At 71.7% G+C, this 55,472-nt stretch carries 55 protein-coding genes (2 of these 55 only partly in view); 27 read left to right on the forward strand and 28 right to left on the reverse strand.

Annotated elements, in window-relative coordinates; genetic code table 11:
* Positions 1-422 carry the 5' portion of a DUF2243 domain-containing protein gene (locus G6R20_RS15430; protein ID WP_163376893.1) on the reverse strand. Its footprint begins 109 nt before the window's first position, so only the first 422 of its 531 coding nucleotides appear in the window; its start codon is at positions 420-422; the stop codon falls past the left edge of the window.
* Between the two features lie 15 nt (positions 423-437).
* On the reverse strand, positions 438-1,106 hold the full coding sequence (locus G6R20_RS15435; RefSeq protein ID WP_240341512.1) for a hypothetical protein: 669 nt from the start codon (positions 1,104-1,106) through the stop codon (positions 438-440).
* Here G6R20_RS15435 and G6R20_RS15440 point away from each other — a divergent pair.
* The 3 genes from G6R20_RS15440 to G6R20_RS15450 all read left to right on the forward strand — a co-directional run bounded on the left by G6R20_RS15440 (position 1,069) and on the right by G6R20_RS15450 (position 4,013).
* Positions 1,069-1,656: a potassium channel family protein gene (locus G6R20_RS15440; RefSeq protein ID WP_346010052.1), complete on the forward strand. Its 588-nt coding sequence runs from the start codon at positions 1,069-1,071 to the stop codon at positions 1,654-1,656. The genes G6R20_RS15435 and G6R20_RS15440 overlap by 38 nt on opposite strands.
* Complete coding sequence (locus tag G6R20_RS15445) at positions 1,653-3,098, forward strand: protein adenylyltransferase SelO (RefSeq protein WP_163376895.1); 1,446 nt, start codon at positions 1,653-1,655, stop codon at positions 3,096-3,098. Before G6R20_RS15440 ends, G6R20_RS15445 begins: the two co-directional genes overlap by 4 nt.
* Positions 3,099-3,212: 114 nt before the next feature.
* Positions 3,213-4,013 carry a hypothetical protein gene (locus G6R20_RS15450; RefSeq protein WP_163376896.1) on the forward strand — a complete coding sequence of 267 codons (801 nt, stop codon included), beginning with the start codon at positions 3,213-3,215 and terminating at the stop codon, positions 4,011-4,013.
* A gap of 68 nt (positions 4,014-4,081) precedes the next feature.
* Here the strand turns inward: G6R20_RS15450 and G6R20_RS15455 are convergent, their stop codons facing one another.
* From G6R20_RS15455 to G6R20_RS15470, 4 genes are all read right to left on the reverse strand, one after another.
* Positions 4,082-5,641, reverse strand: a complete 1,560-nt coding sequence (locus G6R20_RS15455; protein WP_163376897.1) for an FAD-dependent oxidoreductase — start codon at positions 5,639-5,641, stop codon at positions 4,082-4,084.
* Positions 5,642-5,650: 9 nt separating this feature from the next.
* Positions 5,651-6,640 (reverse strand): diiron oxygenase, encoded by a 990-nt coding sequence (locus tag G6R20_RS15460; RefSeq protein WP_163376898.1) that lies wholly within the window; start codon positions 6,638-6,640, stop codon positions 5,651-5,653.
* Positions 6,641-6,846: 206 nt separating this feature from the next.
* On the reverse strand, positions 6,847-7,503 hold the full coding sequence (locus G6R20_RS15465; RefSeq protein WP_163376899.1) for a TetR/AcrR family transcriptional regulator: 657 nt from the start codon (positions 7,501-7,503) through the stop codon (positions 6,847-6,849).
* The gene (locus G6R20_RS15470; protein ID WP_067713037.1) at positions 7,500-8,537 is read right to left on the reverse strand and encodes an AraC family transcriptional regulator; all 1,038 of its coding nucleotides are present in this window, start codon (positions 8,535-8,537) and stop codon (positions 7,500-7,502) included. Before G6R20_RS15470 ends, G6R20_RS15465 begins: the two co-directional genes overlap by 4 nt.
* Positions 8,538-8,627: 90 nt before the next feature.
* On the opposite strand from G6R20_RS15470, the gene G6R20_RS15475 reads away from it, so the two are divergent.
* Together G6R20_RS15475 and G6R20_RS15480 are read left to right on the forward strand one after the other, a co-directional pair.
* Positions 8,628-10,214 carry an NAD(P)/FAD-dependent oxidoreductase gene (locus G6R20_RS15475; RefSeq protein ID WP_163376900.1) on the forward strand — a complete coding sequence of 529 codons (1,587 nt, stop codon included), beginning with the start codon at positions 8,628-8,630 and terminating at the stop codon, positions 10,212-10,214.
* Positions 10,211-11,044 (forward strand): SDR family NAD(P)-dependent oxidoreductase, encoded by an 834-nt coding sequence (locus G6R20_RS15480; RefSeq protein ID WP_163376901.1) that lies wholly within the window; start codon positions 10,211-10,213, stop codon positions 11,042-11,044. Before G6R20_RS15475 ends, G6R20_RS15480 begins: the two co-directional genes overlap by 4 nt.
* A 266-nt stretch (positions 11,045-11,310) precedes the next feature.
* Here the strand turns inward: G6R20_RS15480 and G6R20_RS15485 are convergent, their stop codons facing one another.
* The 3 genes from G6R20_RS15485 to G6R20_RS15495 are packed head-to-tail and all read right to left on the reverse strand — an operon-like array spanning position 11,311 to position 15,109.
* A complete protein-coding gene (locus G6R20_RS15485) occupies positions 11,311-12,444 on the reverse strand; it encodes an ABC transporter ATP-binding protein (protein WP_163376902.1) in 1,134 nt (377 codons plus the stop codon).
* Complete coding sequence (locus G6R20_RS15490) at positions 12,437-14,017, reverse strand: iron ABC transporter permease (RefSeq protein WP_163376935.1); 1,581 nt, start codon at positions 14,015-14,017, stop codon at positions 12,437-12,439. The genes G6R20_RS15485 and G6R20_RS15490 overlap by 8 nt, the downstream gene beginning before the upstream one ends.
* 48 nt (positions 14,018-14,065) lie before the next feature.
* Positions 14,066-15,109: an ABC transporter substrate-binding protein gene (locus tag G6R20_RS15495; protein WP_240341506.1), complete on the reverse strand. Its 1,044-nt coding sequence runs from the start codon at positions 15,107-15,109 to the stop codon at positions 14,066-14,068.
* Positions 15,110-15,260: 151 nt separating this feature from the next.
* Here G6R20_RS15495 and G6R20_RS15500 point away from each other — a divergent pair, with 151 nt between their 5' ends.
* Entirely contained in the window at positions 15,261-15,725 is a 465-nt protein-coding gene (locus tag G6R20_RS15500) for an SRPBCC family protein (RefSeq protein ID WP_069389847.1), read from the forward strand.
* A gap of 197 nt (positions 15,726-15,922) precedes the next feature.
* On the opposite strand, the gene G6R20_RS15505 is transcribed toward G6R20_RS15500, so the two are convergent.
* Positions 15,923-16,132 carry a DUF2945 domain-containing protein gene (locus G6R20_RS15505; RefSeq protein WP_132063866.1) on the reverse strand — a complete coding sequence of 70 codons (210 nt, stop codon included), beginning with the start codon at positions 16,130-16,132 and terminating at the stop codon, positions 15,923-15,925.
* A gap of 110 nt (positions 16,133-16,242) precedes the next feature.
* Positions 16,243-17,121 carry an alpha/beta hydrolase gene (locus G6R20_RS15510; RefSeq protein ID WP_163376903.1) on the reverse strand — a complete coding sequence of 293 codons (879 nt, stop codon included), beginning with the start codon at positions 17,119-17,121 and terminating at the stop codon, positions 16,243-16,245.
* Between the two features lie 285 nt (positions 17,122-17,406).
* On the opposite strand from G6R20_RS15510, the gene G6R20_RS15515 reads away from it, so the two are divergent.
* Positions 17,407-17,748 (forward strand): transglycosylase family protein, encoded by a 342-nt coding sequence (locus G6R20_RS15515; RefSeq protein ID WP_163376904.1) that lies wholly within the window; start codon positions 17,407-17,409, stop codon positions 17,746-17,748.
* 147 nt (positions 17,749-17,895) lie between these two features.
* Entirely contained in the window at positions 17,896-19,299 is a 1,404-nt protein-coding gene (locus G6R20_RS15520; protein ID WP_194307301.1) for an MFS transporter, read from the forward strand.
* A gap of 3 nt (positions 19,300-19,302) precedes the next feature.
* On the opposite strand, the gene G6R20_RS15525 is transcribed toward G6R20_RS15520, so the two are convergent.
* On the reverse strand, positions 19,303-19,890 hold the full coding sequence (locus tag G6R20_RS15525) for a dihydrofolate reductase family protein (RefSeq protein ID WP_163376905.1): 588 nt from the start codon (positions 19,888-19,890) through the stop codon (positions 19,303-19,305).
* Positions 19,891-20,006: 116 nt separating this feature from the next.
* Here G6R20_RS15525 and G6R20_RS15530 point away from each other — a divergent pair, with 116 nt between their 5' ends.
* The 4 genes from G6R20_RS15530 to G6R20_RS15540 all read left to right on the forward strand — a co-directional run bounded on the left by G6R20_RS15530 (position 20,007) and on the right by G6R20_RS15540 (position 23,172).
* Positions 20,007-20,501 (forward strand): glutathione peroxidase, encoded by a 495-nt coding sequence (locus tag G6R20_RS15530; RefSeq protein WP_163376906.1) that lies wholly within the window; start codon positions 20,007-20,009, stop codon positions 20,499-20,501.
* Positions 20,502-20,584: 83 nt separating this feature from the next.
* Positions 20,585-20,953: a hypothetical protein gene (locus tag G6R20_RS18870; RefSeq protein WP_240341507.1), complete on the forward strand. Its 369-nt coding sequence runs from the start codon at positions 20,585-20,587 to the stop codon at positions 20,951-20,953.
* 18 nt (positions 20,954-20,971) lie between these two features.
* On the forward strand, positions 20,972-21,880 hold the full coding sequence (locus G6R20_RS15535) for an alpha/beta hydrolase family protein (protein WP_240341508.1): 909 nt from the start codon (positions 20,972-20,974) through the stop codon (positions 21,878-21,880).
* Positions 21,881-21,987: 107 nt separating this feature from the next.
* The gene (locus G6R20_RS15540) at positions 21,988-23,172 is read left to right on the forward strand and encodes an alpha/beta hydrolase family protein (protein WP_163376907.1); all 1,185 of its coding nucleotides are present in this window, start codon (positions 21,988-21,990) and stop codon (positions 23,170-23,172) included.
* Positions 23,173-23,292: 120 nt separating this feature from the next.
* On the opposite strand, the gene G6R20_RS15545 is transcribed toward G6R20_RS15540, so the two are convergent.
* On the reverse strand, positions 23,293-24,522 hold the full coding sequence (locus G6R20_RS15545) for an aminotransferase class I/II-fold pyridoxal phosphate-dependent enzyme (RefSeq protein ID WP_163376908.1): 1,230 nt from the start codon (positions 24,520-24,522) through the stop codon (positions 23,293-23,295).
* Positions 24,523-24,617: 95 nt separating this feature from the next.
* On the opposite strand from G6R20_RS15545, the gene G6R20_RS15550 reads away from it, so the two are divergent.
* The 3 genes from G6R20_RS15550 (at position 24,618) to G6R20_RS15560 (ending at position 28,631) form a co-directional block, all read left to right on the forward strand.
* On the forward strand, positions 24,618-26,186 hold the full coding sequence (locus tag G6R20_RS15550) for a PLP-dependent aminotransferase family protein (protein WP_163376909.1): 1,569 nt from the start codon (positions 24,618-24,620) through the stop codon (positions 26,184-26,186).
* A 37-nt stretch (positions 26,187-26,223) separates the two neighbouring features.
* Positions 26,224-27,051 (forward strand): mycofactocin-coupled SDR family oxidoreductase, encoded by an 828-nt coding sequence (locus G6R20_RS15555; protein ID WP_163376910.1) that lies wholly within the window; start codon positions 26,224-26,226, stop codon positions 27,049-27,051.
* 116 nt (positions 27,052-27,167) lie between these two features.
* On the forward strand, positions 27,168-28,631 hold the full coding sequence (locus G6R20_RS15560) for an FAD-dependent oxidoreductase (protein ID WP_163376911.1): 1,464 nt from the start codon (positions 27,168-27,170) through the stop codon (positions 28,629-28,631).
* 117 nt (positions 28,632-28,748) lie between these two features.
* Here the strand turns inward: G6R20_RS15560 and G6R20_RS15565 are convergent, their stop codons facing one another.
* Positions 28,749-29,057 (reverse strand): fasciclin domain-containing protein, encoded by a 309-nt coding sequence (locus G6R20_RS15565; RefSeq protein WP_163376912.1) that lies wholly within the window; start codon positions 29,055-29,057, stop codon positions 28,749-28,751.
* 2 nt (positions 29,058-29,059) lie between these two features.
* Between G6R20_RS15565 and G6R20_RS15570 the strand changes: the two genes are divergently transcribed.
* Together G6R20_RS15570 and G6R20_RS15575 are read left to right on the forward strand one after the other, a co-directional pair.
* Positions 29,060-29,467 carry a cupin domain-containing protein gene (locus G6R20_RS15570; protein ID WP_067712996.1) on the forward strand — a complete coding sequence of 136 codons (408 nt, stop codon included), beginning with the start codon at positions 29,060-29,062 and terminating at the stop codon, positions 29,465-29,467.
* A gap of 118 nt (positions 29,468-29,585) precedes the next feature.
* Positions 29,586-30,842 carry a glutaminase gene (locus tag G6R20_RS15575; RefSeq protein ID WP_069388600.1) on the forward strand — a complete coding sequence of 419 codons (1,257 nt, stop codon included), beginning with the start codon at positions 29,586-29,588 and terminating at the stop codon, positions 30,840-30,842.
* Between the two features lie 45 nt (positions 30,843-30,887).
* Here the strand turns inward: G6R20_RS15575 and G6R20_RS15580 are convergent, their stop codons facing one another.
* The 5 genes from G6R20_RS15580 to G6R20_RS15600 all read right to left on the reverse strand — a co-directional run bounded on the left by G6R20_RS15580 (position 30,888) and on the right by G6R20_RS15600 (position 35,593).
* Positions 30,888-32,423 carry an NAD(P)/FAD-dependent oxidoreductase gene (locus tag G6R20_RS15580; protein WP_163376936.1) on the reverse strand — a complete coding sequence of 512 codons (1,536 nt, stop codon included), beginning with the start codon at positions 32,421-32,423 and terminating at the stop codon, positions 30,888-30,890.
* 11 nt (positions 32,424-32,434) lie between these two features.
* Entirely contained in the window at positions 32,435-33,364 is a 930-nt protein-coding gene (locus G6R20_RS15585) for a patatin-like phospholipase family protein (protein ID WP_163376913.1), read from the reverse strand.
* Positions 33,365-33,421: 57 nt separating this feature from the next.
* On the reverse strand, positions 33,422-33,859 hold the full coding sequence (locus G6R20_RS15590; RefSeq protein ID WP_163376914.1) for a nitroreductase family deazaflavin-dependent oxidoreductase: 438 nt from the start codon (positions 33,857-33,859) through the stop codon (positions 33,422-33,424).
* A 74-nt stretch (positions 33,860-33,933) separates the two neighbouring features.
* On the reverse strand, positions 33,934-35,157 hold the full coding sequence (locus tag G6R20_RS15595; protein ID WP_163376915.1) for an alpha/beta hydrolase: 1,224 nt from the start codon (positions 35,155-35,157) through the stop codon (positions 33,934-33,936).
* A 1-nt stretch (position 35,158) separates the two neighbouring features.
* On the reverse strand, positions 35,159-35,593 hold the full coding sequence (locus G6R20_RS15600) for a pyrimidine dimer DNA glycosylase/endonuclease V (protein ID WP_163376916.1): 435 nt from the start codon (positions 35,591-35,593) through the stop codon (positions 35,159-35,161).
* 97 nt (positions 35,594-35,690) lie between these two features.
* Here G6R20_RS15600 and G6R20_RS15605 point away from each other — a divergent pair, with 97 nt between their 5' ends.
* Positions 35,691-36,368 (forward strand): DNA alkylation repair protein, encoded by a 678-nt coding sequence (locus tag G6R20_RS15605; protein WP_163376917.1) that lies wholly within the window; start codon positions 35,691-35,693, stop codon positions 36,366-36,368.
* Between the two features lie 27 nt (positions 36,369-36,395).
* Here the strand turns inward: G6R20_RS15605 and G6R20_RS15610 are convergent, their stop codons facing one another.
* The gene (locus G6R20_RS15610) at positions 36,396-37,520 is read right to left on the reverse strand and encodes a glycosyltransferase (RefSeq protein WP_240341509.1); all 1,125 of its coding nucleotides are present in this window, start codon (positions 37,518-37,520) and stop codon (positions 36,396-36,398) included.
* A gap of 61 nt (positions 37,521-37,581) precedes the next feature.
* Between G6R20_RS15610 and G6R20_RS15615 the strand changes: the two genes are divergently transcribed.
* The 6 genes from G6R20_RS15615 (at position 37,582) to G6R20_RS15645 (ending at position 44,194) form a co-directional block, all read left to right on the forward strand.
* The gene (locus tag G6R20_RS15615) at positions 37,582-38,466 is read left to right on the forward strand and encodes a WcbI family polysaccharide biosynthesis putative acetyltransferase (RefSeq protein ID WP_163376918.1); all 885 of its coding nucleotides are present in this window, start codon (positions 37,582-37,584) and stop codon (positions 38,464-38,466) included.
* Complete coding sequence (locus G6R20_RS15620) at positions 38,463-39,485, forward strand: hypothetical protein (protein ID WP_240341510.1); 1,023 nt, start codon at positions 38,463-38,465, stop codon at positions 39,483-39,485. Before G6R20_RS15615 ends, G6R20_RS15620 begins: the two co-directional genes overlap by 4 nt.
* Positions 39,482-40,894 (forward strand): glycosyltransferase, encoded by a 1,413-nt coding sequence (locus G6R20_RS15625; RefSeq protein ID WP_163376919.1) that lies wholly within the window; start codon positions 39,482-39,484, stop codon positions 40,892-40,894. Before G6R20_RS15620 ends, G6R20_RS15625 begins: the two co-directional genes overlap by 4 nt.
* A gap of 104 nt (positions 40,895-40,998) precedes the next feature.
* On the forward strand, positions 40,999-42,249 hold the full coding sequence (locus G6R20_RS18875) for a glycosyltransferase (RefSeq protein WP_240341511.1): 1,251 nt from the start codon (positions 40,999-41,001) through the stop codon (positions 42,247-42,249).
* Complete coding sequence (locus tag G6R20_RS15640; RefSeq protein WP_163376920.1) at positions 42,246-43,352, forward strand: glycosyltransferase; 1,107 nt, start codon at positions 42,246-42,248, stop codon at positions 43,350-43,352. The genes G6R20_RS18875 and G6R20_RS15640 overlap by 4 nt, the downstream gene beginning before the upstream one ends.
* On the forward strand, positions 43,349-44,194 hold the full coding sequence (locus G6R20_RS15645) for a galactosyltransferase-related protein (RefSeq protein ID WP_163376921.1): 846 nt from the start codon (positions 43,349-43,351) through the stop codon (positions 44,192-44,194). Before G6R20_RS15640 ends, G6R20_RS15645 begins: the two co-directional genes overlap by 4 nt.
* 184 nt (positions 44,195-44,378) lie before the next feature.
* Here the strand turns inward: G6R20_RS15645 and G6R20_RS15650 are convergent, their stop codons facing one another.
* From G6R20_RS15650 to G6R20_RS15665, 4 genes are all read right to left on the reverse strand, one after another.
* The gene (locus G6R20_RS15650) at positions 44,379-45,170 is read right to left on the reverse strand and encodes an ABC transporter ATP-binding protein (protein ID WP_163376939.1); all 792 of its coding nucleotides are present in this window, start codon (positions 45,168-45,170) and stop codon (positions 44,379-44,381) included.
* A 2-nt stretch (positions 45,171-45,172) separates the two neighbouring features.
* Complete coding sequence (locus G6R20_RS15655) at positions 45,173-46,147, reverse strand: ABC transporter permease (protein WP_120285509.1); 975 nt, start codon at positions 46,145-46,147, stop codon at positions 45,173-45,175.
* Positions 46,144-47,127: an ABC transporter substrate-binding protein gene (locus G6R20_RS15660; RefSeq protein WP_154830102.1), complete on the reverse strand. Its 984-nt coding sequence runs from the start codon at positions 47,125-47,127 to the stop codon at positions 46,144-46,146. Before G6R20_RS15660 ends, G6R20_RS15655 begins: the two co-directional genes overlap by 4 nt.
* A gap of 114 nt (positions 47,128-47,241) precedes the next feature.
* Complete coding sequence (locus G6R20_RS15665; RefSeq protein WP_163376922.1) at positions 47,242-48,045, reverse strand: siderophore-interacting protein; 804 nt, start codon at positions 48,043-48,045, stop codon at positions 47,242-47,244.
* A 128-nt stretch (positions 48,046-48,173) separates the two neighbouring features.
* On the opposite strand from G6R20_RS15665, the gene G6R20_RS15670 reads away from it, so the two are divergent.
* The gene (locus G6R20_RS15670) at positions 48,174-48,935 is read left to right on the forward strand and encodes an oxygenase MpaB family protein (RefSeq protein ID WP_163376923.1); all 762 of its coding nucleotides are present in this window, start codon (positions 48,174-48,176) and stop codon (positions 48,933-48,935) included.
* Here the strand turns inward: G6R20_RS15670 and G6R20_RS15675 are convergent.
* The 3 genes from G6R20_RS15675 to G6R20_RS15685 form a co-directional block, all read right to left on the reverse strand.
* A complete protein-coding gene (locus G6R20_RS15675) occupies positions 48,880-49,761 on the reverse strand; it encodes a sulfite exporter TauE/SafE family protein (protein WP_163376924.1) in 882 nt (293 codons plus the stop codon). The genes G6R20_RS15670 and G6R20_RS15675 overlap by 56 nt on opposite strands.
* Before the next feature lie 42 nt (positions 49,762-49,803).
* A complete protein-coding gene (locus G6R20_RS15680) occupies positions 49,804-50,400 on the reverse strand; it encodes a rhodanese-like domain-containing protein (RefSeq protein WP_132063849.1) in 597 nt (198 codons plus the stop codon).
* A gap of 119 nt (positions 50,401-50,519) precedes the next feature.
* Entirely contained in the window at positions 50,520-51,914 is a 1,395-nt protein-coding gene (locus G6R20_RS15685; protein ID WP_069390454.1) for an MBL fold metallo-hydrolase, read from the reverse strand.
* Between the two features lie 233 nt (positions 51,915-52,147).
* Here G6R20_RS15685 and G6R20_RS15690 point away from each other — a divergent pair, with 233 nt between their 5' ends.
* Positions 52,148-54,526 carry an MMPL family transporter gene (locus G6R20_RS15690; RefSeq protein WP_069390448.1) on the forward strand — a complete coding sequence of 793 codons (2,379 nt, stop codon included), beginning with the start codon at positions 52,148-52,150 and terminating at the stop codon, positions 54,524-54,526.
* Complete coding sequence (locus G6R20_RS15695) at positions 54,519-55,124, forward strand: TetR/AcrR family transcriptional regulator (RefSeq protein WP_067717435.1); 606 nt, start codon at positions 54,519-54,521, stop codon at positions 55,122-55,124. Before G6R20_RS15690 ends, G6R20_RS15695 begins: the two co-directional genes overlap by 8 nt.
* Positions 55,125-55,151: 27 nt before the next feature.
* Here G6R20_RS15695 and G6R20_RS15700 read toward each other — a convergent pair whose 3' ends face one another.
* Positions 55,152-55,472: the final stretch of an MBL fold metallo-hydrolase gene (locus G6R20_RS15700; protein ID WP_067717439.1), read on the reverse strand. 501 nt of this gene lie beyond the right edge of the window; only the last 321 of its 822 coding nucleotides appear in the window; the start codon falls outside the window, past its right edge — the gene reads right to left on this strand; the stop codon is at positions 55,152-55,154.

Here is a 55,472-nt window from a genome sequence, read left to right on the forward strand (position 1 = left end):
AGGTCGTAGACGAGCAGGTCCACGCCGTAGCGGATCTGGTGGATGCCGAGGAGCTTGTGGAACACGATCCCGTCGACCAGTTGGAAGAACCCGATGCCGGTGAGGACCGCCCCGGCCCAGCGGGTCCACGGGACGGCGATCTGCTGGCGGACGTCGGCGAACGTGAACAGTCCCCACACGGTGATCAGCCAGGTCGCCCCGTGGAACAGGCCGTCAGCGACCAGCGCCGTCGTCGTGGTGGACAGGTCGTAGAAGTGGTGCCACTGCAGGAGCAGGTGAAAGACGAACAGGTCGATGACCGAGCCGGCGATCCCGCACCCGAAGAGGAATCCCGAGAGCACCAGGCGTCGCCCGGCGGTCGGATCGGGTGCGGGATCAGGTACGGGCCCGGCGGCGGGGGCGGGCGTCGACGGCGTGGGCATGGGCGGTCGCCGTGGTCAGCTCGCGGTGGCGGTGTCGGATTCGTCCTCCGGTTTCCCGGCCTTCTTCCACTCGGCCCGTTCCTTCATCTCCCTGGGACGGAAGTAGAGCAGTCCGGACAGGACGGCGACGAGGAAGACGACCAGCATGGTGATGAACAGCGGCCAGACGCCGGTGAGGAAGATGATCGGCACGGCCATCGCGGTGACGAGTCCGCCGCCGAAGAACGGTTCGAAGACGAGCTGCTTGTAGCCGAACGCCTCGAACGCGGGGCTCTGGGCATCGGGGTCGACGATGCGCATGAGGATGAGGCCGGTGGCGGTGACGCCCATCGACTGGCCGAAGTCTCCGATGCCGCGCTCGAACCAGTAGCGGCCGATGATCCGCGGTGCCAGCCAGAGGAAGATGCCGACGTTGACCAGGATGCCGGCCACGGCGAGGATCGTGAAGGCGCCGATGTTCTCGCCGATCGCCTGCAGGGACAGGGTGCCTATCGCCGCGACGATGAGGAAGTCGAGCGCCCAGCCCTGGATCCGCAGCATGATCTGCGGGTCGATCACGTGTGCCACGCCCAGCTTGGTCGCGACCACCTGGACGATGACGCCGCCGAGCAGGGCGCTGGCGGAGCAGCGGGGACGGTGGTTGCTCATGCACTGGTACGAGGTGGCGGTGATCGTGCTGCCCATGTTGCGTCCGCTGCGCCTGCTCCGGCTGGTGACGTTGTTGGGGGTGATGCATCGTTCGGCGGGCACCGCGGTGCGCGGCCAGGTCATCACCTACGCGGCGGGGTGGACGGCGGTGCTCCTAGTGGTGTCATCGCTCGCGATGCTCGACGCTGAACGAGGCGCGCCCGGAGCGTCGATCTCCAGCTACGGGGAGGCACTGTGGTGGTCGGCGGTCACGGTCACGACGGTGGGGTACGGCGACTACTCCCCGGTGACCGCGGTGGGCAGGGCGATCGCCGTGGGGCTGATGATCGCGGGAATCGCCCTGCTGGGTGTGGTCACGGCGACGCTCGCCTCATGGATCGTCGAGCGGGTCGGTGAGCAGGACGACGCCAATCAGGCGGCGACCCGGGCCCAGGTGGCCGAGCTGACACGGGAACTCGCAGCGCTGCGCCGTGAACTGTCCGCAGCGCCGGCGCCCGGGCGCCCGGCCGAGGAGGGGGGCGGGCGCCCGGCCGGGGACTCGCGTGACCACCCGCCCGGCGGCTCGTCCGTATCGTCGGGGCCATGACCACGGACACCGCACGTCCCCTCACTCTCGGAACCCGGTACGCAAGCGAGTTCCCGGAACTGGGTGTGCCGTGGAAGGCCGCGGAGGCGTCCGGGCCGCGGCTGCTCGTGCTCAACGACGCGCTGGTCGACGAGCTCGGCCTGGACGCCGACTACCTGCGTGGCGAGGAGGGCGTGCGGGTGCTGACGGGCACTCACGTGCCGGACGGGGCCACGCCGGTCGCCCAGGCCTATGCCGGACACCAGTTCGGCGGGTACTCGCCCCGGCTCGGCGACGGGCGGGCCCTGCTGATGGGGGAGCTGCCCGATGGCCGTGACCTGCACCTCAAGGGTTCGGGGCGCACCCCGTTCGCCCGCGGTGGCGACGGACTGGCCGCGGTCGGCCCCATGCTCCGCGAGTACGTCATCAGCGAGGCGATGCACGCGCTCGGCGTCCCCACCACCCGCTCGCTCGCCGTGGTGGCCACCGGGAACACCGTGTACCGCGAGTCGCCGCTGCCGGGCGCGGTGCTGGCCCGCGTCGCCGCGAGCCACCTGAGGGTGGGGACGTTCCAGTTCGCGCGATCGGTCGACGACGACGAGCTGCTGCGTCGGCTGGCCGACCACGCCATCGCCCGGCATCACCCGCACGCCGCCGACGCGGAGAACCCGTACCTGGAGCTGTTCGCGTCCGTGCTCCGCGGCCAGGCGGAGCTCGTGGCCCGCTGGATGCTCCTCGGGTTCATCCACGGCGTCATGAACACGGACAACACCACCATCTCGGGCGAGACCATCGACTACGGGCCGTGCGCCTTCATGGATGAGTTCGACCCGGCCACGGTCTTCAGCTCCATCGACACCGGTGGCCGCTACGCCTACGCCAACCAGCCGCCGGTTCTGCAGTGGAACCTCGCCCGGTTCGCCGAGACCCTCGTCCCGCTGGTCGACCCGGACCAGGACGAGGCGGTCCGGCTCCTCACCGAGGTGCTGGGCACGTTCCCGGAGCACTACCAGCGGGCGTGGACGGCCGGGATGCGCGCCAAGATCGGCCTGCCGGACGAGGTCGGGGACACCGAGGCGACCGACCTCATCGACGAGCTGTCCCGGCTGCTCAGCGCGACGCGGGCCGACTACACCGGCTTCTTCCGCGCGCTCGGGGCGGCCGCGGACGGGGATGATCAGCCGGTGCGCGAGCTGGTCGGAGCGCTCGCGGAGGGCTGGGTGACGACATGGCGGGCCCGTCGACCCGACCGGGGATCGATGGACCGGGTCAACCCGATCTACATCCCGCGCAATCATCTCGTCGAGGAGGCCCTCGACGCGGCCACGGCAGGGGACCTGGGGCCGCTGTCCGAACTCCTCGTCGTCGTCACCGACCCCTACACCCGGCGCGCCGGTTACGAGCGCTATGAACGTCCCGCCCCTCCCGAGGCCGCGCCGCACGTCACCTACTGCGGTACCTGACGCGCCTCCCCAGCAGTACGCGCGTATTGATACGAAACATTTATCTTCCGTGGGTGCTGTTTGTCAGCCGTTCGTACGACAATGAGGTTGTCACATCAATCTTACGGCCGGGCCGTGAGACGGGCGGGAGGCCACCACGTGCGACTACTCATCGCGGACAGCGACGGCGGGTACCGCCAGCCCTCGGCCATTCTCGGACGGTTCGTCGACGACCTCGTTGAATGGACAGGCGCCCGGGAGGCCGTTCGGGTGCAGTGGCCGGCGCCCGGGTCGGGTCGGCTCCGGCGGTCGCACACCTGGGAATCGGCGTCCGCGGCCGGGGTGGCCGACCTCAACCGCCTCGTCCATCTCCACCCGTCCGACGACCTCGTGCTCATCGGGGCGTGCTGCGGCACCCGGGTGATCCACGACTGGATGGACGCCCACCCGGAGGATTTCGACCGGGTCGCCGCCGTGGGGTTGATCGCCGACCCGTTCCGGCCGCGCGACCGCTGGCTCGTCGGCACGTCCGATCCGGGCGGGCAGGGCGTGGCGGGACCGCGCCGCGGACCGATCCCCGAGCGCACCCACTGGGTGTCGGTGCCGGGCGATCCGCTGAGCGGCGTGCAGCCGTCGAACCTTCTCCGCGGCGCCGTGAGGGACTCGGACCTGACGCCCGTCCAGGTCTACGACGAGCTGATCGAGAACCTCCCCGACTCCCGCACCCGGGTCGCCCTGCGTCTGCACGTCGTGGAGCATCCCGGACGGTGGTCGCCCCATCTGCTCCGTCAGCTCGACGACGTCACCGACACCCTGCTGACCTATCGCGACGCGGGGTACGCCGCTCTGTACGAAGCCGACGTCGACGGCGCCTCCCCGCTGGCGCGGCTCGCGAGGGTCATCGCGGATCAGGTCGCGGCCGACCAGGCCGCCTGAGCGGTTCGGTACACCCAGGCGGTTCGGTACAGCTGGACGGTTCGGTACGGCTGGACGGTTCGGTACGGCTAGACGGTCGCCGGGACCGGACGGCGGCTCCGGAGCAACTCCTCGAACCGCGCGGCCGGGCCCGGAGTGGGTAGGCGACCCTCGTTCGCGTCGGCGAGCAGAGAGTTGACCGTCTCGCGCGCACACGTCTTGTTGGAGCCGATGAACCCGCGCGGACCCCGCTTGATCCACCCGACCACGTAGAGCCCGGGCACCTCGCGGCCGTCGGCGGCGTCGAGGACGCGGCCCTCGCGGCTGGGGATGGTCGCGGACGCGGGGTCGAACGGCACCCCGGGCACCGCCACGCCGCGGTAGCCCACCGAGCCCAGGACCAGGCCCGCCGCGAGGGTCTCCGCGGAGCCCGGGCGAGGCACGGCGCGCACCCGGCCGTGGGAGTCGGTGACCGGTTCCGTGCGCACGACCCGCAGGCCCTCGGTCCGCGCGGTGCCCACGACTTCCACGGGCGCGGTCGCGAAACGCAGGATGATCCGGCGACGAGGGGTCGTCTCCGCGGTCCCGCGGCTCGGCCGGTCGGCGATCCGGGCAAGGAGTTCCAGCTTCAGGCGGCCCTGTCTGGTGGTCGCGGCGTCCGGGTCGATGCCGTCGGGGGCGTCGACGCGCAGGTCGATGTCCTCCCGTGCGTCGAGTCCGACCAGCTCGGGCAGGGTGAACGCCGCGTGCTCGGGGCCGCGACGGCCGAGAACCACGACCTCGCGGACCCGGCTGCCGCGCAGCGCCTCGAGGGCGTGGCGGGCGATGGAGGTGCCCGCGAGCCGCTCCGGGTCGGTGGCCAGGATCCGGGCGACGTCCAGTGCCACGTTGCCGTTGCCGACGATCACCGCCCGCTCGTGATCCAGCGGGACGTCGGCGTCGGCGTGGTCGGGATGGTCGTTGTACCACCCGACGACCCGCGTGGCCGACGTGCTCCCCGGCAGGTCGACCCCCGGGATGTCCAGGGGGCGGTCCGTCCCGGCCCCGGTCGCGTACACCACCGCATGGTGGTGGGCCGCCACCTCCTCGGCGGTGATGTCCTCGCCGACGTGCACGCCGAGCCGGTAGCCGAACCCGGGCTGCTCCTCGATCGCGGTGAACAGGTCCGCGACCGCGCGGGTGCTGGTGTGGTCGGGCGCCACCCCGTGTCGGGCGAGCCCGTGGGGGACGGGGAGCCGATCGAACACCGTCACCTCCACGCCGGGCTGGCGGAGGAGCTCGTCGGCCGCGTACAGCGCGGCGGGGCCGGCTCCCACGACCGCGACCCGCAGGGTCGTCCGGGTGGGGCCGAGGCGGACGATCGTGGGGACGCGGGCCTGGGGCCTGCTCGGCCGGTCGTCCCCGGTCAGTGCCTCGTTGATCCCGAGGAAGTCCTGCTGCTCGGGGGCCAACGCGGTGTGCGGGACGATCGCCCCGACCGGGCACGCCCCCACGCACGCCCCGCAGTCCACGCAGGACACCGGGTCGATGTAGAGCATCTCGGCGGTGGCGAAGTCGGGCTCGTCGGGGGTCGGGTGGATGCAGTTGACCGGGCAGGCGTGGACGCATGAGGCGTCCGCGCAGCAGGCCTGTGTGACGACGTGGGGCATGTCGGCGGCCTAGTCGCGGAACGCCACGGGCGGCTCGCCGCGGTACCGGGAGGGGCGCCCGTCGATCTTCAGGGCCTTCCACACCCGCCGCGCGGCCGGGTTCATCAGGCCCGAGTCCTCGGCGAGCTTGCGGACGTCGCCGAAGAGGTCCGACAGGAACCGCTGCGACTCGGGGCTGTCCCAGTACAGCTCGCGGACGACCTCGTCCGGGATGTCGAACGTCTCGCGGAACTCCTTGGTGGGCTTGAGGATCGCGTCGCACAGCACCCGCATGATCACGGGGAAGGCCAGCGACACGAGGAACGACTCGTTGCGCGACATCCGCGGGGCGTTGCGGGCCACGTAGGTGTGCGCGAACGAGATGTGCCGGGCCTCCTCGGCCACGTGGATCTCCATGATCCGGGACAGGACCGGCGGCAGGGTGTCCGAGTTGCGCAGGACCTGCTTCTGGGTGTGGTCGATGGGTTCCTCACCGGCCAGGACGCCGATGAAGAACGCCACCGGGAACGGGCCCGCGGCGAGCGGGATGATCGGGGACAGCCGCCGGATCCACCGCGCCATGCCGGGCACGTCGGCGCCGATGCGGTTCACGCCCTGCTGGAACATCTGGGTGTGGTGGCATTCCTCGGTGGCCTCGTGGGTGAGGTACCGGAACTCCGCGGCGCCGTTCTGGCTCTTGAAGACGTACTGCATGATCCCGCGGATGAGGATGTTCTCGAACTGCAGGCCGACCTTCATGATGTTGGCCTGACGCCACAGGCCGATCGCGATCTGCTTCTCCCGGGGCAGCCCCAGGTACCACGGGTGGCCGCCGAGCGGGTCGATCCCGGCGGGCAGGATCCAGCGCTCGTCGGTGGGGTCCACCGCGAAGTCCGGGTCGTCCCACGGGATGTCCTTGAAGGCGTCGAAGCTGCGGTGGACCGAGGCGTGCGACAGGCGCCGGAGCGTGTCCTCGTACTCCTCGGTGGTGGCCGACGGGGAGGGGGCGACAGTGGTCATGGCTCATCCTTCCGGTTCCCGACTCGTGGATCGGGAGCGTGGACTGCAGATCGACGGTGACAGAGTGACATCCGCGATCTATTTGTACCTGACGCTAGACACGCAGAGGCGATTCGTCAACCATTCATGAGGTTCGGTTCAGATCTGCGCGGCGGGGATCCTCGCGGCGAGACTCTGCGCGGCGGGGCTCTGCACGGCGGTGCGGGTCAGCCCTCGGCGAGTCCACCGCCGAGCAGCGGGCCCAGGTGGGTGCGTGCGAACGCCCGGGAGACCTCGGGGTCGTCCAGATCGATGGCGGTCGACGGCGTGAGGACGAACGAGATGACGAGGCGAACCGTGAGCTCGGCCCCGACGAGCAGTTCCTCGTAGGGGCGGGAGTCGGGGACGGTCCGCGAGATCTCGGCGGCCAGGAAGTGTGCGGCGGCGGTGATGAGCGGCGCCCCCTGCACCGTGAAGTGCGGGACGGTCGCCTCCGGCTCGGTCTCCAGCAGGCGGTTGAGCAGGTCGTGGTCGCGGAGCGTCTCGACGGTGAACGCGAAGCCCTCGGTGAGCTTGTCCTCCACCGTGGCGTGGGCGTCGATCTCCCGCTGCAGGTCGGCGAGGAACCAGGCGGCTTCGCGCAGCAGCGTCGCCTCGACCAGTTCCTGCTTGGTGGCGAAGCGCCGGTACAGCGTCATCCGCGCCAGCCCGGCCCGCCGGGTGATGTCGTTCATCGTGCACCGGGCGATCCCCACGCTCTCGAACTGTGCGGACGCCGCGTCGAGGATCTGCTCCCGGATGGGGTCGTCCATCGAGGTGCCGTCCGGGAGGCTTCGCCCGGAACGCAACATCGCCAACGGGTCGGACGCGGGGGTGTCGCTCATGTGCGCGATTGTCCCACTCCGGGCGGGGTCGTGTGCCCGTGCCTGAACTCGCGTGCGGTCATCCCCCACCAGCGCCTCGCGTACTGGCTGAACGTCGTGGCGTCGCCGAGGGCCAGCGCCGAGGCGATCTGGGCCAGCGGGATCTCCGTCGTGGTGAGCAGGCGCACTGCGATGTCGCGGCGGACCTCGTCCCGCAGGGTCGCGAAACTCGTGCCCTCCCCGGCCAGCCCGCGTTGCAGCGTGCGTGGGGAGACCGAGAGCAATCTTGCGACCCGGGGCAGCGACGAGGTGCCGGTGTCGAGGGACTGGTGCAGGACCGCGCGCGTCCGTTCGGTCATGCTCCGCCGGTCCTCGGGGATGTGCTGATCCAGGTACCGCAGGGCGAGCTGCTGGACCGCCTCGTCGCCGCCGGAGATGGTGCGGCCCAAGAGGGCGGACGGTACGCGCAGTACCGCGGCCGGGGAGGACGGCGTGACCGGCGCGCCGAAGAGCGATTCGTACCGCGCGGCGTCGGTGTTGAGCGGGTTGGGCAGGTCGACGGACACCAGGCCGTAGTCCCCGCCGAGCACACTGCGCATGGCGCGGTGAAGGAAGAGCAGGACGAGATCCACCGTCTGCGGCGGGATGAGCTGCCCGGGGTCCCGGTAGCCGAACCGCACCCCCAGGATGTCGGCCTCGTCGCGCGGATCGGGCACCACGGTGATCTCGATCGAGCGGGAGTGGAAGAACAGGTACTTGGAGGTCACCTCGAGCGCCTGCGTGGTGGTCCGGGCGTTCTTCACGGCCACGGCGACCGGGCCGAGCATGTCGAGATCCTGGTGCCCGGCGACGCGCAGTCCCAGGTCGGGGCACCGGAGCTCCGCGGCAGCGGTCTCCAGCAGGAGGGCGATCGACAGGTCCTCCACCAGGATCTCGTCACTGTCGAGCGCGCCGGCGGGGAGCCCGGACCGGCGGGCCAGGTCGTCGGGGTCGCCGCCGAGTTCGGTGACCACCTGCCGGACCCCGCGCAGGCCGGCCGATCGGATGAACGCCATGGGACCACCCTGCGGCACTTGGCGCGATCGAGCAACTTATTGGCGCATTCCGGCAAGCCTGCGGTGCCGTCAGCGGATACCGTACCGGTCATGATCAATTCCACCGAGCGTCCGGACGGCCCGGGCGCAGCGCCCGGAGACCCGCTGGACCTGCTGATCGTCGGGGCGGGCCTGTCCGGCATCGACCTGGCCCACCACGTGCACGAGGCGTTCCCCGACTGGCGATGGGAGATGCACGACGCCCATGACGACCTGGGGGGCACGTGGCACACGTTCCGCTACCCCGGCATCCGCTCGGACTCGGACATGGCGACCTTCGGGTTCCCGTTCCGGCCCTGGCCACACGCCTCGACCCTCGGCAGCGGCGCGGAGATCAAGGAGTACCTCCGCGACACGGCCCGCGAGGCCGGCGCGCTGGACCGCCTGCACCTGCGCTCGTGGGTCGCCGACGCGGACTGGCGCAGTGATCACCAGCTCTACCGGATCACCTGCGTCACCGATGACGGCGAACGCATCGTGTGGGCGCGGCGCGTGCACTTCGGCTCCGGCTACTACTCGCACGCCGAGGGGTTCCGCCCCGAGTTCCCCGGCGAGGCGGATTTCCGCGGCGAGATCATCCACCCCCAGCAGTGGCCCGCTGACCTCGACTACACCGGCCGGAAGTTCGTGGTGATCGGGTCGGGCGCGACGGCCGTGACGCTGGTGCCGGCGCTCGCCGAGCTGGGCGCGGACGTGACCATGCTCCAGCGCACCCCCAGCTATGTCGGCCCGCTGCCGGAGAAGGACCTCATCAGCGCGGTGTGGCGCCGACTGCTGCCCGCTCCGTGGAGCTACCGGGCGGCGCGCCTCAACCACGGTGCGCGGGACACGGCCCAGTTCGTCATCGCACAGCGGCTGCCCTGGCTGTTCAAGGCGGGGCTGCGGCTCATGCAGAGGCGCTACATCTCGACCGAGCAGATCGACGAGCACTTCACCCCGCCGTACCGGCCGTGGGACCAGCGTGTGTGCAAGGCCCCCGACGGGGACATCTTCCGGGCGATCCAGCGTGGTGGCGCACGGGTGGTCACCGGGCACATCGACCGGTTCACGCCGGCCGGGATCCGCCTGCGGTCGGGCGAGGAGATCGAGGCCGACGTCATCATCTCCGCCACCGGCCTGCGGCTCGAGGCGTTCGGCGGCGGCACGTTGAGCATCGACGGCGAGGCGCTGGACGTCCCGAGGTTGGCGACCTACCGCGGCATGATGCTGGCGGGAGTGCCCAACTTCAGCTTCACGGTCGGCTACATCAACTCGTCCTGGACACTGCGCGCGGATCTGGTCTCCCGGTACATGGTCAAGCTCTGGAAGGCGGGCGAGTCGGTGTACGCGCCGCGCCCTCCCGCCGGGCCCGCCGACCAGCTCCTGCTGGACTTCGACGCCGGGTACATCCAGCGTGACGGCCACAAGTTCCCCAAGCAGGGCACGACCCGCCCGTGGCGTTACGTCCAGAACTTCCTGGTGGAGATCCCCGAGCTTGCCTTCGGTGACCAGCGCCGCGAGATGGCGTTCGGGGACCGCGTGGAGCTCACCGACGCGCGCCGTGGGCGCGAGGCGGTCGGCGTCGGCCGCGACGGTGGGCAGGTCGAGGACGCACAGGATCACGAAGACGACTACGACGACGAGGTGGCCACCGCATGAGCCGATTTCTCCGACGGAAGAGTGCCGAACGGTCCGGGCGGGCGGCCGCCGACGGTGGTGGCAGGCGCGTGTTCATCACCGGTGCCGCGTCGGGGTTGGGGCTGGCGCTGGCCAGGGAGTACCTGGCACTCGGGGACGAGGTGATCCTCACGGACCTCCACGCCGAGCCCCCGCCCGCCGTGCAGGAACTGGTGGGGCGGTGGACGTACCGCCGGGTCGACGTCACCTCGGATGACGACTGGCGGGCCGCCGCGGAGGAGATCGAGTCGCTGGACATCCTCGTCAACAACGCGGGGATCGCGATCGGCGGTGCGCTCGGCTCCACCTCGATGGAGGCGTGGCAGCGGATCGTGGACATCAACCTGCTCGGGGTGGTGCGCGGATGCCGGGCGCTCGCCCCCAAGCTGGGTCGGGGTGGCCGCCTGGTCATCACCGCCTCCGCCGCCGGGCTCGTGCATGCACCCCAGATGGGCGCCTACAACGCGACCAAGGCCGCGGCGGTGGCGTTGGGGGAGACCCTGGACGCCGAGCTGCGACCCCGCGGGGTGTCGACGTCGGTGATCTGCCCGCAGTTCTTCCGGTCCGGGTTGGCGGACTCCCTGTCCGGTGAGGACGCGCAGGCGGACGAGATGGCACGCAAGCTGCTGTCGCGGACGCGGTTGACGTCGGAGATCATCGCGCGGCGATCGGTGCGTGGCATCGAGGCCCGGCGAGTGGTGATCACGCCCGACGCCCTGGCGACGTTCTTCTGGTACTCCAAGCGCTTCACCCGCGTGCCCTTCCTGGGCTCGACGCGCCTCATCGGCAGAGTCGTGGCGCGCGGTCGCTGACCTGGCCCGGGTCCGGGGACGGGCCCACTGCGGCCGAGCAGAGGATTTCGCGCAGAGCCACTCGGGCGATACAGGCGAATTCCTCTGCTCGGCCGGACAAGATCATCACCCGCTCCCCTCAGTGGTGCGCCGTGGACCTGCGTGACGACAACCAGGAGCTGATCGACCCCATGAGCCCCGCGGGCCCGGGCCCGGGCCCGCGGCCGTGGGCTGTGGGCTGTGGGCTGTGGGCCCGGGGTTCGGGTCCGTGGGCTCGGGCTCCCGTCTCAGTCGCGGGGGTAGACGAACCCGCGACGTACGTCGATCCCCACGGCCTCGCCCACCCGCGTCGGCACGGCGGTGCCCGTCGGCACGAGGACCCGCAGCTCGATGTCCCCGTGCCGGCAGATGACGGTCCGACCGCTACGGCCGTACAGCGAGGTGACGAACTCCGCGCCGATCCGGTCGGGCCCGGCCCCGACCCCCGGACCGGCCCCGACCCCCGGCCCGAATTCTGATCCGGCCGCGGTCTCGACCCCGGCGCCGGGAGTGCTCAGGGCGAGCCCTGCCGGCAGGAGGGCGAGCGTCGCCGGGCCCGTCACGGACCCGGCCGGGCCGGTCAGCGCCTCGGGGCGGAGGGTCATCCCGCCGGAGTCGGACCGGAACCCGTCACCGGAGACGGTCCCGTCGACGAGTGTGGCATCGTGCAGGAAGCCCGCGACGAACGCACTGTTCGGCGCGGCGTCGAGCTGGTCGGGCACGTCGCACTGCACCAGCCGGCCCCGGTGGAGAACGGCCACCTCGTCCCCGATCGCCAGTGCCTCACCGCGATCGTGGGTGACGTGGACCATCGTGAGGTCGTGCTCGGCGGCCAGCCGGCGGAGCATGAGTCGGAGGGACGCGCGGAGGGGTTCGTCGAGTGCGGACAGGGCCTCGTCGAGGAGCAGCACCCCCGGCCGCGCGACGATCGCCCGGGCGAGCGAGACCCGCTGCCGCTGGCCGCCGGACAGGGTGTCGGGGCGACGACGGGCGAAGTCGCCCAGTTCGACGGTCTCGAGTGCCTCCGCGACGAGTCGGCGCCGCCGGGCGGCCGGGACCTTCGCACGCCGCAGCGGGTAGGCGACGTTGTCCTCCACGCTGAGGTGCGGCCACACGGCGTGGTGCTGGAAGACCATGCCGAGACCCCGCTCCTCGGGCGGGAGGTGGATGCCGTCGCCGACCAGGGTCCTGTCGCCGACCCGGATCGTTCCCGCGGTGGGTCGTTCGAATCCGGCGATGGCGCGCAGGAAGGTGGACTTGCCGGACCCGGACGGCCCCACGAGCGCGAGGATCCGGCCGGAGTCCACCCCCACGTCGAGGTTGTCGAGGGCGACGGTCTCGCCGAAGCGGACGCCGACGCCGTGGGCGACGAGTTCAGGCACGGATACTCCTGGGTGCGGATTCGGACCCGGTGGCGGGTCGGCTGTAGCGGGCGCCGAAGGCGGCCAGGACCAGCAGGCCCACCACCATGAGGACCACGGACAGGGCGGAGGAGGCGTTGTAGTCCCCCGCCCGCTGGTACTGGAAGATCACCACGCCGAGGGTCTGGGTGCCGGGCGCGACGAGCAGGACCGAGAGCGTGAGTTCGCGGACCGCCGTCACCGCGACCATGATCATGCCGATCCCGACCGACGGCAACGCCAGGCGCACGCTGGTGTCGAGGCGGGAGCGCAGCGCCTTCGCCCCGCCGATCCGCGCGGCCTCCTCCATCGACGAGTGGATCCCCGCGAGCGGTCCGCGGACGGTCTGGACGACGATCGCCGTGAACGCCGTGACGTACGCGCCGAGGATGACCCAGCGGGTGTTGAACAGCCCGGTGTAGCGGCCGAGGATGAGCCACCCGGTGGCGATCACGAGGCCCGGCACGGCCTGCGGGAGCAGCACCGACAGGAGCATCGGCTCCCGGTCACGACCGGCCAACCGCGTGGTGAACAGCGCGACGAGCAGGCCGAGGACGCCGCAGACCACGGCGGCGCCGAGCGCGAGCACCACGGAGTTGGTCACGCCGTCGATGGTGGTCGAGGCGGTGAGCGCGCGGCGGAAGTTGTCCAGGGTCGCGGTCTCAAGGGTGAGCGGGACCCCCGGGGCGGGCAGGAGCGCCCGGACGGCCAGCCCGACGAGCGGGGCGAGGGTCACCACGACGCTGACGACCCACGCGATCACCCCGAGCGGGACGCGCGCACGGCCGAGGGCCTGGGGGTCGGCGGGACGTCCGGTGCCGCCGAACTCCACGGACCCCTTGGTGACCTGCCGGTCCAGCAGCGTGCCCAGCACGCCGAGCAGGAGCAGCACCACCCCGATCTGGGAGACGGTCTGCAGCGGTGAGGCCACGGAACCCGACTCGAGGAACCGGTAGACCATGGTGGAGAGCGTCTCGTACCCGGCCGGGAGGCCGACGATGACGGGGATGCCGAAGTCGCCGATCCCGCTGACGAAGGTCAGGGTGAACGCCGCCGCCATGGCCGGGCGGATCAGCGGCAGCGTGATGTCGACCTGCGTCCGCGACGGCCGGGCACCGGAGAGGCGGCTCGCCTCCTCCAGTTCGGCGGGGATCCTGCGCAGCGCCGCGGCCACCACGAAGTAGGCCATCGGGTAGGCGTGCAGGGTGAGGAGGAAGACCACCCCGGGCCCGCCGTAGAAGTTCCACGGGGAGAACCCCAGCACCCGGTCCACCAGGCCACCGTCGGTGAGCAGGCCGCTCCACGCGATGGCGCCGATGAACGGCGGGATGAACAGCGGGGTGAGCAGCAACAGTCGGAGCGCGCCGCGACCGGGCAGGTCGGTGCGGTCGAGCAGGAACGCCATCAGCGTGCCGATGATGACCGCCCCGATCGCCGAGAGCAGTGAGCTGACGAGACTGTTGGCGGTGGCGCGGAGCAGGCCCTGCTCGATGAGTTCAGGGAGGTGGTTCGCCCCCAGCCCCAGGGAGATGACCAGGGCCAGGGGCACGACCATGACGCCCGCGAGGGACGCCCACAGTGCCAGCCGGAGGGGGAGCGTCACCTACCGGACGGCGGCGTTGAAGGTGGCCACGGCCTCGTCCTGGGAGGCGGCGATCGCCTCGAGGTCCTGGTCGAACAGCGTGATGTCGGTGAGCGCCGGGGCGCCCCCGGGGGTTCCGGCGTCGTCACGGACGGGCAGGTAGTTCTGCTCCACCGCGATCTGCTGGCCCTTCTGGGACACGATGAAGTCGAGGAAGAGCTTGGCGGCCTCGGGGTTCGGGGCGTCGGCGAAGACCGCGCCGGGCTGGGTGATGTAGGGGACGCCCTCGCTCGGGTAGCTCACGGCGATGGGCGAGCCCTGCGCGGCGAGATCGCGGACCAGGTAGTCCACCACGATGCCGACGGGCTTGGATCCCTCGGCGACGGCCTGGGAGACGGGGCCGTTCGACTCGGCGACCTGCGGGTTGTTGGCGCCGAGCCGGTTGATCCACTCCTCGCCGAGGTCGGGCTGCAGGCTCCACGCCGCTGCGTTGAAGGCGGCCGCACCGGAGACGTCCGGGTTGGGCAGGATGATCCGGTCGAGGTACTCCGGTTCGGCCAACTCGGCCCAGGACGTGGGCGGGTCCGTGACGTCACCTGTGTTGTAGGCGATCACGGTGGGGATGATGCGGGTGCCGACGTAGAACCCGTCCGGATCGACGGCGACATCCTCGATGGCGTCGGCCTCGCTCGGCTCGAACTCCTGGAAGAGGTCCTGGTCCTTGTACTGCTCGAACGTCGGGACGTCGGCCGCGAGCAGGATGTCGGCGGCCACCGCGCCGGTGCTCCGCTCCGCCTCGATGCGGGCCTTGAGGTCGCCGGTGCCCGCACGGAAGACCTTCACCTCGATGTCCGGCTGCTCCTCGTTGAACGCGGAGATGATCTCGTCGATCTTGGCCTGGGGTTCCGAGGTGTACAGGGTGACCTCCCCGGACGCGGCCGCGGAGTCGGACGTCTCGCCGGAGCCCGTGGTGGCGGGCTCGGAACAGCCCGCCAATCCGAGGGCGCCGGCCGCGAACACCGCGACCGACGCCAGAACCGCCCGGCGACCAACAGACCTCGACACAGCGACCACTCCCAATCTAGGACCTTCGAATCGATATCCCATCCTGGCACCCGCATCGGTCGGGCTGGGGCTATCGGGGTGAATCCACGGTGAATTCGGAGCGGACGACCGACCGGATGCGTTCCGCTGTCCCGGGGTGCACGGTGGGGTCATGAGTAATTCCACTGCCATCACCGTCGAGCGCGTGATCGACCACTCGGCGGCCGAGATCTTCGAGTTCCTCTCCAACCCGGAGAACCACGCCCGTCTCGACGGGTCGGGCTTCGTCCGGGGCGACTACAAGTCCGACCGCATCCAGCAGGTCGGCGACGTCTTCTCCATGGACATGGAGGGCGAGCACATGGGCGGTGAGTACCGCATGGACAACCACGTGACCGGATTCGGCAAGGACAAGATCCTGGCGTGGCAGCCCGCGCCCGCCGGTACCGACCCCAAGGGCTGGGAGTGGGTCTGGGAGCTCGAGGCGCAGGGCCCGGACTCCACGCTGGTGCGTCACACCTACGACTGGTCCAAGGTCACGGACAAGGACGTGCTCAAGAAGGTGTCGTTCCCACTGGTGTCGGAGCAGCAGATGGAGGATTCGCTGTCCAACCTCGCCTCCGCCGTCTCCGGCTGAGCTCGGCCGTGACCGCCGGCCCGCGTCCGTAACAGCCGAAATCCACCTATCCGAGTGCGATCCACCGATGGGCCTCCGTCGGTGGATCGCACGTGGATGTGCCAATCGTGGCGGGTTGCTCCCGCCGCAGCCCCCGCCGCAGCGCGGGCTGCTCCTGCCTGTGCGCGAGGCCGGCCCCCCGCGCGCGCCGGCCCCGGCTAGTCGATCTTCCGTAGCGCCGAGCCCTTGTGCATGGCCAGGTGGCCGGTCTTGTCGCTCTCGATCTCGTACTGCGGTTCGTCCGTGCTGCAGCGCCGCATGCGCCCCTTGAACTCGACGTCCTCGGTGTGGATCTCGCGGATCACGCCGCGCACCATCCCGGCCTCGGAGTTCCACTCGACGTGGTCGCCCTTCAGGTAGTCACTCATGCGGCCAGTATGTGCGCCGGGCGGCGGGAGTGCACGGCCATCTCTCCCGCCAGCTCGAGCGGGCGAGCTCACACGGGCGAACTCACACGGGCGAACTCACACGGGCGACCTCACGCCGGCGCGGTCAGCGCGCGCAGCATCTCGTCCCAGTGGGCCAGCGGCAGCAGGTGCCCCTGGCCCTCGTAGACCGTCAGGTGAGCCGAGGCCAGATGCGCGGCGAGCCATCGCCCGTGGTCGGGTGGGGCGATCTCGTCGTCGTCGCCGTACCAGAGCAGCACCGGCGCGGCGATGTCCTCGACCCGGAAACCCCAGGGCCCCACAAACGCGACGTTGTCCCACGCGATCGCGTCGGCGCCCCGGTGCAGCGCCTCGCGGAAGTTGACGAACAGGGCGTGTCGGGCGTCGGGGTCCGCGACCACGGCCGGGTCGCTGGCCGCGAACATCCAGTCGACCCAGGGCGTCGCCTCGTCGTCGCGGACCGAGAGCATCGCGTCGAGGAAGTCGGAGTTGCCGGTGCGGAACACCTCCGCCGCCCGGGCCGGGTCGTCGGGCAGGTGCGACAGCGCGTCGAGGTCGTTCGGCGTGAGTGATTCCCGCGCGCCCGGCCTGCCCTCGTACGGCGCGAGACCACCGCAGACCCCGACCCGCAGCACCCGCCCGGGCAGCGCCGCGGCGGTGGCCAGCGCGAACGCCCCACCCCCCGACCACGCCGACACCGCGAACCGCCCGAGGCCCAGGGCGTCGGCGATCGCCTCTACATCACGTGTGACGCCGGCCAGGCTGATCGGCCCTGCGTCCGACCGGCCGTACCCGGGTCGGTCGAATCCGATCACGCGGACGCCGGCCCGTTCGGCGAGCCTAGCCCCGAAGTCCGCCTCGAGCCGTGATCCCGGCGTGCCGTGGAAGTGGATGAGCGGCGCCCCCGCGGGATCTCCGCACTCGTGCACGGCCACCGTGCGGCCGTCGATGTCCACCCGGTGTTCGGTCATGTCGACGAGCCTAGGGGTGCCTAAACATCCGGCGGGTCGACGACGACGAGGTGAGCCTTCTCACGCGACCGGTCCCGCCTGGCGTCGATCCCGCCGAACCGGTGCGGTGACCAGCAATGATCCGTCCCCGCCGTGCCCCCGTGTGCTGCTCGGCCCCGGCCCCGGACCCGCGGAGGGGGTTGCGGGGGCCCGCCGGTCGGTTCGTAGTGTCGGCCGCCACGACAGTAGATCGACGCACGACAAGAGATCGACTCACGATGCGAGACCCACAGGAGGTCACGAGGGATGCAGAAGAAGCTCGTACGAACCCTGACCGGCGCGATCATGGCCGGCGGTATCGTCGCCGGGGGCGCGTCACTGGCCGCTCCGGCGGCGAACGCGGCCCCGCCGAGCACGTGGGACCAGGTCGCGCAGTGTGAGTCCGGTGGCGACTGGCACATCAACACCGGCAACGGCTACTACGGCGGCCTGCAGTTCGCGGCCCAGACGTGGAGCGGCTACGGCGGCGGCGAGTTCGCCGCGACGGCCGACCAGGCCACGCGCGAGCAGCAGATCCAGATCGGCGAACGCGTGCTCGCGGGCCAGGGCCCGGGCGCGTGGCCGAACTGCGGCGGCCCGCTCGCCTGATCTGCGCGCGTCCGCTTGCCTGATCCGGGCGGACACGCACAGAGAGCACGCGACCGGCGTCGGGGTGATCCCCCGGCGCCGGTCGCCGTCTGTGCGAGGCCGCGAAGGGGCCCGGATGCCCCGGCGGGCGGGCCGCTATTCTCTTGAATGGTGACCACCGCCGAACGCTTCTATTCTCGCCTCGTCACCCGCGATGCCGACGCCGAGCGCGACCTCCCCGACGTCGTCCGCCGCGAGCTTCCGCGCAACGGGCTGAGGCTCGTGGCCGCCAACACGCTGCAGTCCTCGGGTGACCAGACGGTCAACGCATCGACCGTGCTGCCGTGGCTGTTCCACGTGCTCGGGGTGCCGGCGGCGCTGGTCGGTCTGCTGGTGCCGATCCGGGAGTCCGGGTCGATGCTGCCGCAGGCCTTCCTCACGCCGCTGGTGGTGCGGGTGCGCCGCCGCAAGTGGGTGTTCGTCACGGGCGCGCTGGTGCAGGCGGCATCGGTGGCGGCAATGGCCGCGATCGCCGCCCTCGGGCACGGGACGGCAGCGGGCGTCGGCATCCTGGTCGCGCTCGTGGTGTTCTCGCTGGGCCGCTGCCTGTGTTCGATCGCGTCGAAGGACGTGCAGGGCCGCACCATCCCGTCGGGGGAGCGCGGCCAGATCATCGGGTTGGCCACGTCGGCGGCGGGGTTGGTCGCGATCACGCTCGGCCTGGCCATCCGGATCCTAGGCGGCGGCGACCTCGACAGCACCGAACTGGCGTTCCTGCTGGTGGCGGGCGCGGTGCTGTGGTTGCTCTCGGCGTCGACGTACTCCCGCGTGGTCGAGCCGGCCGGCGACGGGCGCGCCCGCCGGGGAGCGAAGGACCACGGCGCGACGGAGGATCACGGCGCGACGAAGGGCCACGGCGCGGCCACTGGCGGTGCGTCGGAGGAGTCGTCGACGTGGTTCGCGGACGCGGCGCGACTGTTCCGGGACGACGCCACGTTCCGCAAGTTCGTGACCGTCCGCGGCCTGCTGCTGGTGTCCTCGCTCAGCCCGCCGTTCATCGTGTCGATGTCGGTCGCCTCGGGCACCGGGGCGCTGGCCGGGTTGGGTGGGTTCATCCTCGCCTCGGGCGTGGCGTCTCTCATCGGGGGGCGAGTCTTCGGGCGGCTGGCCGACCGATCGAGCCGACTGCTCATGGCGGGCGCAGCCACGGCCGCGTCGGCGGTGGCGGTCGCGTTGGTGCTCGCGGTCTCGATCCCGGGCTTCGACGGCGGGTCGGCACTCGGGGCCACGGTGTTCGTCGGGGCCTACTTCCTGCTCACGCTGCTGCACTCCGGCGTCCGCGTCGGCCGCAAGACCTACGTGGTGGACGTGGCCGAGGGCGATCTCCGGACCACCTACGTGGCAGTGGGCAACACGGCCATGGGGATCATCCTGCTGGTGGTGGGCGGGATCAGCTCGGCGCTCGCGGTGCTGGGCGTGCAGTGGTCGCTGATCTTCCTCGCGGTGCTCGGGGTGATCGGCGCGGTGTCGGCGGTGACGATGCCCGAGGTCTCCCGCGGCGCGGCCCGCTAGATCTCAGACGCCCGGGTCGAATCCGCCGACGTCGTAGATCAGCTTCTGCACACCGTTGGGGTACGCCTCGCTCTCGACCAACTCCAGCTTCTGCCGGGGCTTGTCGGTCTCGCTCCACATGCGCTTGCCGGCGCCGAGGACGAACGGGAACACCAGCAGGTGATAGCGGTCGATGAGCCCGGCGTCGGAGAGGTTCCGGGCCAGCGTCGCCGACCCGTGCACGAGGATCGGCGCCGGTTCGGCCTCCTTCACCGCGGCCACCTCGTCGAGCGTGCGCAGGATCGTCGTCGTCCCCCATCCCTCGACAAGGTCACTCTCGGCCAACGTCGTGGACACCACGTACTTGGGCATGGCGTTGTAGCGGGGGAACTCGTCGTCCCTCTGCGGCCACACGGCGGAGAACGCCTGGTAACTGACGCGGCCGAGCATCATCGCGCCGGCCTCGTCCTGTTCGCGGGCCTTGATCGAGTAGACGTCCTCGTCGAAGTCGACCGCGAACGTCCAGCCGGTGTTGCGGTACCCGGGCTCGCCGCCGGGGGCCTCGACGACGCCGTCGAGCGAGACGAAGGCGGTGTAGATCAATCGGCTCACGGGCGGGCTCCTCACGCGCGGGTCTGCCAGAGTACGCCCGCACGCGGGGCCTGAAAACGGTCACAATGGCGTCGAGGGCCGGCCGACCGGGGCCGGGGCGACGACGAGGAGTGCCCATGCGCCACGACCAGACCACTCTCGCGGATTTCCGGGCGAGCCTGCTCGACGGGAGCGGGAAGGACTTGTCCGACTACGCCGGGCAGGTCGTCCTGGTGGTCAACACCGCGAGCAAGTGTGGGTTCACACCCCAGTACAAGGGGCTGCAGAAGCTGTACGAGGAGTTCCGCGACGAGGGCTTCGTGGTGCTCGGGTTCCCGTGTGACCAGTTCGCGCACCAGGAGCCGGGCACCGACGAGGAGATCGGGGCGTTCTGCGAGCGCAACTTCGGCGTGGAGTTCCCGCTGTTCTCCAAGGTCGAGGTCAACGGCTCGGATGCTCACCCGCTCTACGAGTGGCTCAAGTCCGAGAAGTCCGGGGTACTCGGCGGCCGGATCAAGTGGAACTTCACCAAGTTCCTCGTGGGCCGCGACGGCCACGTGATCGACAGGTTCGGACCCAACCGGAAGCCCGAGGACCTGCGCGAGGCGGTCGAGGCGGCACTGCGGGGGTAGTGACCGAGGCCGCGCGAGTAACGATCTCAGCTGAGAACCGATTAAGCTCCATATAAGTCACTACTCACAACATATGGGGCTTCATGTCCTTCGGACTCCGCCGCGCCGCGGCTGCGACCGCCGGCGCACTCGCCGTCGCCCTGACCCTCGGGTCGGCCACCCCCGCTTTCGCCCAGACCGCCAGCATCGACCCCTCGACGCTCATCGATCCGTCGGCGCTCGGCCAGGAGGACTTCGAGGCGATCATCGACGCTGTCGGCTCCGTGCCGATCGGCTCGGCCGCCGGACTCCTCGGGTCGGTCGGTTCCGCCGACGTCCCGCTCGGCGAGGGCTCCTCGGCTCCTGTCGGCGAGCCGACGCCGGTCGACACCTCGATCACCGAGACGGAGTTCCGCGGCATCGAGCGTTACCGCGCCGACGAGGCCGGAAACGATCAGGCGTACGAATACTGAACCATCGCCTCGAAGGCCATGCAGCGTGAGATCACCGTCGAGGTCGTCCCGTCACGCGGCACGGGTGACGCCCCGGTCCTGTACATGCTCGACGGAGTCGGGGCACCGATCAGAAGCACCGGCTGGGCTCATCAGGCGTACATCGCTGATCGGATGAAGGACGAGAACGTTCACGTGGTGAACCCGGCGGGTGCCTACGCCTCGTACTACACCGACTGGGAGGAGATCGACCCGGTCTTGGGCAACAACAAGTGGGAGACGTTCCTCACCGAGGAACTGCCGGCGATCGTCGATGAGCGGCTCAACACGAATGACAAGGCAGCCGTCGGCGGCATCTCCATGGGCGCTCAGGCGGCCATGCATCTTGCGGCTACACACCCCGATGTCTACGACGCCGTGATGTCGTTCAGTGGCTTCTACTCGACCATGGACGCCCTGGGGTACCAGACCGTGCGGCTCTCCGTTGAGACTCGCGGTGGAGACGTCGAGAACATGTGGGGCCCGCACCGTAGCGCGCGGTGGGCGGAGAACGACACCATCTCTCACCCGGAGGGTCTGCGCGGCAAGGCTGTGTACTTCTCGGCCGGAAACGCCGAGATCGGTCCCGATGACGTCAAGCAGTACGGTGCCAACTACCAGGACCTGATAATCGGGTTGGTGCTGGAGATGGGCGTGTACGAGAACTCGAAGGCCTTCGAGAAGGCACTCGATCGTGCCGGGATCGAGCACAAGGTGGACTTCGCCGACACCGGCCTGCACAACTGGCCGAACTTCCTCAAGAACTTCGAGTCCGGATGGGACTACATCAAGCCCGCCTTGTACGGCGGAGACGTCGAGCCCGGAACGGGCACCCCGGGTGCATCCGGCTCAGCCGGTTCCCTGGGGACCTCCGGATCCCTGGGCTCCTCCGGGTCCACCGGTTCCTGATCGACCTTCTCGAGAAGCGGTCCTGCGCTCCCACACCGGGGCGCGGGACCGCTTCTGTATCGCTCGGCCGCACCCACCTCGGCCACACTCACAATGAGGGGACCCCGATGAACACCCGCGTCCGTCGCCGCGCAACCGTCACCGCCACCGTCCTCGCGGCCATCCTGTCCCTGGGATTCGCCGCGCCCGCCTCTGCCCAGATCGGCGGCGATATCGACACCTCGTCCCTGGGACTCGAGGAGGTGGAGCTGATCGGGCCTGCGGCCGGTTCCCTTCCGCTGGGCTCGACACTCGGGTCGCTCGGGTCGGCCGGTTCCACCAACATCCCGCTCGGCGGCACCGGGTCATACGTGGAGCTTCCCAACCCGCCGCGACCGCGCGACGACTCGATCGACTTGGTCGAGCTCCGCGCCATCACCCAGCACGGAGAGTACGAGCACTGGCTCGTCACCTCCGCCGCCATGCAGCGCGAGATCGTGCTCGAGGTGCTCCCGTCCCGCGTGACGGACAAGGGGTCGGCGCCCGTGTTGTATCTCCTCGACGGGGTCGACTCGGTCGAAGGAAACTCGGGCTGGAAGCGTGCCGGAAACATGCCCGCGCGCATGGCCGAGGAGAACGTCCACCTGGTGACACCCACGGGAGGCCCCTCCTCGTACTGGTCCGACTGGCAGAGCGAGGACGAGGTCTTCGGCTACAACAAGTGGGAGACGTTCCTCACCGAGGAGCTGCCCGGCCTCGTCGAGGCGGAACTGGCGACCCGGGGCACGAAGCACAACGGCAAGAACGGAATCGCCGGCGCGTCGATGGGTGCGCAGGCCGCAATGCACCTGGCGGCCACCTACCCGGAGCTGTACGACGGCGTCATGGCGCTCTCCGGCTACTACTCGACCACCGACGAGCTGGGCTACCAGTCGGTCCGTGGCTCGGTGGATGGGCGCGGCGGCGATTCCGCCAACATGTGGGGCCCGCGCGGAAGCGATCTGTGGAAGTACCACGACACGATCTCCCACCCGGAGGGTCTCGAGGGCACCGCGGTGTACTTCGCGACCGGGGGCACGGCGGTGTCCGAAGGGGATCTCCGGAACTACGGCGACGACTACTTCGACATGCTGCAGGGCCTGGTGCTGGAAAAGGGGGTCATCGAGGGGGCCAGGAGCTTCTCCCGCGAACTCGACCGCCACGGCATCGCGCATCGCGTGGACTACGGCGACGAGGGCCTCCACGGGTGGCAGACGTTCGTCGACTACATCACGCCCGGTTGGAACCACATCAAGCCTGCGCTGCAGAACTGAGCGACGGCGGGAATCCCCCGCGCACGCCCGTCGAGAAGACAGTTCGGCACACCCGCCTCTCGCGCGACGTGTGCGGAACTGTCTTTTCGATGGAGTCGACGGAGTCGATGTGGCGGCTGGTCAGGCCGCGGCCAGCCGAAGGCGGTCGAGGTGCCGGGCGATCGCGTCGAGCGCGCGGTCGAGCACCGGCGCCTCCGGCAGGCACACGATGCGGAAGTGGTCGGGTTCGGGCCAGTTGAAGCCGGTGCCGTGGGTGACCAGCACGTGCTCGGAGCGAAGGAGGTCCAGGGCGAACTGCTCGTCGCTGGAGATGCCGAACATCTCGAGGTCGAGGCGCGGGAAGCAGTACAGCGCGCCCCGCGGCGCCACGCAGCTCACGCCGGGGATGGCGTTGAGGCGCTCGGCGGTCCGGGCCAGCTGCCGCTCGAGTCGGCCGTCCGGGTCCACCACGTCGTGGCCCCACGGTGAGTCCTCGGCCAGGGCGACGGGGATCGCGTGCTGCGCGGGGACGCCGGGGCAGACCCGCATGTTGGACAACAGGGTCAGTCCCTCCAGTAGGTCGGTGGCGTCGGCGATCGGGCCGGTCGCGACCACCCAGCCGGCCCGGTAGCCGCACACCCTGTACGCCTTGGACAGCCCGCCGAAGGTCAGGCACAGTACGTCGTCGCCGGCCGCCCACGCGGCGTGGTGGTGGCGGGCGTCGCCGAAGAGGACCTTCTCGTAGATCTCGTCGGACAGCAGGACGAGCCCGTGGCGGCGCGCGATGTCGGCCATCCCCCGGACGGTGTCCTCGCTGTACACCGCGCCCGTGGGGTTGTTGGGGTTGATCATCACCAGGGCGGTGGTGCGTGGGGTGACCCTGGATTCGATGTCCTCCAGCGACGGGTTCCAGCCGTCGGTCTCGTCGGCGAGGTAGTGCACGGGCACGCCTCCGGTGAGGTTCACGGCGCCGGTCCAGGTGGGGTAGTCCGGGGCCGGGACCAGGATCTCGTCGCCGGGGTCGACCATGGCCTGCAGGACCAGCGTGATGAGTTCGCTCACGCCGTTGCCGAGGAAGACGTTCTCGGTCGAGACGCCACCGATCCCGTGTCGGCGGTAGTAGTCCGCCACGGCCTCGCGGGCGGTGGGGATGCCGCGGGAGTCGGAGTAGGCCTGCCCGGCGGCGAGTCCGGCCGCCACCGCGTCGACGAGCTCCGGCCGGGCGGTGAGCCCGAAGGGGTGCATGTTGCCCAGGTTGAGTCGCAGGATGTCGTGTCCCTCGGCCTCGAGGCGCATCGCCTCGGTGAGGATCGGGCCACGCACGTCGTAGCGCACGTCGCGGAGTCGTCGGGACTGGCGGTAGGTCGTCATGGGACCCATCCCACCCCGAAAGTGGCGCCCCCGGGAGGTCCATTTCGCGCAGATGCGTGAGACCACTTCGCGGTGTCGTGGCCTACGCTCACCCCATGGCCCGTACCGCACGCCCCGGATCCCTGGTGGTGGGGCGGGTGTCGGGGGCTGCGGAGCTGGCGGACGCGATCATCGACCTGGTCGCCGGCGGATCCGTGGCCGACGGCGACCGGCTGCCCTCCACGCGCGCGCTCGCCGAGCAGACCGGACTCTCCCGCGGGACCGTGGTCCGCGCCTTCGACGAACTGTCGGCGGCCGGCTTCGTCGTCTCCACCCAGGGGTCGGGGACCCGGGTCGCCGCCGGAGCCGGTCAGGCTGCACGGGCCGGGGCGCGGACGCGCGGAGTCAGCCGAACCTCGTCGTCGTCGCCACTCATGCGGCAGGGCGCCCGCACCTCGTCACCGGAGGTTTCGGCGGCGACCACTGCGTCACCCGCGCCCGCGCCCGCGCCCCCGGCGCCGGTCCCACCCGCACCGCGCCGCGGCCGGTCGCCGCGCGATCTCCGTCCCGGGATCCCCGACGCCTCCCTCATCGACGATCGTGCCTGGCGCTCGGCGGTGCGCGCCGCCGCGGCGCAGGGTCTGGCGGGCCTGAACCCGTGGGAGGAACCGAGCCCGGCGTTGCGCGTCGCGGTGGCCGATCACCTCCGCCGTCATCGGGGGATCGCCGCGGGCGACCCGCTGCTGTTCGACAGCTCGCGGTCGGCGATCGCGGCCCTGTGCGCGGCGTTCGTCGCCGGGCAGCAGGGGCGGGCCGGGGGCGGGACCGTGCGGTTCCACACCGAGGACCCCGGGTACCGCGGTGCGGTGCTCATGGCCCGCGAGCAGGGCCTGGAGGTGCGGTTTCATCCGGCGGAGCCCGGCGGCCTCGACGCGGCGCGGCTGGGGTCGGAGCCGGCAATCGTCTTCACCACGCCCGCGCACCAGTTTCCGCTCGGCCACCGCATGAGCGTGGACCGTCGGGTCGCGCTTGTGGAGTGGGCGGGGCGGACGGGGTCGCTGGTGATCGAGGACGACTACGACGGCGAGTTCCGCTACGGCGTCGCCCCCCTGCCCGCGCTGGTCAGCCTCCCCGCGGCCACCGACCACGTCGCCTACGTGGGCACCTCCTCCAAATCCGTGGCCCCGGACCTGCGCGTGGCGTGGTGCCTGCCGCCGACGGCGATGCGCCGCGAGGTCGAGCGCTGGCTCGCGGTCCACCGGCGGGGCCCGTCGACGCTCCCCGCCGAGGCGCTGGCCGCGTTCATTACCTCGGGCGCGATGGACCGGCACCTGGCGCGGGCGGCCCGCGTGTACAGCGACCGCCGTTCCCGGCTGGTGGCGGCGCTGCGCCGGGAACGCCCGGACCTCGAGGTCACGGGCGTGGAGGCGGGCCTGCACCTGTGCGTGGTGCTACCCGGATATGACGACGACGAGGTGGTGCGCGAGCTCGAGCGGGCCGGGTGGCGCACGCGGTCGCTCAGCGGGCAGTCCGCGCAGCACGCGGTGTCCGGCCTGGTGCTGAGCTACGCGCGGCTCTCCTCGCGCGACGCGGCCGACTTCGCGGTGGAGCTCCGACGGGTGCTGGAGCGGCTCGGATCGGGAGGAACGCCGACCACTCGGACCCCGACGGTGCTTGAATCCTGACGGTAGTCAACTCATCGCATCGGAAAGCGGTTCACACATGGGTCAGGAACAGTCACTGGCGGGCAAGGTCGCCTTCATCACCGGCGCGGCGAGGGGGCAGGGGCGCAGTCACGCCGTGGAACTCGCCCGGCGGGGGGCGCGGATCCTCGCGCTCGACATCTGCAAGGACATCGATACCGTCCCCTACGGGCTGGCAACCGCCGACGACCTGCAGCAGACGGTCGCCGAGGTCGAGGCGGTCGGCGGGGAGATCGTCGCGGTGACGGGCGACGTGCGCGAGCCGGCGGACGTCGCGGCGGCGGTCGACGCCTGCCGGGAGCGCTTCGGCGTCCCGGACATCGTGGTGGCCAACGCGGGGATCAACTCCCAGCGCGGCGAGGAGCCGGACGCCCAGCAGGCGTTCCTGGACACCATCATGGTGAACCTCGTGGGGGTGTGGAACACGGTCCACGCGATCGCCCCGCTGATGATCGAGCGCGGCGAGGGCGGGTCGATCGTCCTCATCTCGTCGACCAACGGCTTGTCCGGGCGGGGAGGCGACGGGTCAGGCGCGGCCACGGGGTACACCGCCAGCAAGCACGGGGTGGTGGGGCTCATGCGCAGCTTCATAATCTGGCTCGCGCCGCACAACATCCGCATCAACACGATCCACCCGGCCGGCGTCCTGACGGCGATGGTGGCGCACGACGAGATGGCCAGGTGGTTCGCGAACAACCCCGAGGGCCACACGATGGGCAACGCCCTGCCCGTGCCGATGCTCGAGCCCATCGACATCTCGCGGGCCGTTCTCTACCTGGTGGAGGAGTCCGGCCGCCACGTCACCGGGGTGACGATGCCCGTCGACGCGGGGTTCACCGCGAAGTAGCCGGCCGTCCGCCGGTGGGGAGACCGGCGGCCGGAGGAGCGGATGCGGGGGGACGTGACCGGTCTTACAGTGAGCGCCAGCGACATCCGCGGCGAGCACCCTCCAGGAGGCGCACGATGGGCACTTCATTCTGGCGACGCACGACGATCGATTCCCCGGCGGCCGAGTTCCCGGACGGCGAGCACGTCGACCTGGTGATCGCGGGGGCCGGGTTCACCGGCCTGATCACGGCGCTGATGGCCGCCGCGCGCGGCAAGGCGGTCGTGGTCCTGGAGGCGCACACGGTGGGCGCGGGGGCCAGCGGCGCGACCACGGCCAAGGTCTCGGTCCTGCAGGGCACCCGACTGTCGAGCATCCGCTCCAAGCACGGGTTGGAGACGGCGCGCGCGTACGCCGACGCCAACCGGTACGGACTCGACTGGTGGGCCGAGTTCTGCGAGACCCACGGCGTCGACTCCCAGCGTCGGCGTGCGGTGACGTTCTCCAAGGGACGGATGGGCACGTCGACCCTGCGCAAGGAGATGAAGACCCTCGTCGACCTGGGTCTGCCCGCCCGCTGGTACGACCGGGTGGACGTGCCGTTCCCGGCCCGGTCCGCCGTGGAGCTGCCGGATCAGATGCAGATCGACCCGGTGGAGGCGCTCGCGGCGCTGGCCCGCACGGCCACGGCCCTCGGCGTGCGGATCGTGGAGCACGCCCGTGTCACCGCACTCACAGCGCAGGGGACCGGGGACGACGCGTTCGTCGAGGTCACCGCCCATCCGGGAACGATGACCGCCCGCGACGTCGTGCTGGCGACCGCGTCCCCGGCCCTGGACCGCGGCCCGACCGTCGCGACGATGGAACCCGAACGGTCCTACCTCTGCGCGTTCGAGTACCCCGGTGGCCTGCCGGAGGGGATGTACGGCTCGGTCGAGAGCCCGGTCCGCTCGCTGCGGACGGTGCCCTCACCCGGCGGTGAGGTGCTGTTCGTCGGCGGCAACGGGCACCGCACCGGCACCGCCACGGGCACCGCGTCCAAGATCGACTCGCTGCGGGAGTACGCGGAGAAGTACTTCCCCGGCGCGACGATGACCCACGGCTGGTCCGCGCAGGACTTCCACCCGGTGACGATGCTGCCCAAGTCCGGGCCCCTGCCATGGGGTAAGGGGCGCGTGCACTTCGCGGGCGGCTACAGCAAGTGGGGCCTCACGGGCGCGCCGGCGGCGGCCGGGATCATGGTCGATCGGCTCGAGGGCGTGGACCCGCGGGTGTCGTTCGGCAAGCCCAGCATCACGGGCATCGCGAAGAACGCCGTCCCACTGTTCGCGGACGTGCCCGTCCAGCTCGCGGCGACCGCGGCGCAGGCGATCGTGCGCAAGCCACGGCCGAGTATCCGACCGATCGGGGAGGCGACGGGCGACGACGGCGAGACCTGCCGCGTCGGCCTGCTGTGCCCCCACATGGGAGCCGCGCTGACGTGGAACGACGTTGAGCGGTCGTGGGACTGCCCCTGGCACGGGTCCCGCTTCTCGGCGTGTGGCGAGCTCATCGAGGGCCCGGCCACCAGTGACCTCAAGAGGTACGACACGCCCCGCTGACCCGACCGGCTGGCGCGCGCAGCTGACACGTCCAGCCTGCACGCCCGCCTGACACGAGCCACGCCCCGGCCGGTCGGGGAAGGACCGGGTCGGGGCGCAGCGAGTGTCACCGGCGGGTCAGGCGGGCGGCATCAGGACTCCGTCGAGGACGTGGATGACGCCGTTGGTGGCGTCCACGTCGGTCTGGACGACGTTGATGCGGGTGCCGTTCCCATCGACGAGGGCGACGTTCTCGCCCTGCGCAGGGGGTACGTGAACCCTCGTGGCCTGATCGTTGTGGCCCCGTGACGGGATGGGGACATGTCGCCCGGGCCGCGCCTCGGGAGGATGCCCTTGCTTGCGAGCGTCCCGGGAGTCGTCGAAACTCGAGACGGAACGCTGGCCGCCGGCCACCGCGTACACCCGTCTACGAAGAAGCAGGAGCATCGATGAGCCCCACCGATCAGGGTCCGAACCCGTTCGTCGTCGACATCGAGGACGCCACCCTCGCCAACGACAACTACCGCACCACGCTGTGGACGGGATCGCACATGCAGCTCACCGTCATGAGCATCAAGCCCGGGGACGACATCGGTCTCGAGGTCCACGACGACCACGACCAGTTCCTGCGCGTCGAGGCCGGGAAGGGTCGGGTCGAGATGGGCCCCGCGAAGGATCAGCTCGACTTCGTGCGCGAGGTCTCCGACGACTGGGTCATCCTCGTGCCCGCCGGGAGCTGGCACAACGTCACCAACATCGGTGAGGACGACCTCAAGGTGTACTCGCTGTACGGTCCGCCGGAGCACGAGCACGGGACCGTCCACCCGACCAAGGCGGACGACCATCACGACCACTGACCACGGCTACTGACCACGAGCGCTGACGACGATCGTGACCGCGACCGGTTCGCGGTGCCGGAGGGGCCGGGGCGGTGCACACGCCGCCCCGGGCCCTCCGGCATGACACGCTGGTGGCGTGAAGACGCCGGTACCTGACTATCTGCTCGAGATCCGCGACGCCTGCTCGAACGGTGACGCCGGCCGGCTCGCCGACTACATCCCCGAACTCGCGGCCGTGGACCCCGATCGGTTCGCGGTGGCCGCCTGCACGATGGACGGCATCGTCTACACCGCCGGCGACGCGGACGCCGAGTTCACCATCCAGTCGATGAGCAAGCCGTTCGTCTACGCGCTCGCGCTGCGGGACCGGGGAATCGAGGCGGTCCTGGAGAAGGTCGAGGTGGAGCCGTCCGGGGACGCGTTCAACCAGATCTCACTGGACCGCGAGACGGGCCGGCCGCGCAACCCGATGATCAACATCGGGGCCATCACCACGCACACGCTGGTGAGCGAGCCCGACGCGACCCAGGACGACCGCGACGAGGCGGTGCGGCAGGGGTTGTCCGCCTTCGCGGGCCGCGAGCTCGGAGTGGACGACGCCGTGCTCGACTCCGAGCTGCGCACGGCGTTCCGCAACCGGGCCATGGCCAACCTTGTGCGCGCGGGCGGGATCATCGCGAACGACCCGGATGAGGTGGTGCGCGGCTACACCCGGCAGTGCGCCTACCGGGTGACCGTGCGCGACCTGGCGGTGATGGCGGTGACGCTGGCGACGGGCGGCATCAACCCGGTCACCAAGGAACGCGTGGTGTCGGCGCCGGTCGCCCGGCAGGTGCTCGCCGTGATGGCCACCTGCGGCATGTACGACGCCGCCGGGGACTGGATGTCCACCGTGGGGATCCCCGCCAAGAGCGGGGTGTCGGGCGGGATCTTCGGTGCCCTGCCCGGGCAGGTCGGGCTCGGGGTGTTCTCCCCACGACTCGACGAGCACGGCCACAGCGTGGAGGGTGTGCGCACCTTCGAGCGGCTGTCCCACGACCTCGAGTTGCACCTGATGAACACCACCGTCACGGACGTGGAGGCCGTCCGCTCGGTGCGGTTCGACGAGATCTCCGGGCGCCGCACCTTCCGGCTGCAGGGCCCCATGACGTTCGCCAGCGCCGAACAGGTCCTGCGACGCCTCGCCGAGATCCCCGAGGGGCCGAGCGAGGTGACCCTGGACCTCAGCCGCGTGTCCTCGGTCAACGCCAGCGCGCGCCGGATGCTGCTCGAGGCGATGACGCGGTTGTCGGCGGACGGCCACGTCGTCGGTCTGGCCGACCCGGGCCGGCGCCTCCCCCGACCGGACCTGGGCGACGGGACCCGGCCGGTCAACCGGCGGGCGGCCCGCTAGCTAGCCCGGGCGCGCCAGCCCGGCGCACCCAGCGGCACCGGGCACTCAGCCCACCCGGAAGTGCGAGTGGTCCGGTTCCCCCATGAGCTCGGCCAGTCGCGCCCGGTCGAAGGGGAACAGGTCGATCGTGCCGCCGTCGTGGAAGTACCAGGAGTGGCAGCCGGTGTTCCAGACCGTCGGCCCCATCGCCCCGGCGACGTCGTCGTTGAACTCGGCGGTCGCCTCCTCGGTCACCTCCACCGACCGGATCGCGCCGTCGCGGAGGAGTTCGAGCCAGTGGGCGATGTACCGGGCGGTGAGTTCGGCGGTGTGCTGCAGTGAGATCGAGCCGGTGGGGGAGTTGGGGCCCAGCACGGTGAACGCGTTGGGGAAGCCCGGGATGGCGGTCATCCGGTAGGCGCGCAGGCCGTCGGCCCACTCGCGCTCGAGGGTGCGGCCGTCGCGTCCGACGACCTCCATGGGGCGCATGTAGTCGTGTGCGCGGAAGCCGGTCGCCAGCGCGATCACGTCGGCGGGACGCTCGGTGCCGTCCGCGGTGCGGATCCCGTCCGGGGTGACCTGCGCGATCGCGTCGGTGACGAGTTCGGCGTCGCTGCGCTGGATGGCGCGGTAGTACGTCCCCGAGACCACCTGCCGCTTGCACAGCGGCTCGTCGTCGGGCGTGAGCCGGGCGCGGAGGTCGGGGTCCCGGACCTGCGCCCGGAGGGAGAGCCGCGCGTAGGCCTGGACCGCGCGCCGCCGCCACGACGGTCTGGTGGTGATGTCGGCGAGGACGCCGGATCCCCACTGCAGCGCGGCGTACAGCGCGCGGTGGGCGGTGGGGAACCGTCGCAGTACCGAGCCGACGACGACGAGCTGGCGCATCCGCATCGGGGCCCACAGGATCCACTGGGGCGTGCGGGCGTAGTGCGTGACCGATCCCGCTTCACCGACGAGGGCGGACACCACCTGGACGCCGGTCGAGCCGGTGCCGAGGACAGCGACGCGGCGACCGGTCGTGTCGAACCCGTCGGGCCAGCGTGCGGTGTGGACGACCCCGCCACGGAACTCCGCCAGTCCGGGGATGTCGGGGATCGCCGGGTGGTGCAGGACCCCGGTCGCGAACACGACGACGTCCGCGGTGATGGTCTCGTCGTCGTCGTCGTCGTCGTCGTGGCCGTGTCCGTCGTCGTCGTCCGCGCCACCACTGCCACCGTCGCCCCCGTCCCGGGCGGCGAGGGTCAACTCCCACGTCGCGGTGCCCTCGTCCCAGCGGGCGGCGGCTACCTCGGTGTCGGTCCGGATGTGCCCGGCCAGGCCGAGGTCGTCGACGACCCGGCGGTGGTAGCGCTGGATCTCGGCGCCGTCGGCCCACACGCGCGACCAGTCGGGCTTCGGCGCGAACCGGAACTGGTAGAGCTGGGACGGCACGTCGCATGTCAGGCCCGGGTAGCGGTTCCAGTACCAGACCCCGCCGACGTCGGAGCCCTTCTCCAGCACGGTGACGTCGGCGAAGCCGCGCTCGCGGAAGACGTGCAGGGCGGTGATGCCGGCGACCCCGGCCCCGACGATCACCACGCGCGGTTCGCGCCGCTCGCGCATTCGACCCGGACTCACACGTCGACCGCGTTGTCCGCCAGCGCGTCGCGGACGGTGTCCGGCGCGGTCACCATGGACGACTCGAACGCCGCCTCCCGTCGGGAGGCACTCATGAAGTGGGCGCCCAGGCCGGCGAGGTCGACGGCGGTGGGCAGGATCGGGACGACGGTCGTACCCCGGGCGCGGACGCTCGCGACCTCGTCGTGCAGCTGGGTGGACATCGCGCGGCGGATCAGCCGGTACTCGATCCCGCCGCCCCGGCCAGGGACGCGGACGCCGGGCGCCGAGGCCATCGGGGCGAGGACGAACACGAGGTCGGCCTCCTCCGGCCCGACCAGGTCCACGGACGCGGTGGAGCCCATGCCGCCGTCGACGAAGATCCGGTCACCGACGGGCACCGGTGGCATCCACCCGGGGGTCGCCCAGGAGGCCCGCAACGCCTCGCCGACGGTAGCCATCGGCGAACCCGGGGCGCCGAACAGGACGCGCTCCCCGGCGAGGACGTCGTAGGCGACGATCCGGGCACCGGTGTGGGGGAGCCATGCGCCGACCTCGAAGCCCTCGGCCAGCCGCTGCAACCAGCCGGCGTCGCCGCGACCGGTGGGGGCGATACCGGTGAGGGCGCCCAGCCCGGACCGTGTGCGGAGCAGACCAGGGTTGAGCAGCGGGAGCCGGGGTAGCGGCGGCCGCCCGGGCGGGGTCGAGGCGATGTGTTCGCGGAGCCGCATGTCGCAGGCCTGCCCGCGCTGCATATCGACCAGTTCGTCGACCCCGATGCCGCCGGCGAGCATGGTCACCAGCTCGGCGCCCGCCGAGGTCCCCAGGAGGACGTCCGCCTCCCGGGGGTCGAATCCCGTCTGCTCGGTGAGCGCGTGGAGGGCGGCGATCATCCAGGCCCCGCCGATCGTGCCCCCGCATCCGAGGACGAGAGCGATTCGGCTCATCCGGCGCCCTCCCCGTGTCCCGCGGGGGGCGCCGCCCCGGAGAGCCCCGCGCTGATCCTAATCGCGCGGCTCCAATACGAACACAGGGATGATCCGGTCGGTGTTCTGCTGGTAGTCGCGATAATCAGGGTAGACGGCGACGGACCGGTCCCACCACCGGTCGCGCTCGGCGCCGCTGAGCTCGCGGGCCGTGTAGTCGCCGACCCGGTCCCTGTCGCGGACCTCCACGTGGGGATCGGCCTTCATGTTCCAGTACCAGACCGGGTGGGTGGGAGCGCCGCCCTGCGAGGCGACGGCCGCGTACGACCCCTCGTGCTCGACGCGCATCAGCGGGGTCTTGCGCAGCTTGCCGGACTTCCGGCCGACGGTGGTCACGATCACCACGGGGATGCCCGCGAGGTCACCGCCCTCCTCGCCGTCGGTCTGCTCGTACGTCTCGACCTGCGTCCGCACCCACTCGCTCGGGCTGGGTTCGTACTCGCCGGACAGTGGCATCGGGGCTCCTCGGTGATGGGGTTCCGTCGGCTGAGGGCGACACTACGCCCGCCAAGGCGTGCTTGCTGCCGACATCAGGCGAGTCGGTCGGTGAATCTCGAGACCGCGTCGACGACCGCCAGGTAGCGCGGCGAACGCACCGCGTCGAACCCGTGTTGGGCGCCGGGGAGCTCGGCGTAGACGACGGGGTTCGGCGACCCGGCGCGCAGGTGCCGTACGAGTCGGCGTGACCCCTTCACCGGCGTGTAGGTGTCGTGGGTGCCGTGGATGATCGCCACCGGCGGGGCGCCGGAGGCCGCGTGGCGCACGGGGTCGGAGACGTCCCGGGTCTCGAGGCCCAGCCGACCGTAGTAGCCGTACAACCCGATCGCGCCGGCGACCGTGGTGTCGGCGTCCTCGAATCCCGGCTGGAATCGGGGATCGTCCCCGGTCAGGGCGGTCATCATCGCGAGGTGTGCCCCGGCCGAGCTGCCCGCCACCACGATCGGCGCGTCGGCCCTGATCCCGTGCGCCGGGCCCTCGGTGCGGATCCACCGCAGGAGCCGCTTGACGTCGACCAGGTGCTGCGGGAATCCCGATTCCGGGGTCGGCGAGAGGTGGTAGGTGGTGCTGATCGCCGCCCACCCGCGCGCGGCGTGGTCGAACAGCATCTCCCGCGACTCCCGGCTCGGGCCGCCCGCCCGGAAGTGCCCACCGTGGATGTGGACGAGCACACCGCGGACGTCGCCGGCGCCACTGTCGCTGTTGCCGCCACTGCCGCTGCCACCACCGGCCCCAGACGATCCGGTACGGGTGTAGAGATCGAAGCGATTGGCCTTCGGGTCCGGTCCGTAGACCATGCCCCGGCGGGCCCGCACCCCGCGCGGCGGCAGCGGCCACGGGCGGAACAGGACCCTCGGCCACGGCGTGCGGTGGAGGGCCGACGGGCTCGTCGTCGTCTCCCCGTCGCCCAGCCCCTCGCCCAGACCCTCGCCCAGCGCGCGGTCGAGGACGGCGGCCGCGGCGACGTGCCGCGACACCACGACACCCAGACCCGCCCAGGTCAGCGCGGCGATGCCGACCCCCACGCGATCGGGGGGACGCGCGCCCCGGCCGGACCGGCCGGCCAGCGCGGGCGCGGTCGCGGCCCCGACCAGCGCTCCGACGTGCAGCGGGAGTTCCTGCGCGGGCAGGCTCCACACCCACCCGGCGGTCGCGGCGACGAACGGTCGGCGGATCGGCCACAACGCCAGCGCCGTGGAGACCGCGGCGGGGGCGACGAGCACGGGCAAGGGCACGCGGGCGGACGGTCTCGGCATGTCAGGCCTCCGGTAGGGGTGCGCGTTCCCAGGCGGCTACCGGCCCCGGGACCATGTCGAACATCGGGTGCGGGCGCGGTGCGACGAGGCGGTCCAACCACGCGGGGTCGCGCTCGGCCACCTTGGCCCGCAGGTGCGCCCACTCCAGCGCGAGCTGCCCGTCGGTGAGCGGCAGGCGCTCGACCCCGGGCGACAGGACGACGCGCGTGCGGTCGAAGCGGTAGCCGCGCGCGTCGGCGGCGTCGGCGAGCCCGTGCAGCCAGGTGGCGATCCCCGCGACCGGGTCGGGGAGCGTGCGGAAGCGCTCGAGCTGCGGATGACTGCGATAGCCCTTGGTCAGCCCGCGGAGTACCTTCTGGGCCAGGAGCCCCTCGCGCCACCCGGCGACCAGCGCGGCGCGGTCGAGCAGGACGGGATCGATGCTCCACAGGCGCACCCGGCGAGTATAGGTGCGGGCGGGGCGCCGACGCGGTGCGGACGGGAAGCACCGCGAGGCGCGCACGGTGCCGCCAGGGACGGACGAGGAGACGATGATGACGACGACGACAACGCCGACCCGCGACGAGGTGATGGCCGAACTCGCGGAACTCGAGGACGCACGGATCCTGGAGGTCAACGAGCGGCACGGCGACGACCACGCGGTCAACCTCACCTCGCTCCGGGCGGTCGCCAAGCGGGTGAAGAAGAACCATCCGCTGGCGCTGGAGTTGTGGGACACGGGCGACTCGGCGGCGAGGCTGCTCGCGTTGCTCGTCTGCCGGCCCAAGGAGTTCTCGGCCACCGAGCTGGACACGATGCTGCGCGGGGCCCGCACCCGGAAGGTCCACGACTGGCTGGTCGGCTACGTCGTGATGAAGGGCCCGCACGCCGAGGACCTGCGCGTGGCGTGGTTGGACGACGCCGACCCGGTGGTCGCCTCCGCCGGCTGGGCGCTCACCGCCGACCGGGTGGTCAAGAAGCCCGAGGGGCTGGACCTGCCCGCGCTGCTGGACGTGATCGAGGCCGAGATGGCCGGCGCCCACGAACGGCTGCAGTGGGAGATGAACACGTGCCTGGCCCAGATCGGGATCCAGCATCCGGATCTGCGGGCGCGCGCACTGGAGATCGGCGAGCGCCTGGGTGTGCTGCGTGACTACCCGACGCCGCCGAACTGCACGTCGCCGTACGCGCCGGAGTGGATCGGCGAGATGGTCCGCCGCCGGGAGGCCTGACGCGCCGACCGGGTCCGCCCCGCTGCACTACCTCTCGGCCGCAGCGGAGAGCACGTGTCGGTAGATCCGGGCGTGGGCGGCGGCGACCGCGGCGTCCTCGGACGCGGGAGCGCGCGCCGGGACCGGCGGGCCGTCGAGGGCGGCCATCAGCGCCCGGCGCAGGTCGTCGGCGGTGGGGTGGCCCGGGTCGTAGACGGCCGTGCCCGATCCGGCCGACCCCGATCCGAGCACGCCGGGGTCCCACTGCTCGGCCAGGTACCCGATCAGCGGGATGACCGGCGGCAGCCCCAGATCGCGGCACAGCTCCAGCCAGCCGGAATGGGTGCCGTGGCGGTGGGGCAGGACGAGCGCGTCGAATCCGGCCAGGGCCGCGCACAGTTCGTCGTCGGCCAGGTGGTCGTGGGCACGGACCTCGACGTCCGGATGGGCGTCGAGCCGGTCGAGTGCGGTCGCGGCCGCGTGGCGGGGATGCTCCGGATCGCGCGCGGCGGCCAGGGCGTCCGCGCGAACCATCACCGTCAGGTGGGCACCCTCGGACAGCGCGGTGACCAGCGGGGTCAGGAGTTCCTCGCCGGCGACTCCCGCGCGCAGCGAGCCCAGCACCACACCGACCATGCGCCTGCCTCCGGAGCGATCGAGCCGCGCGAGCCGGTACGGCTCGGTGACCTCCGCGGCCATGAGCCGGGGATGCGGGAGGACCTGCGCGCGGGCGCCCCACCGTTCGCGGATCTCCGCGGCGGCGCCGCGGGTCAGCGTGATCACCGCGGTGGCGCCCCGCACGAGGTGGCCGGTGCGCTCGAGATGGGCGGCGGGGTCGGGCTCGTGCGGGTTGGTCAGGTCATGCACGGTGACCACCAGCGGCAGGCCCCGCGACCGCAACGCCGCCACGAACTCCGCGATCTGCCCGGGGGAGCGGTGCTCGTAACCGAAGTGCACATGCACGACGTCGGCCCCGTCGAGGACCTCGGGACGGTCGGCGCCCTCGAGCGCCGGGTGCGGCCACCAGCGGGCGGGCTCGGCCGGATCCAACACGGGGTCCGCGAGCACCGAGACGTCGGCCGCGGGCGAGATGGCGTGGCGGACGTAGTCGTGCCCGGCCGGCACGGAGCGCACCCGGACCGGCGGCGGGGTCGGAGAGGAGCCAGTGTTCACCCCGCCACCGTGCCACGCCCGCCGGTTGCCGCCACCTGGGCCCCTGCATACGCTCGGCCCGGTGAGCACCCCCGACCTCCCGACCGTCATGGTGATCGGCAACTGCCAGGCGGACGTCTACCGCGACCTGCTCCGGACCTCCGCGGAGGTCCGGGTGGTGGACGTGCGGCCGGTGTACGAGATGACGGCCGACGACCTGCCCGGCCTGGAGGCGGACCTCGCCCGCACGGACGTGCTGATCGTCCAACCCGTTCGCGACGACTACCGCGACCTGCCGCTCGGACACCGCCAGCTCGCCGCGCGCCTGCCGGCCTCGGCCACGGTCGTGCTGACCCCCGTCCTGCGGTACGCCGGACTGCATCCGTACCAGGTGCTGGTCCGCCCACCCCACGACCGCTCCCTGGTCCCGCCGATCGCGCCGTACCACGACCTGCGGGCGATCGTCGCCGCCGCGACCGGTGACCCGAGCGTTCTCGATGCCGCTCCGACCCCCGAGCAGGCGCGGGCCTCGGCCACCGAGTCGGTGGAGGCGCTGCGCGTGCGCGAGCAGGCCCACGGGACGCTGGTCGCCTCGGACCTCCTCGAGGGGGTCCCGTGCTGGCACACCATCAACCACCCCGACCGGCACACGCTGGCCACGGTGTTCGACCGCATCATCGAGCGCCTGCCCGCGGGCCTGCTCACCGACCCGCCCCGCATCGGCGACCGCGAGCCCCTCGGCGGCACGCGCGCGCCGGTGGAGTCGACCGTCGCACGGGCGCTCGGCCTGGAGACCGGTGATGTCGCCGGGGGCGCCCGCTCGGGAGAGTGGTTGGTCGACGGCGTCCCGGTGCCCAGCAGCGAGATCGTCGACGCCCACCTCGACTGGTACGCGGCCACGCCCGGAGTGGTGGAGGAGGGCCTGCGTCGGCACGCCGCCCGCATCGAGATGCTGGGGCTGAGGTGAGCAGAGGGCATGCCGGCGAGCAGCGCGCGCCGCTGACGATCGCACCGATCACACTCGCCCTGGGGCCGCCCGAACACGGGGTGACCCGGTTCGCGGTGGAGTGCGCCCGCGCGGCCGGGACGGAGGTGCTCGAGGTCGCGGACGTCGCCGGGGTACGCGAGGTACTCGACGCCCGACCCGGAGTGCCGGTCCACCTGCACATCACCGATTCACTCCTCGGCGCCACCGCCGACGACGCCGCGACGACCGTGGAGGATCTGGCGCGCGGCCGCCGCATCGGGGTCACCCTGCATGACGTCCCCCAGCCTGCAGAGGGCGCCGAGCGGTGTCGGCGGCGCACGCGGGCCTACCAGCGCATCGCGGGGGCGGCGGGGCTCGTCGTGGTGAGCTCCGAGCACGAGCGCCACCTCTGCGCGGCGGCCGACATCGCCGTCGACGCGGTGATCCCGCTGCCCGTCCCCGACCTGGCGCCGCCCGCCGACCTGACCCCCGACGCCCGGTCGGTGGGCGTGTTCGGATTCCTGCACCCGGGGAAGGCCGTCGACGTGGTGGCCGCCGCCGTCGCCGCGCTCGCCGACGCCGGCGACGAGGCCGTGTCACTACGCCTGTTGGGGACGCCCGCCGAGGGGCACGACGACTACGTCCACGCCGCGCTGGAGACCGTCCGGGCCGCCGGTGGCGGCGCGGAGGTGACTGGTCGGATCGACGACGACGACCTCGCCCGCGTCCTCGGCGAGGTCACCGTGCCCGTCGCCCTGTTCCGGAACGTGTCGGCGTCGGGGTCGCTCAACACCTGGGCCGCGGCCGGGCGACGCCCCCTGGTCTACGACTCGGACTACACCCGCGAGATGGAGCGCCGGCATCCCGGCTCCCTGCTCATCACCGACGGGGCGGATCTCGCCGGCGACCTGCGCCGACTCCTCGACGACCCGTCCCCCACCCGTCGCGAGGCGGCGCCGTCGGGGCTGGCCGACCTCGGCCGGGCATACCGCCGGGCGTGGGAGGGATGGCTCGCATGACAGACTCCGCGAGCACTGACGCACCGAACAGTGACGTCCCGAGCAGTGACGTCCCGAGCAGTGACGTCCCCAAGAGCGTCGACGTGGTGATCCCGTTCTACGAGGACCAGCCGATGCTCGACCGGATCCTCACGGCGCTGCGCCACCAGAGCGACCCCCGACGGACCGTTCGCGTCATCGTCTCCGACGACGGCTCTCGCACCGCGCCGGTGGTCCCGCCCGAGGTCACGGTCGTGCGCCAGGACGATCGCGGCTTCCGCGCCTCGGCCGCGCGCCACCTCGGCGCCTGCGCGGGCGACGGCGAACTCCTGCTGTTCCTCGACGGCGACACCGTCCCGGGACCCGACTACGTGGAGACGATGTGCGCGGCGCTGGACGGTCACCCGGACCTGCTCGCGGTGGGCCGCCGGCGGTACGGCCGGTTCGCCGTCACCCGGACCGGGGCCGAGCCGACCGTCGAGCCGGACGAGATCCTCCCCGACCCCGCCTGGCCTGCGGCGTTCTACGCGGACACGGCGGACCTCACCCGCGGCGAGGATCTGTGGCGGGGGGTGTTGTCCGCGGCGTGCGGCCTGCACCGCCGCCTCTACGACCTCGCCGGCGGGTTCGACCCGGACATCGTCGGCTACGGCGGCGAGGACTGGGACCTGGCGTGGCGCTGTGAACAGGCCGGCGGCCGCCTGCGCTACCTGCCCGACGCGGTGGCCTGGCACGACGGCCCCGACTGGGCCGGCCGCGCCGACGCCGACCACACCGACGGCGGTCACGCGGACGATCACCGCGACGAGTCCGACCGACTCGCGCGCAAACTCGCCCAGAAGAACGCCGAGTCCGCCCTCCTGGCCGGCCTCATCGCCTCGCCGCTCACCCGGCCGGCCGCCGGGATCTTCGCCCTGCCGTCAGTCGCGGTCCACGTCCACGCCGGCAGCCCCGGGTTCGCCGGGACCGGCTCCACCGCCGCGACCTGCCTCTCCCTGCTCGCCTGGGGCGACGTGGCCGTGACCGTCGACCCCGCCACATCCGACGCCGCCGTGATCGCCCGACTCTTCGCCGACGACCCCCGGGTGACCCTCGGGACGCGCGGTCCGTGGTGGCGGCCCGGGACGCCGGGCGCGGGCCCTCGTCGTCGTCCCCCCGTCCTCGTCGACATCCTCCGTCCCTGCGCGCTGGGGGCGCTCGACCCGCGGCGCCTGCGCGCGCTGTGCCCACCCGTGGGGAGCGTGACCCTGGACGACGACGAGGGCTACAGCCTCGCGGAGGTCCGCAGCTCGCGGGCGCTCGCACGCGAACTCCACTGGGGCGAGCAGCCACCCGAGCCGACCGCGGTCACGGCGTCGCACGCCGGCGTCCGCGGCATCGACGACGACGGCGCGGGGGTGCGGCTCGAGAGGGTGCTCGGCGGCTGGTGAGCGCCGGGGGTGGCCAGCGGTGGCGGAGGGCCCCCCGGGGGGCCACTATCAGAGGTTCCGACATCCTCCGCACCCGCCGGGGGCGACGAGACGAGAGGGGGCCCGTGGACGCCCGCAACGAGGATCTACTCGACATCGCAGTGATCGGCCCGTCGCGGTTCCCCATCCGGGAGCCGTACGCCGGTGGGCTCGAGGTCGTGGTGGCCAAGGAGGTGCGGGCCCTGCGCGCACGGGGACACCGTGTCACGCTCTACGCCGCCGCCGGCAGCGAGGGTCACGACCGGCGCCACGAGTTCACCACCCTGGCAGCCGCCACCGGACGCGGGGACAGCTACTACCCGCCCGGCGGGTACGAGGCCGACGCCGCGGAGTTCGAGCGCCTCATGGACCACGTGGCGGTGTCCGGGTTCGACGTGGTGCTCAACCACAGCCTGTCGCACGTCCCGCTCGTCCGCGCGGCCGCGATGGCCACGCCCATGATCACGACCCTGCACTGCCCGCAGCTGGCGCCCATGCAGGAGGCGTTCGACCGACTGGGGTCGGCGACCGGCAGGGTGCTCGCCGTGAGTCGCTCCGTCCTGGGGTCCTGGCGGGTGCCCCACGGCGCCGAGGTGCTGCCCAACGGGGTCGACCTGCAGGTCTGGCGCCCCCGGACAGGGGCCGCCGGGCGGACTGGGGCCCGTTCCACCTTCCGGCCCGCCGCTGCTGGTGCCACCGCTGCCGGTACCACCGCTGCCGGTACCGCCGCTGCTGGTGTTACCGCGGCGGCCCGACCGGTCGCCGGGCGCACCTCCCGGGTCGGCACCCGGCCCACCGACCGTCCCCGCGCCGTGTGGACCGGCCGGATCGTTCCGGAGAAGGGCCCGCACCTGGCGGTCGAGGCGGCCCGGCGCACCGGGCTCCGGCTCGACCTGGCCGGCCGGGTCGGCGACGACCTGTACATGGAGAGGGTGCTCGCGCCCCGGCTGCGCGACGCCGGCGACAGCGTGCGCTACCACGGTCCGCTCGGGCGGGACGCGCTCGTCCCGCTCGTCGCCTCGGCCGCGGTCGCACTGGTGACCCCGTGCTGGGAGGAGCCGTTCGGGCTCACCGCCGTCGAGGCGCTGGCCTGCGGTACCCCGGTCGTGGCACTGGCGCGTGGAGGCATCCGAGAGATCCTCAGCGGCCAACCCGGCGTCGTGCTCGTCGAACCGGGCCGTGACCCCGCGTCCGCCCTCGCGGCCGGCATCCCCGCCGCGTTGACGCTGGACCGCGCCGCGACCGCCCGCGCGGCCGCCGCCGCGTTCTCCCACGACGCCCGCATCGACCTGCTCGAAGCCCGCCTGCGCGGGCTGCTGGTGGGCGCCGCGTCGTGATCGGGATCTACGCCCACCACCAGGGCAACGGCCACGTGCAGCGGGCGCTCTCGGTTGCCGCCGACCTGGACGACGAGGTCACCATACTCACCTCCGCCCGCATCCGCGACGACGCCAATCCCGTCCCCGGGCGGATCCGGGTCCTCCCGCTCCCACTGGACTACGACGAGGCCGGGCCGGTGGCGGACCCGACCGCCGGAGGCAGGCTGCACTGGGTGCCGCTGGGGCAGACCGGGCTCCGTCAGCGCATGGCGATGATCGCCGGGTGGATCGACCGGACCGCGCCGGACGTGTTCTGGAGCGACATCTCCGTCGAGGTGACCCTGGCCGCGCGGCTGACCGGGACGCCCGTGGTCACCACCGTGCTGCCGGGCCGCCGCGACGACGCCCCGCACGTCCTCGCGCACGGGGTGTGTTCGGCCCTGGTCGCCGGGTGGCCGCGCGCCGCCGGTGCGCCGGCCCCCGCAGGGGCGGACCGCCCGCTGGTGCCCGTCGGCGGGGTCTCGCGCTTCGCCGACCGCGCTCCCGACCCGGGCGCCCGGGGCGGTGGCCGACCGAGGATCCTGCATCTGCGGGGCTCCGGTGGCGCCGGCCACGACGCCCGCTGGGACGCCGTTCCCGGGCTACTCGGCGACGTCGAGTGGATCTCGCTCGGCGGGCCGGGCGGACGCTGGGTGGCCGACCCGTGGGAGGAATTGTGCCGGGCCGACGTGGTGATCACCGCCGCCGGGCAGAGCTCGATCGCCGACCTCGCCGCAGCCGACGCCCACGTCGTCGTGACTCCCGAGGAGCGCCCCTTCGCCGAGCAGGACGCCACCGCCGACACCCTCCGGACGCTGGGGCTGGCGGAGGTCGTGGGCCGCGACGACCCGGTCGAGCAGCTGGTCGACTCGATCCGGCGCACGCTCGGGCGCGCCCGCTCGACCCCGGGTGCCGGGTCGGGCCTGCGGGAGGCGTGGGAGGTCGACGGCGCGGCCGCACGCCTGGCCGGCGTGCTCACCGCGGTCGCCTCGGGTCACGAGCCGGAGGGCCAGGGGGCCGGTCACGGGGCCCGTCACGCGGCGGGCCAGGGGGCCCGTCACGCGGCGGAGGCCGGGCTGTGACCGCCGCCGCGTCGATCGCGGTGGTGACCGTCTGCACGCCCGGTCGCGCCGAGCACCTCCGCTCACAACGTCGGGCGATGGCCCGGCACCTGCCCGGCGCCCGGCACGTCGTGGTCCTGCCCGAGCGGCCGGGCAGTGCCGACCTGGCCGAGGAACTCGCCGCTGACGGTGTCGAGGTCGTGGAGCTGGAGGCCGGCCCCGACCTGCCCGTCGCCCGGAGCCGCAATCTCGGCGGAGACAGAGCGGCCGAGCTGGGCGCGAAGCTGATCGTCTTCCTCGATGTCGACTGCATGCCGGGCCCCGACCTGGCGTGGTACTACTCCGAACTGCCCGACGGTGCCGTGGGCCTGGGCCCGGTCACCTACCTGCCCGAGTCCGCCGGCGCCCCCGACCCCGCCGAGTTGCCGGCCTTCACCGACCCGCACCCGGCACGCCCGTTCCCGGCCCGGGGCACCCGCGCGCTGGAGCCGGACGAGTTCGGGATGTTCTGGTCCCTGTCGTTCTCTCTGCGCCCGGCGCTGTGGGCGCGCCTACGCGCGGACTTCGGCGGGTTCGACGAGGCCTTCACCGGTTACGGCGCAGAGGACACCGACTTCGGGCGCAGGCTGCTGTACCGCCGCGTGCCGGTGCTGCTCGTGGCCGGCGCCCATGCCTACCACCGGTGGCACCCGGTCGCCGATCCGCCGGTCGACCACCTCGCCGACCTGCTGCGCAACGGCGCCCACTACGCCGAGCGTTGGGGTGACTGGCCGGCCCCGGGCTGGTTCGAGGAGTTCGAGCAGATGGGGCTCGTGCGCCGCAGCGGCGACGGCTGGGAGGCCGCTGCCCCCGTCGACCGCTGAGTCGCACCCCTGCCCACAGCACCACGCGCGCCGAGAAGAGGATCTCGCGCGTATCGCCCGAGAAGCGGGTGTGCGAATTCCTCTGCTCGACGGGCGGTCGGCGGCGGGGCCCGGTCGGGGTGGCGGCCAGCGGGGCCTGGTCGGGTCGCCGCCGGCGCGGGGCGCGCTCGGCGGGTGGGGCGGGTCAGCCGAGGAAGGCCTGGTCCGACAGGGTCGCGCCCTTGATGTTGGTGAACTCGCGCAGCAGGTCCTGCACGGTGAGCGCGGACTTGGTCGCGGCGTCGGCCTCGTAGACGATCCGGCCCTCGTGCATCATGATGAGCCGGTTGCCCAAGCGGATGGCCTGCTCCATGTTGTGCGTGACCATGAGGGTGGTCAGACCACCCTCGCGGACGATGCGCTCGGTGATCGTGGTGACCAGCTCTGCACGTTGCGGGTCGAGAGCCGCCGTGTGCTCGTCGAGCAGCATGATGCGCGGCTGGGTGAACCCGGCCATGAGCAGGGACAGCGCCTGCCGCTGGCCGCCCGAGAGCAGGCCGACCTTGGCGGTGAGCCGGTCCTCGAGACCGAGCTCCAGCATGGAGAGCTGCTCGGCGAACCGGCCACGGCGCTTCTTGCTCAGACCCGGGCCGAGCCCCCGCCGGCGGCCGCGCAGCAGCGCGAGCGACAGGTTCTCCTCGATGCTGAGGTTGGGCGCGGTCCCGGCGAGCGGGTCCTGGAAGACGCGGCCGACGTACTTGGCGCGCCGGTGCTGCGGCAGGCGGTTGACGTTGGTGCCGTCGATCTCGATGTTCCCGCTGTCGGCGAGCAACCGCCCGGAGACGGCGTTGAGCAGTGTCGACTTGCCGGCGCCGTTGGAACCGATCACCGTGACGAAGTCGCCCTCGGCGAGCGTGAGACTGAGGTCGTGCAGCGCCCGGCGCTCGTTCACGGTGCCGGGGAAGAACGTCTTGGACACTCCGGTGACGGTCAGCATCGTCACGCCTCCTTGGTGCCGGTCGCGGCGGCGCCGGCGGACTCGGGTCCGGCGGCGACGGCGGTCCCGGTTCCCGCCGCCGCACGTTCGTTGGCGGCGACCGGGGTGGTGGGTTTGCGTCCGAAGCGTCCGCCCGCGCCCTTCCAGCGGGGCAGCAGCAGCGCGACCACGACGAGGATGGCCGTGACGGCCTTCATGTCGTTGGGATCCAGGCCGACGCGGAGGGCCGCGAAGATGATGAGCTGGTAGAGCAGGGCGCCCAGGATCACGGCGAGCACCGCGAGCAGAAGCTTGCGCTGGCCGAGGATGGCCTGCCCGATGATCACCGAGGCCAGGCCGACGAGGATGAGGCCGATGCCCATCGAGATGTCGGCGAAACCGCGGTACTGGGCGATGAGCGCGCCGCACATGCCCACGAACCCGTTCGACAGGGCCAACGTGAGGGTCTTGGTGAAGTCGGTCGAGACGCCGAACGAGGAGATCATGGGGCCGTTGTCACCCGTGGCACGGATGGACAGACCGAGGTCGGTGGTGAGGAACCACAGGACGACCAACCCGAGCAGCAGGACCACGACCGCGAGGATGGCCACCCCGGGCCACTCGCCCAGCAGGTCGGCGTCCTTCAGGGGCGTGAACACGGTGTCGCTGCGCAGCAGCGGGATGTTCGCGCCGTCCATGATCCGCAGGTTGACGGACCACAGCGCGATCATTGTGAGGATACCGGCGAGGAGGCCGTCGATCTTGCCCTTGGTGTGCAGCAATCCCGTGACCGTGCCGGCGAGGAACCCGGTGCCGAAACCCGCGAGGGTCGCGAGCACCGGGTTCCAGCCGGCGAGAATGCCCATGGCCGCCGTCGCGGCGCCCGTGGTGAAACTGCCGTCGACGGTGAGGTCGGGGAAGTTGAGCACGCGGAAGGTCAGGTAGACCCCCAGCGCCATGACCCCGTAGATGAGGCCTACCTCGACGGTCCCGATCACTTCTTCTCAGCCTCGGCGAGGATGTCCTCGGGGATCGTCACGCCCTGACGCTCGGCGGCGTCCTCGTTGACCACGTAGGTGAACTCGGTGGCGGTCTCCACGGGCATGGTGGCCGGGTCCTCACCGTCGCGCAGGATGCGCAGGGCCATCTCGCCGGTCTGGCGGCCCAGCTCGGTGTAGTCGATGCCGAGGGTGGCGACGGCGCCGCCCTCGACCGTGCCCGACTCCGCGGCGATCACCGGGATCTGCTTGCCCTCGGCGACCTGGACCAGCGAGGCGATGCCCGAGACGACCATGTTGTCCGTGGGGACGTAGATCGCGTCGACGTCACCGAGGGCCTCGACGGCCTGCTGGATCTCGTTGACCGTGGTGACGGTCTGGGTCTCGATCTCCAGGCCCAGCGGGCCCGCGGCCTCACGGGCCTGATCCACCTGGACCTGCGAGTTGACCTCGCCGGAGGCGTAGACGATGCCGATGCGCTCGGCGTCCGGGACGATCTCCTTGAGCAGCTCGAGCTGCTTCTCGATCGGGGCGGCGTCCGAGGTGCCCGTGACGTTGGCGCCCGGCTCCTCCATCGAGTCCACCAGCTCCGCCGAGACCGGGTCGGTCACCGCGGTGAACAGCAGCGGCACGTCGGTGATGTTCTGCGCCATCGCCTGGGCGGCCGGGGTGGCCACGGCCAGGGCCAGGTCCAGGTCGTCGGAGGCGAACTGCTGGGCGATGGTCAGTGCGGTGCCCTGCTCGCCGTTGGCGTTCTGCTCGTCGAACTCGACCTCGACGCCGGCCTCGGAGAAGGCCTCCTTGAAGCCGGCCGTGGCGGAGTCGAGGGCCGGGTGCTGGACGAGCTGGTTGATGCCGATGCGGTAGGATTCGCCGCCACCACCGGCGGCGTCGTCCTCACCACCGCCCGAGCAACCTGCGAGGACGAGTGCCGAGGTGGCGACCAGTCCGGTGATGAGCTTCGCGCGTGAGAATGCCATATGCCATGCCCTTGTCTGTGCCTTCTGGGCCTCACGGTGTTCACGCGAGGGGCCGGATGCGAACGGTGCTGGCACATGAGGTTACCGGGTCGCCCGGTCATGGTGAGCCCGGACTCACCTCACGGGCTGCTGCGGCGCCTCCTCCGATTCCGTCAGTTGCCGCTTCCAGGTGCGGAAGCCCTCCTCCGAGCGCCCACGCCGCCAGTATCCCGAGATCGACGCCCGCGCGGCGGGGATGCCGCGCTCGGTGCGCAGATAGGGGCGCAGGTGCTTCATCACCGTCTCGGCCTCGCCGTGGACGAACGCCTGCACGTCCCCGTCCGGCCACCGCATGCCCCGGACCGCGTCGATCAGCGGCGCCTCGCCGTCGATCACTCCGGGGCCGGCGTCCGCCGAGGAGGTTCCGCGGTGCACCCAGGTGATCTCCACGCCCGCCGGCGCGGTGATCGGGATTTCGTCGTCGTCGTCAGACACCCCGAGGAACACCGCACCCGTGGCGTCCTCCGGTAGCGACTCCAGCGCCGCCGCTATCGCCGGCACGGCGGTCTCGTCCCCGACCAGCAGGTGGAAATCCGCCTCCGGGTCCGGCCGGTACCCGCCGCCGGGGCCGCGCACCGCGACCAGGGCGCCGGGTGCGACGGACCGGGCCCACGGACCGGCGACACCCTCGTCACCGTGGACGACGAAGTCGATCCAGATCTCGCGAGCGTCCGCGTCGACCCGTCGGACGGTGTACGTGCGCACGACCGTCTCCCCGGCGTGGGGCAGTTCGAGCTTGACGTAGCTGTCCGTCTCCGCGCGGGCGGCGAACGAGTCGAAGCCGTCCCCGCCGAGGACGACCCGCACGAGGTGCGCGGTAACCGGCTCCGTACGCAGCACCGTGAGGGTGAGCGGAGGGCGGGCCTGGGGGCGAGTCACGGCGTTCTCCTTCGACCTGGGTTAGTTAGGTGACCCTATCCTTGCATGTTTCCGCGCGCTGCGAGGGGGGCTGACGGGCGCGCGGGTCCGATGTATAATATATGTGATCAAGAGAACGGGAAGTGGGGATGACCGCACGCACGCTGACCGACATCGCGTCAGGCCGGGCCCGGCCGATCCGGCACCTGCCCGACATCTCGACCCACCTGGCCTTCTGGCTCCCGGTCGCCAACGTGGTCATGCAGTTGGCCAACCCGGCCGTGGGACACGGGGTCGTCGAGAGCAGGGTGGATCGCGGTCGTGGAGACCTCCGCCCGATCAAGCGGGCACGCACCACGGCCCAGTACCTCGCCGTGGCCACCCTCGGCTCCGACTCCGACCGCCGGTTCTTCCACGAGGCCGTCCACCGGATCCACGCCCGGGTGACCTTCACCGCGTCCAGCCCCGTGCGCTACAACGCCAATGACGCCGGATCCCAACTCTGGGTGGCGCTGTGTCTGGTGCGGTACTACACCGACCAGTGGCAGATGATGCACAGCCCGCTCACCGAGGCCGAGCTGGACCGCATCATCGAGATGGCGCGACCCCTGGGGACGACGCTCAACGTCCCCGAGGCGCGATGGCCGGCCACCTGGGCCGAGTACGAGAAGCGCTTCGCCGACGGGCTCGTCGGTGGGAGGGCAACCGGCGCGTCGGCCGACCGCCGCGCCGGCACGGCCAACAGCTGCGACCGCAGGACCTACCGCCGCGGCGCCTCGGCCAACGACCCCGACCGCACGGCCGGGGGCCGTGCGGTCGGGGTGGATCCTCTTCCGGCGCGGGGCCGGGCCGGTGTCAGGCCACGCTGGCGGCGGCCGGTTGCGGGGTCCGGAGAGGGCAGCGTTCCCTGAACCCGAACGCGCAGATCGCGGCGGCGGCTGCCAGGACCACGACGATGCCGAGGATGATCGGCGCGGCGGGGAAGGGTAGTTCCTGGGACAGGACGAAGGCGCCCATGATCAGGACGAAGAACCCGAAGCCCCTGCGCAGCGCCTTCTCGGGGACCACGGAGGTGAGGCGGATACCGACGAAGGAGCCGGCGATGGCGGCGGCGGTGACCGCGGCGACGAGCGGCCAGTCCAGGGACACCGAGGTGAGGTAGCCACCGAGCCCGGCGAAGGACTTCATGGCGATCACCAGCAGCGAGGTGCCCACAGCGGCGGTCATCGGCAGGCCCGCCAGGAGGACGAGGGCCGGGACGACGAGGAAGCCGCCGCCCGCGCCGACCAGACCGGTCGCGGCGCCCACGACGAGGCCGTCGAGCAGGATCCGCCACAGCGGGTGGTGGTGATCGTTGCTCTGCCCGTCGCGGTCCTTGCGTCCCTTGATCATGGCGCCGGCGGTGGCGATCATCATGATCGCGAAGGCGACCATGAGGACGGTGCCGGGGATGTAGCCGCCGGCCAGTCCGCCGAGGAACGCGCCCACCATGCCGGCGGCGCCGAAGATTAGTCCCGTACGCCACTGGACGTTGCCCTTGCGGGCGTGGCCGAAGAGGCTGACCAGTGAGGTGGCGCCCACGACGAACAGGGAGGTCGCGATCGCCTCCTTGGGGTCGAGCCCACCGATGTAGGTGAGCAGTGGGACGACCAGGATGGATCCGCCCCCGCCGAGCAGGCCCAGGGACAGTCCGACCAGGACGGCCAGGGCCACGACGATGATCGTGGTGATCTCCATGTCAGGTGCCTTTCTCCGGCGGGGGCGCCGGGGTGGGATCGGTCAGGAGCGGGCGGGCAGCGAGTCCAGGACGGCGCCGAGGCCCGGCTCGTCGGCCAAACGGTTCCACGGCATCTTCGACAGGCCCGCGGCCATGGCGCAGGAGTTGCTCGCCGCGGAGTAGGTCAGCCCGGCTCCGATGGCGCCGGCGAGGTAGGCGAACTTGGGGGAGACGACCTTGGAGGCGGTGACGCCGGCCAGGACGAGCGAGCCGGCGACCATGCGGACCTGCCGGTCCATCGCCCAGGCGCCCTTGCCGCGGACGACCTCGCCGCCGGCGGCCTCGTAGCCGGCGATGCCGCCGTCGAGCACGGTCACCGAGTCGGGGTCGACGCCCACGGACTCGAGCCGCTCGTTCGCCTGGCGGGCTCGGTTTCCGGACTGGCAGATGAGGACGACCTGGCCGGGCAGGCGGGTGGCGAACTCCTCACCGTGCTCGGCGAGCAGGGGCAGCGGCACGTTGTAGGAGCCGCGGATGTGCACCGAGGAGAACTCGGCCCCGGAGCGCACGTCGATGACGGTGGGCGGGGTGTCAGAGTCCATCGCCTCTCGCAGATCGGCGGGAGCGATGGTCGGGGCGTTCGTCAGCGTGGAGAGCATGGGTGAAGCGATGTCCTTTGACTGTTCGGGGTGTGTGGGGGTGTCGGGGTGGTGGCGCCGGGCGCCACCGGACCCGGGGGCCGGACGGGTGTCCGGCCCCCGGGTGTGGGCGCGACCGGTCAGACGGTCGCGAGGTTGCGCTCGGACCAGGCGGCGTAGCTGCCCTCGAGCTCGACCACGCGGTAACCGGCGCGACGCAGGGCGCTGGCCGCGACCGAGTTGCGGACGCCGCTCTGGCAGTAGGTCACGATCGGTCCGTCGGTCGGGAGCCGGTCGAGGTTCCACAGCGCCCGGCCGCCGCTGAGCTGCTCGGAGCCCGGGATGTGGCCGTCGGAGTGCTCGGTCTTGTTGCGCACGTCCAGCACCATCGCGGAGTCGAACGAGGCGAGCTCGTCCGGCCCGATCATCTCGGGGGTCGTCATCGGCAGACCCTCGAAGCTGGTCGTGTAGCCGGTGACCGTGTCGATTCCGACGCGCAGCAGGTGATCGCGCAGCGCCTCGGCCATCTCGACGTCCTCGGCCAGGACCACCAGGGGCGTGTCCTCCTTCTCGGGGTCGTAGACCCAGGCGCCGAAGGACGCGGCCTTGTCGACGCCGGGGATGTTGAGCGCCCCGGGGACGGTGCCGGCGTGGACCTCGTCCTGGCCACGGGTGTCGACGACGACGACCTCGTTCGCTTCGAGGGCGTCGGCCAGCTCGAGGGTGCCGAACTCGCGGAGCGGGGCCAGTGCGCCCAGCACCGCGGGGCCCTCCTTGTTCTGCCGCTTCATGCGGCCGAAGTAGGCGTGCGCGTCCGGCTGTCCGTCGAGCATCTCGTCGATGAAGCCCTGCTCGTCGTCACGCTCGACGTACCCGGCCCACCATGCGAAGCGGCGCTCGTAGCCGACGCTGGTCGACGGCAGCGCGCCGAGGGCCTTGCCACAGGCGCTGCCCGAACCGTGGCCGGGGAAGACCTGGACGTGGTCCGGCAGGGTGACGAAGGAGTCCTTCAGGCTGCGGAAGATCTGCTTGGCGCCCTCGAAGCGGGTGTCGACCCCACCCGCGGCCTCGTCGAGCAGATCCGGTCGGCCGAGGTCTCCGGAGAAGACGAAGTCGCCGGTCAGCATGTATCCGGGGCTGTCCGCGAAGGCGCCGTCGGTGATGAGGAACGACAGGTGCTCCGGGGTGTGGCCCGGGGTGTGCACGACCTCGACGGTGATGTTGCCCAGCTTGAGCTGGTCACCGTGGTGCAGGCGCTCCGCTTCGAACCCGTACTGCCAGTCGTCGCCGCCCTCGCCGGAGACGTAGGCGGTCGCGCCGGTGGCCTGCGCGAGCTCACGGGTGCCGGACAGGTAGTCGGCGTGGATGTGGGTCTCGGTGACGGCGGTGATCGTCATGCCGTGCCGGGCCGCGAGGTCCAGGTACTGGCGGATGTCGCGGCGGGCGTCCACCACCATCGCCTCGTTCTTGGCCTGGCAGCCGATGAAGTAACCGGCCTGGGCGAGGTCTTCGTCGTAGATGCGCTCGAGAAGCATGCTGCTCTCCTTGTCGATCGGGTTCCCGGTGTCGGGGTGTTCCACGACGATACATACCCCATGGGGTATACGCAAGACACCCTGGGGGTATGTCCTTGCGGCTGTTCTGCCGCCGCGCGTGGCGTCCGAGGGTGGCCTGCGCCACAAAAGATTGCACGGGCTGTGGAATCGTGCAGATGCCGTGCAAAACTGTGAGGGTTCGCGAAATGCACCTACGCACCAGGAGCCAGCGCATGGCGTCATTCCTCTACCGCATCGGGCGGTCCGCCTACCTGTTCAGATGGCGGTTCATCGCAGCCTGGATGCTGTTGATCGTCGGTGTCGGCACGGCCGCCGCCACGCTGACGCAGCAGACCAGCACCACCTTCTCGATCCCGGGACTGGAGTCCATCGAGACCCAGGAAGAGATGCAGGAGAGGTTCGCCGGCGCGGGCAGCCAGCTCGACGCCCCGACGGGGACCGTCGTCATCGGGGCGCCCGAGGGCAGCACCCTCACCGACCCGGCGGTGTCCGAGGACGTCGATGCCTTCCTCGCCGATCTGCAGGGCCTGGACTTTCTCGCCGGGACCGACGCGCTGGTCAGCCCGGTGATCGCGGCCGAGGGGCTGTCGGAGCAGTTGACCGCGGCCAAGGCCGAGCAGGGCATCGCCGAGGAGCAGATCGCGGCCGATATCGCCGCGTTGAGCCCGCTCAGCCCGGACGAGAGCACCGGCACGGTCGAGGTGCGGTTCGACGCCGAGAGCACGATGGACGTGCAGGCCGAGGACCGCGAGGCCTTCGCCGAGGTCGTCGCCGAGCACGAGGGCGACCTGACGATCGCGTACTCCGGCAACGCCTTCCAGATGTCCGAGATCAGCGCCGTCGGCGAGATCATCGGCATCGCGGTCGCCGCCGTGATCCTCCTGGTCACCTTCGGTTCGCTCATCGCCGCCGGCATGCCGCTGCTCACGGGCGTCATCGGCGTCGGGATCGGCATCGGCGGCATCTTCGCCGCCACCGCCTTCACCGACACGATCAACACCATGACGCCGACCCTGGCGTCCATGATCGGCCTGGCCGTGGGTATCGACTACGCGCTGTTCATCGTGTCGCGCTTCCGCACCGAGCTGGTCAAACACATCGGCGGCAACGATCTCGAGCCCGCCGAACTCGCGGAGAAACTCAAGGCGATCGACGCCCACAAGCGTGCACACCTCGCCGGGCTCGCGGTCGGCAAGGCCGGATCCGCGGTCGTCTTCGCAGGACTGACCGTGCTCATCGCCCTCGCGGCGCTGTCGATCATCAACATCCCGTTCCTCACCGCGATGGCGATGTCCGCCGCCGCGACGGTGGCGATCGCCGTGCTGGTCGCGATCACGCTGCTGCCGGCCATCCTCGGCGCGGTCGGCACCAAGCTCTTCGCCGCCCGCATCAAGGGCGTCAAGGCGCCCGACCCGGAGGACGAGAAGCCGACGATGGGCCTGGCGTGGGTCCGCCGGATCCGTGCCCGTCCCGTGCTCTTCGCGGGCGCCGGTGTCCTGCTGCTCCTCCTGCTGGCCATCCCGGCCGCGCAGCTGCGGCTGGCCATGCCGTCCGGCGGCACGATGGCCCCGGACACCCCGAACCGTATGGCGTACGACATGACGGAGGAAGCGTTCGGCCCGGGCCGCAACGCCCCGATGATCGCGCTCGTCGACACCCTGCAGGTGCCGGAGGAGGAGCGTCCGGCGGCGTGGGCCGCCGCGGTGGATCAGATCCAGGCGTTCGACGGGGTGGAGAACGCGCAGATCATCGAAACCAACGAGGCCGGTGACGCCGCCCAGGTGCTCATCACCCCCGAGTACGGTGCCACCGACGAGCGCGCCGCGAGCGTCCTCGAGGAGATCCGGTCCGGAGCCGAGGGCTTCGAGCAGGAGACCGGGGGGACCTACTCCGTCACCGGCGTCACCCCGATCTACGAGGACATCTCCGAGCGTCTGACCGAGGTGCTGCTGCCGTATGTCGGCATCGTCCTCGCGCTCGCGTTCGTCCTGCTCATGCTGGTGTTCCGGTCGATCTGGGTGCCGCTGATCGCCGCCCTGGGCTTCGGCCTGTCGGTGGCGGCGACCTTCGGCATCACGGTCGCGATCTGGCAGGAGGGCTGGCTGGGCATCATCTCCGATCCGCAGCCGGTCATCAGCTTCCTGCCCATCATGCTCATCGGCATCGTGTTCGGCCTCGCCATGGACTACCAGGTATTCCTGGTCTCGCGCATGCGTGAGGGTTGGGTCCACGGCAAGACCGCCCACAACGCGGTGGCCAACGGCTTCAAGCACGGCGCCCGCGTGGTCACCGCGGCGGCCCTGATCATGATCAGCGTCTTCGCCGCGTTCATGCTGATCGACGAGCAGTTCATCAAGGTGATGGGCTTCGCCCTGGCGGTCGCCGTGCTGTTCGACGCCTTCGTCGTCCGCATGACGATCATCCCCGCGGTGATGTTCCTCCTCGGCGAGCGCGCCTGGGGCCTGCCGCGGTGGTTGGACAAGATCCTCCCCACCGTCGACGTGGAGGGCTCCGCCCTGGAGACCGGGCAGCAGGAGAGCTCCGCTGTGGCATCCGCCGACGGTGGTGAGAAGGCCCGCGTCGATGCCTAGCCTGCGTGAGCGCAAGAAGGCCGACACCCGCACCCGCCTCTCGGCGGCCGCAGTGGAACTGCTGGTCGCCGAGGGGGCGGAGCGGGCGACGGTCTCGGCCATCGCCGGGAGGGCGGGTGTCTCGACCCGGACGTTCCACAACTACTTCGCCCACCGCGAGGACGCGTTCGTGCACTTCCTGCGCGAACAGATCGCCGAATGGGTGCGGCAGGTGGAGCAGGCGCCGGCAGACCTGTCGCCACTGGATGTCCTGCGCTCGACCTTCCACGAGCTCTACGGGCGCTCGGCGGACGATATCGACGCCGCCGAGAACCTGCTGGTGGCCGGGGAGCAGATCGGCCTCATGCTGGGCCCGGACGCCTGGACCAGCATCGCCGAGAACATCCTGGATCCGCTCTACGAGGCGGTCGGCCGCCGCGCACCGCAGCTCAACTGGTTCCGGGTCCGCGTCATGGTCGACCTGAGCCTCGCCGCCGGGGCGTCGGTGCTCAGGCACCGACCGGGTGGGGCCGGGCCCGCCGACTCCGCCGAGTCCTACCTGGACGACGCGTTCGATCTCCTCCAACACGGCGCCGCGAGGTTCCTCGAGCGCGACTGAGCAGCACGACCGAACAGCGCGACTGGGTCAGTACAGCCGGGGAGCCTCCCCGCAGCGGACGAGTTCGCCGTCGACACCGGCCCGCGCGCCGTGCTCCCGCAGGCGCGCGGCCAGCTCGTCGGGCGGCGGGTTGTGGTGGCCCAGGTGCACGGCCACCACGTCGGTCCGCTCGTCGACCGCCCCGATGTCCCGGAGTCTCCGGAGCATCGCCCCGAACCGGTCCAGGCCCAGGTGGGCGGGGGAGATCTCCTCGCGGTCGCCCAGCGTCTCCTCGAGGAAGACCGCGTCGTAGCGGGCGCCGCGCACCGCGGTGAACCACTCGTCGTCCCACGGCCCGGTGTCGCTCGC

The organism is Dietzia sp. Alg238-R159, from assembly GCF_900537145.1.
Classification (GTDB): domain Bacteria; phylum Actinomycetota; class Actinomycetes; order Mycobacteriales; family Mycobacteriaceae; genus Dietzia; species Dietzia kunjamensis.

Excerpts from the sequence above, each read along its gene's own strand:
- G6R20_RS15440 (WP_346010052.1), top strand. The coding sequence starts at position 1,069 with ATGCACTGGTACGAGGTGGCGGTGATCGTGCTGCCCATGTTGCGTCCG.
- G6R20_RS15435 (WP_240341512.1), bottom strand. The coding sequence starts at position 1,106 with ATGGGCAGCACGATCACCGCCACCTCGTACCAGTGCATGAGCAACCAC.
- G6R20_RS15445 (WP_163376895.1), top strand. The coding sequence starts at position 1,653 with ATGACCACGGACACCGCACGTCCCCTCACTCTCGGAACCCGGTACGCA.
- G6R20_RS15455 (WP_163376897.1), bottom strand. The coding sequence starts at position 5,641 with ATGCCCCACGTCGTCACACAGGCCTGCTGCGCGGACGCCTCATGCGTC.
- G6R20_RS15460 (WP_163376898.1), bottom strand. The coding sequence starts at position 6,640 with ATGACCACTGTCGCCCCCTCCCCGTCGGCCACCACCGAGGAGTACGAG.
- G6R20_RS15465 (WP_163376899.1), bottom strand. The coding sequence starts at position 7,503 with ATGAGCGACACCCCCGCGTCCGACCCGTTGGCGATGTTGCGTTCCGGG.
- G6R20_RS15470 (WP_067713037.1), bottom strand. The coding sequence starts at position 8,537 with ATGGCGTTCATCCGATCGGCCGGCCTGCGCGGGGTCCGGCAGGTGGTC.
- G6R20_RS15475 (WP_163376900.1), top strand. The coding sequence starts at position 8,628 with ATGATCAATTCCACCGAGCGTCCGGACGGCCCGGGCGCAGCGCCCGGA.
- G6R20_RS15480 (WP_163376901.1), top strand. The coding sequence starts at position 10,211 with ATGAGCCGATTTCTCCGACGGAAGAGTGCCGAACGGTCCGGGCGGGCG.
- G6R20_RS15490 (WP_163376935.1), bottom strand. The coding sequence starts at position 14,017 with ATGGTCGTGCCCCTGGCCCTGGTCATCTCCCTGGGGCTGGGGGCGAAC.
- G6R20_RS15500 (WP_069389847.1), top strand. The coding sequence starts at position 15,261 with ATGAGTAATTCCACTGCCATCACCGTCGAGCGCGTGATCGACCACTCG.
- G6R20_RS15505 (WP_132063866.1), bottom strand. The coding sequence starts at position 16,132 with ATGAGTGACTACCTGAAGGGCGACCACGTCGAGTGGAACTCCGAGGCC.
- G6R20_RS15510 (WP_163376903.1), bottom strand. The coding sequence starts at position 17,121 with ATGACCGAACACCGGGTGGACATCGACGGCCGCACGGTGGCCGTGCAC.
- G6R20_RS15515 (WP_163376904.1), top strand. The coding sequence starts at position 17,407 with ATGCAGAAGAAGCTCGTACGAACCCTGACCGGCGCGATCATGGCCGGC.
- G6R20_RS15520 (WP_194307301.1), top strand. The coding sequence starts at position 17,896 with ATGGTGACCACCGCCGAACGCTTCTATTCTCGCCTCGTCACCCGCGAT.
- G6R20_RS15530 (WP_163376906.1), top strand. The coding sequence starts at position 20,007 with ATGCGCCACGACCAGACCACTCTCGCGGATTTCCGGGCGAGCCTGCTC.
- G6R20_RS18870 (WP_240341507.1), top strand. The coding sequence starts at position 20,585 with ATGTCCTTCGGACTCCGCCGCGCCGCGGCTGCGACCGCCGGCGCACTC.
- G6R20_RS15535 (WP_240341508.1), top strand. The coding sequence starts at position 20,972 with ATGCAGCGTGAGATCACCGTCGAGGTCGTCCCGTCACGCGGCACGGGT.
- G6R20_RS15540 (WP_163376907.1), top strand. The coding sequence starts at position 21,988 with ATGAACACCCGCGTCCGTCGCCGCGCAACCGTCACCGCCACCGTCCTC.
- G6R20_RS15545 (WP_163376908.1), bottom strand. The coding sequence starts at position 24,522 with ATGACGACCTACCGCCAGTCCCGACGACTCCGCGACGTGCGCTACGAC.
- G6R20_RS15550 (WP_163376909.1), top strand. The coding sequence starts at position 24,618 with ATGGCCCGTACCGCACGCCCCGGATCCCTGGTGGTGGGGCGGGTGTCG.
- G6R20_RS15555 (WP_163376910.1), top strand. The coding sequence starts at position 26,224 with ATGGGTCAGGAACAGTCACTGGCGGGCAAGGTCGCCTTCATCACCGGC.
- G6R20_RS15560 (WP_163376911.1), top strand. The coding sequence starts at position 27,168 with ATGGGCACTTCATTCTGGCGACGCACGACGATCGATTCCCCGGCGGCC.
- G6R20_RS15565 (WP_163376912.1), bottom strand. The coding sequence starts at position 29,057 with ATGCTCCTGCTTCTTCGTAGACGGGTGTACGCGGTGGCCGGCGGCCAG.
- G6R20_RS15570 (WP_067712996.1), top strand. The coding sequence starts at position 29,060 with ATGAGCCCCACCGATCAGGGTCCGAACCCGTTCGTCGTCGACATCGAG.
- G6R20_RS15580 (WP_163376936.1), bottom strand. The coding sequence starts at position 32,423 with ATGCGCGAGCGGCGCGAACCGCGCGTGGTGATCGTCGGGGCCGGGGTC.
- G6R20_RS15585 (WP_163376913.1), bottom strand. The coding sequence starts at position 33,364 with ATGAGCCGAATCGCTCTCGTCCTCGGATGCGGGGGCACGATCGGCGGG.
- G6R20_RS15590 (WP_163376914.1), bottom strand. The coding sequence starts at position 33,859 with ATGCCACTGTCCGGCGAGTACGAACCCAGCCCGAGCGAGTGGGTGCGG.
- G6R20_RS15595 (WP_163376915.1), bottom strand. The coding sequence starts at position 35,157 with ATGCCGAGACCGTCCGCCCGCGTGCCCTTGCCCGTGCTCGTCGCCCCC.
- G6R20_RS15605 (WP_163376917.1), top strand. The coding sequence starts at position 35,691 with ATGACGACGACGACAACGCCGACCCGCGACGAGGTGATGGCCGAACTC.
- G6R20_RS15625 (WP_163376919.1), top strand. The coding sequence starts at position 39,482 with ATGACAGACTCCGCGAGCACTGACGCACCGAACAGTGACGTCCCGAGC.
- G6R20_RS15650 (WP_163376939.1), bottom strand. The coding sequence starts at position 45,170 with ATGCTGACCGTCACCGGAGTGTCCAAGACGTTCTTCCCCGGCACCGTG.
- G6R20_RS15660 (WP_154830102.1), bottom strand. The coding sequence starts at position 47,127 with ATGGCATTCTCACGCGCGAAGCTCATCACCGGACTGGTCGCCACCTCG.
- G6R20_RS15670 (WP_163376923.1), top strand. The coding sequence starts at position 48,174 with ATGACCGCACGCACGCTGACCGACATCGCGTCAGGCCGGGCCCGGCCG.
- G6R20_RS15675 (WP_163376924.1), bottom strand. The coding sequence starts at position 49,761 with ATGGAGATCACCACGATCATCGTCGTGGCCCTGGCCGTCCTGGTCGGA.
- G6R20_RS15680 (WP_132063849.1), bottom strand. The coding sequence starts at position 50,400 with ATGCTCTCCACGCTGACGAACGCCCCGACCATCGCTCCCGCCGATCTG.
- G6R20_RS15685 (WP_069390454.1), bottom strand. The coding sequence starts at position 51,914 with ATGCTTCTCGAGCGCATCTACGACGAAGACCTCGCCCAGGCCGGTTAC.
- G6R20_RS15690 (WP_069390448.1), top strand. The coding sequence starts at position 52,148 with ATGGCGTCATTCCTCTACCGCATCGGGCGGTCCGCCTACCTGTTCAGA.
- G6R20_RS15695 (WP_067717435.1), top strand. The coding sequence starts at position 54,519 with ATGCCTAGCCTGCGTGAGCGCAAGAAGGCCGACACCCGCACCCGCCTC.